Source organism: Nostoc sp. PA-18-2419 (assembly GCF_005869855.1).
Taxonomy (GTDB): domain Bacteria; phylum Cyanobacteriota; class Cyanobacteriia; order Cyanobacteriales; family Nostocaceae; genus Nostoc.
Genome location: NZ_SZNH01000027.1, coordinates 1 through 57,671, shown reverse-complemented (window position 1 = coordinate 57,671; position 57,671 = coordinate 1). Strand labels below are relative to the sequence as shown.

The 57,671-nt window shown below is 40.3% G+C and carries 44 protein-coding genes; 20 read left to right on the top strand and 24 right to left on the bottom strand.

Translation table 11 applies throughout. The features are described 5' to 3' along the window. Positions 1-421 precede the first annotated feature (421 nt). Positions 422-1,489, top strand: a complete 1,068-nt coding sequence (locus FCR06_RS23325) for an SGNH/GDSL hydrolase family protein (RefSeq protein WP_138503973.1) — start codon at positions 422-424, stop codon at positions 1,487-1,489. Positions 1,490-1,678: 189 nt separating this feature from the next. On the opposite strand, the gene larE is transcribed toward FCR06_RS23325, so the two are convergent. Together larE and hrmK are read right to left on the bottom strand one after the other, a co-directional pair. Then, positions 1,679-2,521: an ATP-dependent sacrificial sulfur transferase LarE gene (gene larE, locus FCR06_RS23320; protein ID WP_138503971.1), complete on the bottom strand. Its 843-nt coding sequence runs from the start codon at positions 2,519-2,521 to the stop codon at positions 1,679-1,681. A gap of 211 nt (positions 2,522-2,732) precedes the next feature. Beyond that, a complete protein-coding gene (gene hrmK, locus FCR06_RS23315; protein WP_138503969.1) occupies positions 2,733-4,586 on the bottom strand; it encodes a hybrid histidine kinase/response regulator HrmK in 1,854 nt (617 codons plus the stop codon). Between the two features lie 180 nt (positions 4,587-4,766). Here hrmK and FCR06_RS23310 point away from each other — a divergent pair, with 180 nt between their 5' ends. Next, positions 4,767-5,633, top strand: a complete 867-nt coding sequence (locus FCR06_RS23310) for a branched-chain amino acid ABC transporter permease (protein ID WP_138503967.1) — start codon at positions 4,767-4,769, stop codon at positions 5,631-5,633. A gap of 21 nt (positions 5,634-5,654) precedes the next feature. On the opposite strand, the gene FCR06_RS23305 is transcribed toward FCR06_RS23310, so the two are convergent. Then, complete coding sequence (locus tag FCR06_RS23305) at positions 5,655-5,792, bottom strand: photosystem I protein PsaX (protein ID WP_138503965.1); 138 nt, start codon at positions 5,790-5,792, stop codon at positions 5,655-5,657. Positions 5,793-6,011: 219 nt separating this feature from the next. After that, a complete protein-coding gene (gene lipA, locus FCR06_RS23295) occupies positions 6,012-6,932 on the bottom strand; it encodes a lipoyl synthase (protein ID WP_138503960.1) in 921 nt (306 codons plus the stop codon). Between the two features lie 309 nt (positions 6,933-7,241). On the opposite strand from lipA, the gene FCR06_RS23290 reads away from it, so the two are divergent. Beyond that, positions 7,242-7,901 carry a PleD family two-component system response regulator gene (locus tag FCR06_RS23290; RefSeq protein ID WP_138503958.1) on the top strand — a complete coding sequence of 220 codons (660 nt, stop codon included), beginning with the start codon at positions 7,242-7,244 and terminating at the stop codon, positions 7,899-7,901. A 572-nt stretch (positions 7,902-8,473) separates the two neighbouring features. After that, positions 8,474-14,347 carry an ATP-binding sensor histidine kinase gene (locus tag FCR06_RS23280; RefSeq protein ID WP_223280257.1) on the top strand — a complete coding sequence of 1,958 codons (5,874 nt, stop codon included), beginning with the start codon at positions 8,474-8,476 and terminating at the stop codon, positions 14,345-14,347. A gap of 137 nt (positions 14,348-14,484) precedes the next feature. On the opposite strand, the gene FCR06_RS23275 is transcribed toward FCR06_RS23280, so the two are convergent. Both FCR06_RS23275 and FCR06_RS23270 read right to left on the bottom strand, forming a co-directional pair. Continuing rightward, positions 14,485-15,876, bottom strand: a complete 1,392-nt coding sequence (locus tag FCR06_RS23275; RefSeq protein WP_138503956.1) for a cytochrome P450 — start codon at positions 15,874-15,876, stop codon at positions 14,485-14,487. A gap of 176 nt (positions 15,877-16,052) precedes the next feature. After that, positions 16,053-17,021 (bottom strand): terpene synthase family protein, encoded by a 969-nt coding sequence (locus FCR06_RS23270; RefSeq protein WP_138503954.1) that lies wholly within the window; start codon positions 17,019-17,021, stop codon positions 16,053-16,055. A gap of 810 nt (positions 17,022-17,831) precedes the next feature. Between FCR06_RS23270 and FCR06_RS23265 the strand changes: the two genes are divergently transcribed. From FCR06_RS23265 to FCR06_RS23255, 3 genes are all read left to right on the top strand, one after another. After that, positions 17,832-19,154 (top strand): response regulator, encoded by a 1,323-nt coding sequence (locus FCR06_RS23265; protein ID WP_138503952.1) that lies wholly within the window; start codon positions 17,832-17,834, stop codon positions 19,152-19,154. A gap of 120 nt (positions 19,155-19,274) precedes the next feature. Next, entirely contained in the window at positions 19,275-19,817 is a 543-nt protein-coding gene (locus FCR06_RS23260) for a methanogen output domain 1-containing protein (protein ID WP_138503951.1), read from the top strand. An 83-nt stretch (positions 19,818-19,900) separates the two neighbouring features. Further along, positions 19,901-21,265 carry an ATP-binding protein gene (locus tag FCR06_RS23255; protein WP_138503949.1) on the top strand — a complete coding sequence of 455 codons (1,365 nt, stop codon included), beginning with the start codon at positions 19,901-19,903 and terminating at the stop codon, positions 21,263-21,265. 225 nt (positions 21,266-21,490) lie between these two features. Here the strand turns inward: FCR06_RS23255 and FCR06_RS23250 are convergent, their stop codons facing one another. Next, positions 21,491-23,095 (bottom strand): NAD(P)H-quinone oxidoreductase subunit N, encoded by a 1,605-nt coding sequence (locus tag FCR06_RS23250; RefSeq protein ID WP_138503947.1) that lies wholly within the window; start codon positions 23,093-23,095, stop codon positions 21,491-21,493. Positions 23,096-23,551: 456 nt separating this feature from the next. Then, on the bottom strand, positions 23,552-23,797 hold the full coding sequence (locus FCR06_RS23245; protein WP_138503945.1) for a hypothetical protein: 246 nt from the start codon (positions 23,795-23,797) through the stop codon (positions 23,552-23,554). 397 nt (positions 23,798-24,194) lie between these two features. On the opposite strand from FCR06_RS23245, the gene FCR06_RS23240 reads away from it, so the two are divergent. Beyond that, entirely contained in the window at positions 24,195-24,737 is a 543-nt protein-coding gene (locus tag FCR06_RS23240) for an isochorismatase family cysteine hydrolase (protein WP_138503943.1), read from the top strand. A gap of 140 nt (positions 24,738-24,877) precedes the next feature. Here FCR06_RS23240 and FCR06_RS23235 read toward each other — a convergent pair whose 3' ends face one another. Continuing rightward, a complete protein-coding gene (locus FCR06_RS23235; RefSeq protein WP_138503941.1) occupies positions 24,878-25,426 on the bottom strand; it encodes a phosphate-starvation-inducible PsiE family protein in 549 nt (182 codons plus the stop codon). A 165-nt stretch (positions 25,427-25,591) separates the two neighbouring features. Next, entirely contained in the window at positions 25,592-26,518 is a 927-nt protein-coding gene (locus tag FCR06_RS23230; RefSeq protein ID WP_138503939.1) for a tetratricopeptide repeat protein, read from the bottom strand. A 281-nt stretch (positions 26,519-26,799) separates the two neighbouring features. On the opposite strand from FCR06_RS23230, the gene FCR06_RS23225 reads away from it, so the two are divergent. Next, a complete protein-coding gene (locus FCR06_RS23225; protein ID WP_138503938.1) occupies positions 26,800-28,848 on the top strand; it encodes an elongation factor G in 2,049 nt (682 codons plus the stop codon). Positions 28,849-29,019: 171 nt separating this feature from the next. Here FCR06_RS23225 and FCR06_RS23220 read toward each other — a convergent pair whose 3' ends face one another. Then, positions 29,020-29,145 (bottom strand): DUF4058 family protein, encoded by a 126-nt coding sequence (locus FCR06_RS23220; protein WP_138503936.1) that lies wholly within the window; start codon positions 29,143-29,145, stop codon positions 29,020-29,022. Between the two features lie 119 nt (positions 29,146-29,264). On the opposite strand from FCR06_RS23220, the gene FCR06_RS23215 reads away from it, so the two are divergent. Continuing rightward, complete coding sequence (locus FCR06_RS23215; RefSeq protein WP_138503934.1) at positions 29,265-29,450, top strand: transposase; 186 nt, start codon at positions 29,265-29,267, stop codon at positions 29,448-29,450. 92 nt (positions 29,451-29,542) lie between these two features. Here FCR06_RS23215 and ctpC read toward each other — a convergent pair whose 3' ends face one another. After that, on the bottom strand, positions 29,543-30,829 hold the full coding sequence (ctpC, locus tag FCR06_RS23210) for a carboxyl-terminal processing protease CtpC (RefSeq protein ID WP_138503932.1): 1,287 nt from the start codon (positions 30,827-30,829) through the stop codon (positions 29,543-29,545). Positions 30,830-31,076: 247 nt separating this feature from the next. Further along, positions 31,077-32,303, bottom strand: coding sequence for a (E)-4-hydroxy-3-methylbut-2-enyl-diphosphate synthase (gene ispG / locus FCR06_RS23205; RefSeq protein WP_138503930.1), 1,227 nt, complete (start codon positions 32,301-32,303; stop codon positions 31,077-31,079). Between the two features lie 412 nt (positions 32,304-32,715). On the opposite strand from ispG, the gene FCR06_RS23195 reads away from it, so the two are divergent. After that, positions 32,716-33,750, top strand: a complete 1,035-nt coding sequence (locus FCR06_RS23195; RefSeq protein ID WP_138503927.1) for an isochorismatase — start codon at positions 32,716-32,718, stop codon at positions 33,748-33,750. A gap of 92 nt (positions 33,751-33,842) precedes the next feature. On the opposite strand, the gene FCR06_RS23190 is transcribed toward FCR06_RS23195, so the two are convergent. Further along, complete coding sequence (locus FCR06_RS23190; RefSeq protein ID WP_138503925.1) at positions 33,843-34,739, bottom strand: LysM peptidoglycan-binding domain-containing M23 family metallopeptidase; 897 nt, start codon at positions 34,737-34,739, stop codon at positions 33,843-33,845. A 339-nt stretch (positions 34,740-35,078) separates the two neighbouring features. On the opposite strand from FCR06_RS23190, the gene FCR06_RS23185 reads away from it, so the two are divergent. Beyond that, complete coding sequence (locus tag FCR06_RS23185; protein WP_138503922.1) at positions 35,079-36,284, top strand: HhoA/HhoB/HtrA family serine endopeptidase; 1,206 nt, start codon at positions 35,079-35,081, stop codon at positions 36,282-36,284. A gap of 113 nt (positions 36,285-36,397) precedes the next feature. Here FCR06_RS23185 and FCR06_RS23180 read toward each other — a convergent pair whose 3' ends face one another. The 3 genes from FCR06_RS23180 to ispD form a co-directional block, all read right to left on the bottom strand. Then, the gene (locus FCR06_RS23180) at positions 36,398-36,736 is read right to left on the bottom strand and encodes a DUF760 domain-containing protein (protein ID WP_073638899.1); all 339 of its coding nucleotides are present in this window, start codon (positions 36,734-36,736) and stop codon (positions 36,398-36,400) included. A gap of 186 nt (positions 36,737-36,922) precedes the next feature. Beyond that, entirely contained in the window at positions 36,923-37,465 is a 543-nt protein-coding gene (gene scpB, locus FCR06_RS23175; protein ID WP_138503921.1) for an SMC-Scp complex subunit ScpB, read from the bottom strand. A gap of 374 nt (positions 37,466-37,839) precedes the next feature. Beyond that, on the bottom strand, positions 37,840-38,523 hold the full coding sequence (gene ispD / locus FCR06_RS23170) for a 2-C-methyl-D-erythritol 4-phosphate cytidylyltransferase (protein ID WP_138503919.1): 684 nt from the start codon (positions 38,521-38,523) through the stop codon (positions 37,840-37,842). A gap of 69 nt (positions 38,524-38,592) precedes the next feature. Between ispD and FCR06_RS23165 the strand changes: the two genes are divergently transcribed. Continuing rightward, a complete protein-coding gene (locus tag FCR06_RS23165) occupies positions 38,593-39,552 on the top strand; it encodes a glycosyltransferase family 9 protein (protein ID WP_138503917.1) in 960 nt (319 codons plus the stop codon). A gap of 214 nt (positions 39,553-39,766) precedes the next feature. Here the strand turns inward: FCR06_RS23165 and FCR06_RS23160 are convergent, their stop codons facing one another. Beyond that, a complete protein-coding gene (locus FCR06_RS23160) occupies positions 39,767-40,252 on the bottom strand; it encodes a CRR6 family NdhI maturation factor (RefSeq protein WP_138503915.1) in 486 nt (161 codons plus the stop codon). A gap of 132 nt (positions 40,253-40,384) precedes the next feature. Then, complete coding sequence (locus tag FCR06_RS23155; protein ID WP_138503913.1) at positions 40,385-40,675, bottom strand: hypothetical protein; 291 nt, start codon at positions 40,673-40,675, stop codon at positions 40,385-40,387. A gap of 65 nt (positions 40,676-40,740) precedes the next feature. On the opposite strand from FCR06_RS23155, the gene FCR06_RS23150 reads away from it, so the two are divergent. Beyond that, entirely contained in the window at positions 40,741-41,187 is a 447-nt protein-coding gene (locus FCR06_RS23150) for a Fur family transcriptional regulator (protein WP_138503911.1), read from the top strand. Positions 41,188-41,487: 300 nt separating this feature from the next. Here the strand turns inward: FCR06_RS23150 and FCR06_RS23145 are convergent, their stop codons facing one another. Then, positions 41,488-44,436, bottom strand: a complete 2,949-nt coding sequence (locus tag FCR06_RS23145; RefSeq protein WP_138503909.1) for a pentapeptide repeat-containing protein — start codon at positions 44,434-44,436, stop codon at positions 41,488-41,490. A gap of 142 nt (positions 44,437-44,578) precedes the next feature. Here FCR06_RS23145 and FCR06_RS23140 point away from each other — a divergent pair, with 142 nt between their 5' ends. Then, complete coding sequence (locus FCR06_RS23140; protein ID WP_138503907.1) at positions 44,579-46,318, top strand: DUF3685 domain-containing protein; 1,740 nt, start codon at positions 44,579-44,581, stop codon at positions 46,316-46,318. A 54-nt stretch (positions 46,319-46,372) separates the two neighbouring features. Here the strand turns inward: FCR06_RS23140 and FCR06_RS23135 are convergent, their stop codons facing one another. After that, the gene (locus tag FCR06_RS23135) at positions 46,373-47,224 is read right to left on the bottom strand and encodes an oxygenase MpaB family protein (protein ID WP_189523544.1); all 852 of its coding nucleotides are present in this window, start codon (positions 47,222-47,224) and stop codon (positions 46,373-46,375) included. A gap of 36 nt (positions 47,225-47,260) precedes the next feature. Here FCR06_RS23135 and FCR06_RS23130 point away from each other — a divergent pair, with 36 nt between their 5' ends. Then, positions 47,261-47,983: a diacylglycerol/polyprenol kinase family protein gene (locus FCR06_RS23130; RefSeq protein ID WP_138503905.1), complete on the top strand. Its 723-nt coding sequence runs from the start codon at positions 47,261-47,263 to the stop codon at positions 47,981-47,983. 54 nt (positions 47,984-48,037) lie between these two features. On the opposite strand, the gene FCR06_RS23125 is transcribed toward FCR06_RS23130, so the two are convergent. The 3 genes from FCR06_RS23125 to FCR06_RS23115 all read right to left on the bottom strand — a co-directional run bounded on the left by FCR06_RS23125 (position 48,038) and on the right by FCR06_RS23115 (position 51,063). Further along, positions 48,038-49,492, bottom strand: a complete 1,455-nt coding sequence (locus FCR06_RS23125; protein ID WP_138503903.1) for a dihydrolipoyl dehydrogenase family protein — start codon at positions 49,490-49,492, stop codon at positions 48,038-48,040. A gap of 78 nt (positions 49,493-49,570) precedes the next feature. Beyond that, a complete protein-coding gene (gene cobD, locus FCR06_RS23120; RefSeq protein ID WP_138503901.1) occupies positions 49,571-50,755 on the bottom strand; it encodes a threonine-phosphate decarboxylase CobD in 1,185 nt (394 codons plus the stop codon). Positions 50,756-50,778: 23 nt separating this feature from the next. After that, complete coding sequence (locus FCR06_RS23115) at positions 50,779-51,063, bottom strand: HU family DNA-binding protein (RefSeq protein WP_015111786.1); 285 nt, start codon at positions 51,061-51,063, stop codon at positions 50,779-50,781. An 849-nt stretch (positions 51,064-51,912) separates the two neighbouring features. Between FCR06_RS23115 and FCR06_RS23110 the strand changes: the two genes are divergently transcribed. The 4 genes from FCR06_RS23110 to FCR06_RS23095 all read left to right on the top strand — a co-directional run. Beyond that, positions 51,913-53,259 (top strand): AAA family ATPase, encoded by a 1,347-nt coding sequence (locus FCR06_RS23110; RefSeq protein ID WP_138503900.1) that lies wholly within the window; start codon positions 51,913-51,915, stop codon positions 53,257-53,259. Between the two features lie 30 nt (positions 53,260-53,289). Further along, positions 53,290-53,490: a hypothetical protein gene (locus FCR06_RS23105; RefSeq protein WP_138503898.1), complete on the top strand. Its 201-nt coding sequence runs from the start codon at positions 53,290-53,292 to the stop codon at positions 53,488-53,490. Then, positions 53,487-53,675 (top strand): hypothetical protein, encoded by a 189-nt coding sequence (locus FCR06_RS23100; protein ID WP_138503896.1) that lies wholly within the window; start codon positions 53,487-53,489, stop codon positions 53,673-53,675. The genes FCR06_RS23105 and FCR06_RS23100 overlap by 4 nt, the downstream gene beginning before the upstream one ends. A gap of 59 nt (positions 53,676-53,734) precedes the next feature. Then, positions 53,735-57,671, top strand: a 3,937-nt coding sequence (locus FCR06_RS23095) for a WD40 repeat domain-containing protein (protein WP_138503894.1), incomplete at its 3' end; no start/stop codon positions are given.

The following is a 57,671-nucleotide window of genomic DNA, read 5'->3' as shown; positions in this document are numbered from 1 at the left end:
TTGATTAAACCTCATGCGATCGCCACAATTTACTGAAATCTAGAAACTTGAAATCAAATGATTATTCACTATATTAGCAATATCAAAAGTAAAGACCTCTATCCTGAAAGCGTCAAAAATCATTCAGTAATCGGGGAGTTTGCGGTCAGTTGTAATATTTATCACAACTACCTCGTCGAAAGCGGTTGGCTGGTGAAAATACTCCTTTGAGTAAAGGTGTTCTCACAAATCACACTTATATACCACCGGGAAAACCCTACTTTAAAGAGATCGTAAATTGTCTAATATAATCTCGTGAACACGCTTTACAGAAATATACAGTGTAAATAAGAATAATAGTTTAACCTAAGTAAAATTTTCCTGAATACAGACAACTAATGCTGTCATAGGGAAAAGCAGTGAGTAGAGGAGAGACAAAGCGATGAGGGACCCTTATCTGTTGGCAGCAGGTTTGTTAACAGGATTGGCAATACCAGCATCGGCTCTTCCACATCTGTCGATTGTCCTGCCAGAAAATTCTAGATTCCTGTGGGATTTCAAACAGGGCTCCCAAACAGTAGTTAGTACTAAAACTATCAATAGTGTTGATTTTTCCTTACTAGAACTCAGCAATCAAGCACTGCAACCCTTAGAAAGTTTGCAGTTAACAGCAGGTGAGCAAAACATCAACAGCGTTGATTATTCATCACCAGAACTCAGTAGCCAGGGATCGCCAACCCCAGCAGAGTCATCACTTAACTCTAGCGACCAAGCAACTAGTCTCTCACTGACATCTGGTAATCAACTTTACTACCAAAGATTGGCAGCCCTGAAAACAGGTCAGATTTATACACGCGGGGATAGTGATAATTTGCAATCGTTGTGGGAGTCAATCAAGAAGCGTCAACTAACTTATGAAGACTGGAAAAGTTTATTAGCTTTAGAAGCAAGAGCCATCGCCCAAGGTCAAGGTAGAAATCACTTGAGTATCTTAGTTGGTGATTCGTTGAGCATGTGGTTTCCTAGAGAAAAATTGCCTAGTGGTAAATTATGGCTCAATCAAGGTATTTCTGGAGATACTTCCGCTGGTGTTTTAAAAAGATTAGGGGCATTTTCCGCAACCCGTCCGGATGTAATTTATATCATGGCTGGAATTAACGACTTACGAAAAGGTGCTAGTGATGAAACAATTTTGCATAATTATCGCCGGATTGTCCGTCGTTTACGGCAGACTCACCCACAAGCTCAAATTATTGTCCAATCAATTCTGCCGACTCGCTTACCAAAACTTTCCAATAGCCGCATTCGTCAGATTAACGCCCAACTAGTGCAGATTGCCAAACAAGAAGGTGCTAATTATCTAAACATTTATAGTTGGTTTACAGATATGGAAGGCAATTTGCGCCCAGAGTTGACCACAGATGGCTTGCATCTGTCGCAAGAAGGGTATGATGTGTGGCGATCAGCACTACAGCAGATAGAATACAAACTTACTCAGGGCAAGAATTGAGCGATCGCAAACAAGCTAAAAAGTAAAGAACCACATAAATTTATTTATATGGCTGACAATCCTTTTATATTTATTCTTTGTTTTGTATTTTTACTTTGCCTTGAGAAATCTAAAATCCGATCACTTATAGCCATAGTCATATAGCTTAGGACACAATAATAAGCGTCAATGTCAACAAGAGTAATGTTTTTACCTCCTGCCTCCTGCGATAACACCCAAGGCTTCCCGATTTAAAACTTGATTCAACTTCCCGCTACGATAACCTTCTAAATCCAAGGTTACATAGATAAATCCAAAATCTTGAAATGCGTCAACTAATATTTGTAAATCCGTAGTCAACACAAACTCTTTAATTTGTTCTGGTGCTAATTCAATACGTGCTGTATCGCTTTCGGATCGCACGCGCAAATTCTCCCAACCCAGCTTTCTTAAGAAAATTTCCGCTCTACCAACTCGTTGTAACTTAGCTACAGTAATCTCTTCACCATAAGGAAAGCGGGAACTCAGACAAGGTTGAGCAGGTTTATCCCACCAAGGTAAACTCAGTTGTTGCGAAAGTTGCCGAACTTCAACTTTGGTAACACCTACTTCTGCTAAAGGCGATCGCGCACCTCTTTGTTTCGCTGCCTGAATTCCTGGACGATAATCATGCAAATCATCCGCATTCACGCCATCCACTACATATGGATAACCCAACTGTAAAGCCAAAGGTTTGAGAGTATCGTGCAATTCACTTTTGCAAAAATAACACCGGTTAACAGGGTTAGAGGTGTAATTGGGGTTCTCCATTTCGTGAGTTTGGACAATTTGATGAGCAATCCCAATAGTTGCGGCTTGAATTTTGGCGTCTTCCAACTCTTCTGGCAACAGCGAAGGAGAAACAGCAGTCACAGCCAAAGCGCGATCGCCCAATACATCATAAGCAATTTTGGCAACCAAAGTGCTATCAACGCCCCCAGAGTAGGCAATCAACGCCTGCTCCATTTCTTGAAATAAAGCTCTTAATTGCTCAAATTTTTCTGTCAGCATCATTTATCAACCCTGCCAAAACCCTATAGCACCCAACAAATTCCATTGTAGTCATTAGTTTTGGAGGATTGGGTACTGATTGGGGATTAGGTTGTGGGCAGATGAGGAGATGGAGAAGGTGGGGTCCCCTCTGAGGATAAGGGGTAATGAGGAAGTGTAGAAAAATTATAAAAAAGCTTCTCACTCCTAGTCCCCAGTCTCTAGTCCCCAGTCCCTACTTCCCATCAATCAAGTTTGGCGGTTTACTATACTTGGCCACCAAACGAGCTAAAAGTGCTAAATCAATTGGTTTAGAAATATAATCATTTACTCCAGCAGCTAGACAAGTTTCGCGATCGCCTTTCATCGCCATTGCAGTTTGGGCAATCACTGGAATATTCTCATATTGGGGATTTTCTCTGAGTTCCTGCACCAACTTCAGACCATTTCCATCTGGCAAGTAAACATCCATTAAAATTACTGCTGGTTCTAGCTGTCTTAAAGCTTCCCACATCTTTGCAGCATTCTTAACCCAAGTCACCTGATATCCTAATTTAGATAGATAAATTTGCATCAAATCACCGTTGGGTAAGTCATTTTCTACCAGCAATATCTCAGGAGACGAACTAGGAGTCGCAACCAAATCAGATAAAGAATATTTTGCTTGTTCTGCTTCCTCTACTCTTTCTACTCCCCCTGCTTCCCCTACTTCCTCTGCTTTCTTTAAGGGAAGCACCAGCAGAAAACGGGAGCCATGATTTACTTCAGATTCCACTTTCACCGAACCACCGTGAATTTCAGCAAGTTTGCGAGTTACCGCTAAACCCAAACCAGTACCTTCAACACCTCCTACAGCATTGGCAATTTGAAAATAGGGATCAAACAGTTGAGCTTGATCTTCTTGGGATATACCAGTACCAGTATCCCAAACTGTAAAATGCACAAATAAACCTTGACAAGCAACCTGTAAGCCAACACTGCCTTTGCTGGTAAACTTTAAAGCGTTGAAGAGTAAATTCAACAGCATTTGCTTGAGTCGTAAGGAGTCGGCTACTAGGGTTGTGATCTCAGAGTCAATTTGTAGGGTTAGTCTCAAACCCTTATTAGCGGCTTTCTCCTTCACCAGTGCCAAAACATTGCTACACAGCAGTGGCAGATCCACTGTTTCCCACTGTACTTCCAGCTGATTAGCTTCAATTTTAGAGAGATCTAAAATATCATTAATCAGAGCTAGCAAGTGCTTGCCACTAGACTGAATGATATTTAAATACTCTTGGTGACGTTCTCTACTAGGTTCATAGCCTTGAGCTAACAGCAAGTGTGTAAACCCAATAATCGAACTAAGCGGTGTGCGAATTTCGTGACTGGTGTTTGCTAAAAACTGATTTTTGAGTTGATTGGTGCGCTCCAATTCTTGATTAGAGTTATTTAACTGTTGATACCGTTGCTGCCAAGATAGTACCTGCTTAAGTTGGATTAAAGCTGTAGTGCACTGCTTAGCAGACCTGGCCAATAATTGTGATCTCAGTTGAGCTTGCGCTCCTATGAGCGGCTCACAATCAGACACTATCGGTGCTGTGGCGATAACTAGCCAGCCTATGACCTCACCAGCATCATCAGCTAACCGCCAAGCACCCGGTATTTTTTGATTCTCAAGCTGCTGCAAATCTTTGAGTTCTATGGTCTGTTGTAATCTCAAAGGCAGCTTTTTCCCCACTGTTAGCGTTACTTCCAACAGTGGAGGTTGTGACTCAGAAAACGGGGCACGAGAAATATAGCAAACTCTAGCAAATGTTCGGTGTGGTTGAAGCAGAGCAATAGCGACGGTAAACTGCATGAACCCCACGTGACTGGTGTCCACAGCAGTGTTAATCTCGTTGACCACTGTTTGGAAAATTTCTGCTTGTGCGGCTGGTGACTGTGTAACAGTATTACAAGCACAAAGCAGGCAATCATTAAGGCGACTTTGCAACTGGTTTAAGCTTTTCTCCAGCCACAAATCGGCGCGAAGTTGCTCAATTGTTGTCAAAAGTTTTGGCCTAGCATCTATCTGTGAGTTCTGTTCTGGTAAGCTTGAATACTGCTGCATGGTCAACTAGACCGCTGAACAAGTTTAGCTTTGCATAAAAATCCCAACAGGATTCTATGTATGTTGGCGGGCAATCCTTTTTTATTTATAAACCATAACTTATGGTGTCGGGTTTAGCACCTAAACCAAAAAATATTGTATGAAAGACTAACATAAAATTTTTCCAAGCTACTTCAGATTATGGATATACAATTTGCCCAATTAATCGTCAATGGAATTGCAGTCGGGAGCATTATTGCTCTAACCGCAGTTGGACTCACACTTACCTATGGAATTTTACGTCTATCTAATTTTGCTCATGGTGACTTTCTCACTTTAGGAGCCTATCTAACTTGGCTGACCAACACCATTGGAGTTAATATTTGGCTGTCAATGATACTCGCAGCAGGAGGAACGGTGGCAGCAATGTTGTTATCAGAAAAGTTACTCTGGTCAAGAATGCGCTCGATCCGTGCTACTTCCACCACGCTGATTATTATTTCTATTGGACTTGCCTTATTTCTTCGCAATGGAATTATTTTTATTTGGGGTGGTAAAAATCAAAATTACGATTTAGCTGTTACCCCGGCTTTAGACATCTTCGGCTTAAAAATACCACAAAATCAATTATTGGTATTGGGGTTGGCAGTGCTAGCAATTTTGGGGCTGCACTATCTCCTGCAAAATACCAAAATTGGTAAAGCTATGCGAGCAGTTGCTGACGATCTTGACTTAGCCAGGGTTTCAGGTATCAATGTTGACCGAGTAATTTTCTGGACTTGGCTAATTATTGGCACTCTTACATCCTTGGGCGGGAGTATGTATGGCTTAATTACAGCAGTGCGTCCGAATATGGGATGGTTTTTAATTCTACCATTATTTGCTTCAGTGATTTTGGGAGGGATCGGCAACCCTTACGGTGCGATCGCCGCAGCTTTTATCATTGGCATTGTCCAAGAAATCAGCACCCCTTGGCTGGGTTCTCAATATAAACAAGGTGTGGCACTGTTGATTATGATTTTGGTGCTACTCATTCGTCCCAAAGGTTTATTTAAAGGTACGATTTGAGTAGCACCGCTCCACTTCTAACTATTGAATAATGTGGAAATAATAAGCTGCTACCAAGAAATTGATAGCTAACAAGAACAGTGCCCAGCCTGTGCGAAAGGCGTAGGGAGGTTTAGCTCCACTGTCAGCAACTGCGGAATTGTTTGTTTTAGCAGTCATAATGCGGTTCTCCTAATGTCAGGACTTTTTAAGAAATACCAAATTATGTGTACCAATCCCACAAATTCTTTAGAAATATTTGAAGTTGGGGATTGAGGATTGGGGATTGGGCATGGGGTATTGGCAGTGTGGGAGGTGTGGGAGGATGGGGAAGAAATCTTTCCCCCCTCTCTCCCCACACTCCCCACACTTCTTTATCTCCTCACCTCCCCATCTCCCTCATCTCCCACTCTCGATTCCCTCCTCTCCCGCATGGTAGGAACTACGAACCAGAGGCCCCGAACGGACGTGGCTAAATCCCATTTCCCATGCTAAGGAGCCGAGTTGAGCGAATTCTTCTGGAGTCCAATATTTTTGGACTGGTAGATGTTCTAAAGAAGGACGCATATACTGGCCGATAGTCAAGCGATCGCATCCCACAGCCCTCAAGTCGGTCATTGCTTGGACGACTTCATCGCTGGTTTCTCCGTGTCCCAGCATCAAACCTGATTTGGTAGGAATTGTCGAATCTATTTCTTTGACCATAGCCAGCACTTGTAGCGAGCGATCGTACTTGGCTCCCCGGCGCACTGGCCCGGTTAACCGTCGCACTGTTTCAATGTTGTGGTTGAAACAAGCCACTTTGGCTTTGACGATAGTAGCTATGCGCTGGCGTTGACCTGATTCCCCCCTGCCCGCACCACCCCAAAAATCTGGGGTCAGCACTTCAATTTGAGTCTCTGGGTTGAATTGACGGATAGTCGCGATCGTCTTTACAAAATGCCCCGCACCTTGATCGGGCAAATCATCACGGGCTACAGAAGTCAACACCACATAATGTAATCCTAACAGCTGCACTGCCTCGGCTACCTTTTGTGGTTCTTCTAAATCAATAGGCATTGGTGCATGACCTTTATCTACTTGACAGAAAGCACAAGAGCGTGTGCAAGTAGGGCCCATAAGTAAAAAAGTTGCGGTTTTTTGGGCGTAGCACTCTCCCCGATTGGGACAACGACCTTGTTCACAAATTGTGTGAATTTGGCGCTGTTTAATAATGCGTTGTACGGTAGAGATTTCGCTGGCTTTGCCAATCGAGCGACGTAGCCAGCTAGGCATTGCCATAATTTCAGACTTGAGTTCGGCTTGTTGTGACGAAATCATCTCAAAATCTCCGAGAGTGTCGAAACAGCATGTCTTTGTCAGATGCGGATGTGCAGTGACGTAGAAAAAGAATTCTCCCTATACCCATATAGCTGATGCCTTAGATAAAGGCTAAAGCTTTAAATATCACAATGACACAAATTAAAAACAACACAAGCAAAAGTTTTACAAAACACGCCTAATAGTGTTACTTATACCGAAATATACTATCCCCCAATTGATAGATATTTTGTATATAGTGGGAGAATTCTCAAGGACAATCGGCAAAGCCGCTATTTACACTTAAAGTTTCTGTTAGAGCAAACAGTCGTGGCAAGCAATAAAATTTTAGTTATCGATGACACTACAGTTGTCAGGGTAAAAGTACGAGAAATGTTGCCTCCAGGCAATTTTGAGGTACTGGAAGCAAAAGACGGAGTGGAAGGACTAAATTTTATCCTTCAGGAAAAACTGAGCCTGATTATGCTGGATTTTCTATTACCTAAAATGAGTGGCTGGGAAGTTTTCCAGCAAGTTCAAGCTCATCCAGAGTTAAGGAAAATTCCTTTAGTGATTATGTCTGGTCGCAAAGAAGAGGTGACCGAGAAAATCCCTGAACCATTTGAATATTTTGAATTTTTGGGCAAGCCTTTCGATCAGAAGCAACTAATTGGCGCAATTAAGTTAGCTATGACAAAAGCGAAACAGCCACGCCCAGAACTAGTCGCAGTAGGAGCCCCCGCCAAGAATGGCACCATTACAACCTATAGTGTCACAAGTGCTGCGGTAGCAACTTCTAGTGAGCCAAATGCCATACTCACAACCCCACCTACTGCAAATACTACAATACCAACCTCTACCCCACCAGCAGTCTCCCAAACGGAAATTGAGGCGTTGAATGATAAAATTGCCAAAATGCAAGCAGAAATTGATGGCTTGAAGAAACAGCTAACTCAAGTTGTGACTTTCATTAAACAAAAAATCAAATAAGCTAAAACACATTTAATATTGCATAACTACTTCACTTGGCTGTCGTTAGTCATTGGTAAAAGGACAAACAACGGTCTTAACCAGAGAATATGCAACTTTGACGCATATTAGGTTAGTTGTGTTCGTGATTATCGTTTGCACTTTAAATTACGAATTAATAATTACTAATTACTAATTGCTTGGTCAAGGTGAGAGGATATTATTAACCTCACTTACTAGTCTAGCAAACGATTTTTAGATGCATTAAGTCTGCCGTAGTTTACTCTTAATTAAAGGAGTTCGGCAGGCTTTTTTAATTGCTTTCTAAGTCTAATAGAAATTAAAAATATCATAAAAGGTTCCCCTAAATTTACTAAAAATACAACGTTTATTAACTCAAATTATTTTTAATACAGTTATCAAACATCAATTTAATATATTAAATATCCAGCTAAATTTAATTATTAATATAATTTTTCAAAAATACATTAATAAAATAAAATTAAGAAATATTTTTTATCAATTAATGATAACGATAGTGTAAACACGGGAATACTAAACCATAGAAACAAAAATTATGAGCATAGGTTGCAATGTCAGTAATACTAGATACACTATATACGTTTCCTGGCTATCGCATTACTGAGCAAATCTACTCAGGTAGTAAAACCTTAGTTTATCGGGGTATTAGGGAACAAGACCAAAAGTTAGTCGTCCTCAAATTGATGCGGAATGAATATCCAACATTTGGGGAAATCGCCCAGTTTCGCAATCAATACATCATTACTAAAAATCTCGATCTTCCTGGTATCGTCAAACCCTATAGCTTAGAAAACTACCGTAACAGCTATATTCTAGTGATGGAAGATTTTGGCGGTATTTGCCTTCAACAATGGCAACTAAAAGATAAGGATAAAAAAGAAAATATAATTTCTCTAAATGAGTTTTTTAAAATTGCTATTAAAATTGCTTTTATCCTTGAAGGATTGCATCACGCTCGCATCATTCACAAAGATATTAAGCCTGCCAATATTCTGATTAATCCAACTACTGGCGAAATAAAAATCATCGACTTTAGTATTGCCACACTCCTACCAAGAGAAATTCAATTTATCACAAATCCCAATGTTTTAGAAGGTACTCTGGCTTATATTTCGCCAGAACAAACTGGTAGGATGAACCGAGGTATTGACTACCGCACTGATTTTTATTCTCTTGGTGTCACCTTCTTTGAACTGCTCACCAGGCAGTTACCCTTCACTAGCAAAGATCAAATGGAGTTAGTTTACTCTCACATTGCTAAACAACCACTAAAAGCTAGCCGGATTAACTCCAATATCCCGCCAATTTTGTCTGATATTATCAGCAAACTGATGGCCAAAAATGCCGAAGACCGTTATCAGAGTGCATTGGGGTTAAAGCATGATTTACAAGTGTGTCAAAACCAGTGGCAAGAGACAGGAAATATTACAGCTTTTAAACTAGGCAACCGTGATATTTCAGACCGTTTTGTAATCCCTGAAAAACTCTATGGTCGGCAAAATGAAGTTCAAACCCTACTAGCGGCTTTTGAGCGAGTTGCTAAACCCTTTGAATCTCATGCCAAATACTATCCTACTGGTTGTCAGTCGACGCACCCTCTTATCAGGAAGGAATACAGGTCAGTAGAACTGACGCCGCTTGCTTTGAGCCAGGAAACTCCTCCAACCAAGTGGCTCCCCAACGCAGTGTCTTCCCTTAGTCAGGAAGGACTCCCAGGAGTAGAAATGGTATTGGTAGCGGGTTTCTCTGGTATTGGCAAAACTGCTGTGGTCAATGAAGTCCATAAACCCATTGTGCGCCAGGGGAGTTACTTCATTAAAGGAAAATTCGAGCAGTTTCAACGTGACATTCCCTTATCAGGGTTAGTGCAAGCTTTTCGAGACTTAATCGGGCAACTACTTTCAGAAACTGATGCCCAAATTCAACAATGGAAAGCCAAGATACTCCAAGAATTAGGTATACAAACTCAAGTAATTATTGATGTAATTCCTGAACTCGAACAGATTATTGGCAAGCAACCTCCAGTTACAGAGCTTTCTGGCAGTGCTGCTCAAAATCGTTTTAATTTCTTGTTCCAGAAATTTATTCAAATTTTTACTACTAAGGAACATCCCCTGGTTATCTTTCTTGACGATCTACAATGGGCAGATACAGCTTCTTTAAGATTAATTCAACTATTAATGTGTGAAAGTAGCTGGTCTAATATTTCAGGAGAAATAGAACAAATAGCTGAAATTAATAGAGGTTTATTGTTAATTGGTTCCTATCGAAATAATGAAATTTTAAAAACACATCAACTTTATTTGACACTACAAGAAATTCAACAATCAGGGGCAAATATTAGTACTATTACTTTAAGCCCATTAAGTCAAGTTGATTTAAATAATTTAATTGCTGACACTCTCCATTGTCCGGAATTAGTTGCTGTTCCTCTAACTCAGATGGTGTTTACTAAAACAAAAGGTAACCCTTTCTTTTCTATTCAATTTCTCAAGTCTTTATATGAAGAAGGGCTAATTAGATTAAACATGGATGTTGGTTATTGGCAGTATGATATTTCTCAAATTCAAGATTTAGCTCTTACAGAGGATGTAGTAGAATTTATTGCAATTCAAATAGAAAAACTGCCAATAAATACCCAAAAAGTTTTACAACTTGCTGCTTGCATTGGGAATCAATTTGACTTAAAAACTTTAGCCATCGTTCATGAAAAATCGGTAGTAGATACAGCATCAGACTTGTGGCAAGCATTACTTGATGGGCTAATTTTACCACAGACTGAAATTTACAACATTTTTCCAGCAGATGATACTAATCAAGAGTCAATTGTTCGAGGAATAGAATCTACACAATTTGCAAGCGTTAATTTACAAATACCTAAATATAAATTTGTACATGACCGGGTACAGCAAGCCGCTTATTCTTTAATTCCTGAAGAACAAAAGAAGCCAATTCATTTAAAAATTGGGCTATTGTTACTAAGCAATATTCCAGTTGCAGAGCAGGAAGAAAGGATTTTTGAGCTTGTCAATCAGTTTAATATTGCAGTGGAATTTATTTGCCATCAAACTAAGCGAGATCAACTAGCGCAGATGAATTTAATTGCTGGACGTAAAGCTTTAGCTTCAACAGCTTATGTAGCTGCGGTTAGATATTTAACTACTGGCATCAAACTACTCGCAGATAATAGCTGGGAAACAAAACATCATCTGACTCTGGCTTTATATGAAACTGCCATAGAAGCAGCATATTTAGCTGGCAACTTTGAACAAATGGAGCAACTAGCAGAGGTAGTGTTGGTACGTAAACCACTGCTAGAAAAAGTAAAAGTTTATGAAGTAAAAATTCAAGCTTATGGAGCGCAGAACCAAACACTAAAAGCTGTAAATACTGCACTCACATTTTTGAAACTTTTAGGGGTGGGATTTCCCGAAGATCCAAGAGAATCTGATATTCAGTTAGCAATGGCAGAATTAACATCAAATCTCAACGGGAGGCATGAAGATTTAATTAATCTGCCAGAGATGATAGAAGCTCAATATTTAGCAATAATGCGTATATTAGCAACTGCAATCTCTATTACCTATGCAGTTGCTCCGAAAATTTTTCTGCTAATTGTTCTCAAACAAATCGAATTATCGCTCAAATATGGTAATGCTCCATTATCTGCCTTTGGCTATAGTAATTACGGGTTAATACTTAGTAGTTTAGTAGGAGATATTGAGTCTGGTTATCAATTTGGTAAACTGGCTGTTAATCTGGTGGCTCGGGGGAATACTAAAGATGTTAAAACTAAAATTATGCTGGGATTTCACACAACTATTCGGCATTGGAAGGAACATATTAGAGAAGGATTAAAACCTTTATTGGAAGGTTACTATGCTGGACTAGAAATAGGAGATTTAGAATATGCAGCTTATTATCTCCACTCTTATTCCTACTCTTCATATTTCATTGGTAAAGAACTCACGGAGCTAGAACGTGACATGGCAAATTACAGCAGTGTCATCAAGCAAATAAACCAACAAACAGTATTTAACTGGATTACCATCCACCGACAAAGCGTCTTGAATTTGCTAGGAAATGTAGGAAATCCTTGTCATCTAACTGGTGAAGCTTACGATGAAGAAAAAATGCTACCACTTTATCTTGACACCAATGATGTCATGGGAATTTTCTACTTATATGTAAGTAAAGTTCATCTTTGTTACCTATTTCAGCAATACTCTTCAGCCTTGGAAAATGTTACTTTAGCAGAAAAGTATTTACAAGGTGGAACAGGACAGCAAGTAACTCCTATTTTTTACTTGTATGATTCACTAGCACGACTGGCTGTATACTCGGATGTCTCCGATTCTGAGCAAAAGTGTATTTTGAATAAAGTTCAAGGGAATCAGCAAAAAATGGAGCATTGGGCAGATTTTGCTCCCATGAATTATTTACATAAATATTATCTTGTAGAGGCTGAGCGATATCGAATAGGCGGTCAATATCTTGAAGCAATAGAATTGTACGATCGCGCTATTACCCTGGCTAAAGAACATGAGTATGTTAATGAAGAAGCACTCGCTCAAGAACTCACTGCCAAATTCTATCTACAATGGGGGAAACATAAGATTGCCCAAAGTTACCTTACAGATGCTTACTATAGCTATGTTCGTTGGGGAGCGGTAGCAAAAGTTGATGATTTGGTAAAACGCTATCCCCTATTACTCGCTGCTGTATTTCAGCAAGAAAAACTAAAACCGAATATCGATTCCAGCCAAGAAAGTACTTCTTGGAATAACATATCTTTATCTAGTTTGAGTAATCAACAAACTATGATTGGCTCAAAGACAAGTATTTCTGATTCTCTAGATTTAGCTGCATTTATTAAAGCATCTCAAGCCTTGTCTGAGGAAATTGAGCTTGAGCGACTGCTTTCTACTTTAATGGAAGTTGCGATTGAGAATGCAGGRGCCTCTAAATGTGCTTTGATTTTAAGCGAAGATGATAGCTTACCATTAACTGTTATGGCAGTTTGTTCAAGTTCGACTTTTGAGCATCCTTACACAGAGTTTCCATCAATTTCCTTAGAATCAAGCTATGATGTTCCCATTACTTTGATTAACTACGTTAAACGCTCCAGAGAAATCTTGGTTATTGATGATGCAATGGCTGTTTCTTTTTTAGCAACCGATAGCTATATTATCTGTGAGGAACCCAAGAGTTTATTATCTATACCTATTCTCAATCAAGGTAAATTGATTGGAATTCTTTATCTAGAAAATAATTTAACGACTCGAGCATTTACACGCGATCGCATAGAAGTCCTGAAACTCCTTACTACCCAAGCAGCAATATCCCTAAAAAATGCTATCCTCTACAAAAATTTGGCACAAGCTAAAGAAAGCTTGGAGAAATACAACCATACTCTAGAACAAAAAGTCAATGAGAGAACCCAGGAACTAAACGATAAAAATGAAAGATTACAACAAGCTATACAAGAACTGAAACGCACTCAAATTCAGTTAATTCAAAGTGAAAAAATGTCTTCTTTAGGTCAAATGGTAGCAGGAATTGCCCATGAAATTAATAATCCAATTAATTTTATTCATGGGAATATTGCTCATACTAGTGAATATGTCCACTATTTATTGGATTTGATAGCTGTTTATCAGCAAGAATACCCTGGTTATTCGCCTGCAATTGAGGATAAATTAGAGGAAATAGACATAGAATTTTTAGCAGAAGACTTGCCAAAAATTCTAGATTCAATGAAGATTGGAAGTTCGCGTATCCGCACTATTGTTTTGGGCTTACGCAACTTTTCCCGTCTTGATGAATACGAGATGAAGCCTGTAGATCTTCATGAAGGAATAGACAACACTTTAATGATCTTGCAGCATCGAATCAAAAGAAAATCTCTAGACACAAAACAGGGTATCGGTATCAGCTTTTCAGAAGTTAAAATTATCAAAACATATGAAAATCTTCCAGAAGTTACTTGTTACGCTGGTCAGCTAAATCAGGTATTTATGAATATCTTAAGTAATGCGCTCGATGCTTTAGAAGAGTCATTTTTTATTAGTTATCAGTTATTCGTAAATGACCCACAGAAAAATTCCAATAGAGGTTTGCAACCATCAGAAGGTCAAGAAAAAATAAAAAATTATCAAGGAGAAATTCGCATCTCTACTCAACTAACAGATTCCAATACAGTGATGATTCGGATTGCTGATAACGGTTCTGGGATGACAGAAGCCGTGCAGCAGAAAATTTTTGATCCATTTTTTACCACCAAGGCGGTAGGAAGCGGTACGGGTTTAGGATTGTCGATTAGCTATCAGATTATCGTAGACAAACACAAGGGTAGTTTAACTTGTAATTCCACACTAGGAGAAGGGACTGAGTTCCTAATTGAGATACCAATGCAACAAAGATAATTGGGTATAGCGTATGGATATTCGGAGCGTGGAAGGGGTAGGGTGGTGGAGTGAAATTCTCTCTCCATCTACAATCTTCCCATTTCCCCTATTTCCCTATGTCTTTTTTCTCATTTAGAGATGACTGAATTAGTGTTCTAAGATATAGATGTAGTTGTCATCTTTACTAAAGACTCTTGACGCATACGCCGTCCCGTAATTACCATCTTGACTCCACTCCCTGGCGCAAGGTTAAAACCTCGACGCTGAGGTTGCTCTAGCCGCTGCTCGACTAGCGCCAAGTCATAGTGTGACACAACTGTTGCTAATGCTAGCTTAATTTCAAATAGAGCCAAGGCCTCGCCCATACAACGACGGACACCACCGCCAAAGGGTAGAAATTCATAGGGAGAAAATTGACGTTCAATAAAGCGCTCTGGTTTAAATTGCTTAGGCTGGGGATATAAATCCTCTCGATGATGAGTGAGATAAATACTGGGAAGCATTATAGTTCCAGCCTCTAAAGGATGTCCCAATAATTCCAGAGGTTCTTGCACTACCCTGGGAAACGAAAACATAGTGACAGGGTAAATTCGCAAAGTTTCATTACAAATAGCTGTGAGATATGGCAGTCGGGAAATGCTTATAGGATCTGAGGAATCACCGAGACTATCCAGTTCTTGGAGCAGTTTTTCACGGACTAAAGGCTTTTTGTGAATCCAGTACAATCCCCAAGCCATTGCTGTTGCAGTAGTATCATAGCCAGCAAGTATAAGAGTTATTAACTGATCGCGCAACTCTTGATCTGTCATCGCTTGGCCTGCTTCATCTCGACATGATATCAGCAAAGAGAGAATATCGATGCGTTCTGGATCGTGTTGTTGCTTACACTGAGCAATTTCAGTGTAGAGAAATTGATCGATTTTCTCTCGAACGCGCAGGAACTTTCCCCAAGGACTCCAAGCTCCTAAATCTTGTTGCAAGAATGAGAAAAGAAATAAACTAGAATTAACTGGCGACTCAAAAAGCTGTAAGAACGATGGCAATAGTTGCCTAAGTTTTTGAATTTTTTCTCCCTCATGAAAGCCAAATATAGCTTGTAAAATAGCTTGCAGAGATATTTCTTTTGTTAGGTCACGAGCAAAAAATGGCTTATTTAGTGGTAACTGACTAAAGATTTTTTCAGAAGCATTAGAGATTAGCTGACCATAGGCTTGCATCCGCTCTCCATGAAAAGAGGGTGCCACGAGTTTTCGTTGGCGTTTGTGGCGGTCGCCCTCCAGCATCAGGACTGAATAACTCCCCAATAGGGGCTGCAAAATTTCGTTGAGTTCTCCGACGGCTGTAAACTTCTTGCGATCGTTAGTTAAAATTTCCTGGATTGCTTGGGGATGGTTCACAAAAACTACGGTATCCCCAAAACCAATTATCCTAGCAGTAAAAATATCAGGATATTGCTGGGCTGCATTTTCCATATAGCCTATAGGGTCACTAACCCACTGAAGCTTTTGTAGTAAAGATGGAGTTTTGACAAGATTAGGTAATTGCATCTATTTTTTTGACTTTAAAATTGTAGTTAGCTAATGGTGATTTATTCTTCCTAAATAAATAACTTAACGTAATGGATTCAAGGTTGATTATGTAAAACTTGAATCCACTCTAGCTTAATATTCCACATTACTCTTTAAGCAACTTTGGCTAATAAATGTATAGTCAGATTCGATTATTAAAACTCTTTTAGCTCTAGTCTTTCTGAATTATTATAACGAGAAGAATGAAAACACCATTCAATGTTACCGCTAATCCAACTATGCATTCCTGATATATACTTTGTCAAATAACCATCTAATTCTTCGCCCAAAGATGGAAGAAATGATTCTATAATTGTTAAAGAATTTACTTCTTCATTGTGGATTTTAGTTACCTGCTCTATTGCTTCTTCTAGAGATTTTTTTTTGTGATAATGCAGAACATATATTAAATTATGAACATCACCACTGGCTATTTCTCTAGATGCTGAGAAAATATCGTTAGACCAGGCAATAATGTCAGTTGTAATTAGTTCCAGTTTTTTCACAAGATAGTGATTTCTTAGAACATCGGGAATCATGAACTGATGACAAAATTCAGTTAATGCGAGAACAGCATAAACCCCTACACTTGACCTGCGTATCGTAATATAAGTATCCACATCAGGTACGATTCCCTTAGCGCGGTTGGTTGCTTCCTGAATACACCCATAGAAGTAGTCTTCCAAGTAACTGATGAAGTACTTAAACCATTTAATACTAGCTCTTTGGAGAGTTCGTTGTCGTAAGTCAATTAATGCATGACTGAATAGTGTATCCTGGTTTGTAATTTCCGCACCATTCAGTATTTTCAAATATCTTTGGTGAAAAGTCTTTAATACTTGAGGTTGCTTTTTTAACTCCGAGAGATCGCATTGATCGTCCCAAATAAACACCCAACTCAGCCAGTCATTTGCAATTTTAAGTTCTTCAAAATTGCTATCAGGATATGCAGATGCAGCTAATAAAAAGAATTTCGACTTATAAAATCTTTTATAAGTTGATTCATTCGCCAAGAGGTTGAACCGAAGCACCCATTCAAGAGCATATTTTTCTAAAACATCAACATGCTTATTAATTTGGAGTGGAAATGGACAGTATAAACCAGAGCAAAGTAATTGTTGCATAAAAATCTCTTAAAGGTTGTTTTAAAAGTCCTCAAAGGTACAATTTTGCCGTTGCGACTTGGGTCAACTGCAATAAAAAATCAAAGATTGAGCCAAGTATTGAGATACTTTGCTGCAATCAAGATGTAACTTTTGATGTAATCATTTTGAAATATTTATCAAGTAAAAGATCATTTTTCAACATTAACTTAATTAAATGTAATATAATGAATAAACATCGACCAAGAGATGACAAAGGCAATAGACTGTTTCAGAACGTATTACAGAGTTTTTTTAAAAAGATTCACTGTAAAATCACTTTCTCTAAAGTATGGAACTCATGCTTACTTAAATTATTGCAGTATGTAAAAATATATAAATAATTAGAATTTTGATTAAATAATATTAATTTTTTTTCAAAAATATAACCGTAATTATGTGTAATTATATTTTTTCATAACATTAGTTACTATTCGTCTGCTCAGCATAAATGCTGTTGACGAACTAAAAAACTTAATCTATGGCAAAAAAATACTGTTTTGAGCTAGTCCTATTTTTATGAAAAGACAAGGGTAATAATAGTTAATTTCAGAAAAAATGGTAATTAAATTTGCTAAAAGCAAAGATTTAGTAGTATATCCATCTTTAGCAATGCTCCATACAATATAGGTAATTTAATCTAAAAATGTTGCTGTTATTAGAGTTTTTGGGAACTATATAATTGTCAGATTCTTATTTCTCAGTCAGCCTATTAAGAAAATAGAGGTTGCATAGTTGCAATCCAAGAGCTAGCGTTCTACAAGTAACTAGGAGTTAAATTAATTTAAATACATGAATTATGAACCATATATAAAAATATCTAATGTTTCAGAACATAACTTAATTTTAGTGGTGGATGATACTATTACTAATTTAGAAATTGTCTTTGAAATATTAACTAATGCAGGCTTTGAAGTAATAACAGAAGTTAATGGAGAAAAGGCACTGAAACAGGTTGAATCTAGACTACCTGATTTAATTTTGTTAGATGTAATGATGCCAAAAATAGATGGTTTTGAGACATGTAAAAAGTTGAAAGAAAATTATGAAACTTGTGATATTCCTGTAATTTTTATGACAGGAAACTCAGATACAGAAAGTAAAATAAAAGGTCTAAATATCGGTGCAGTTGACTACATTACAAAACCATTTCATGAGCAAGAACTATTAGCTAGAATTAAAACCCATCTTCAGTTACGAAATCTCACAAAAACTTTAGAAAAACGAGTTGCAGAAAGAACAGCAGCCTTGTCTAAGGCACTAAAAAATTTACAAGAATCACAACTCCAGCTTGTACAGACAGAAAAAATGTCTGCTTTAGGTCAATTAGTCGCAGGAGTTGCTCATGAAATTAATAATCCAGTTGGTTTCATTCATGGCAATCTCGGACATGCTTCAGTATATTTCCAAGGCATGATTAAGCTCATTGACCTTTATCAACAGTATTATCCTCATCCAGTTGCAGAAATTCAAGAAGAAATTGCAGCGATGGATTTGCAATATATACTTTCCGATCTACCTAATTTAATTTATTCGATGAAAGAAGGTGTTCAACGGATTCGCAACATCAGTACCAGTCTACGAAACTTTTCGAGAGCAGATAGCGATCGCAAAGTTTTTTGCGACATTCACGATGGCATTGATAGCACAATTATGATTCTCAAACACCGCTTAAAAGCATCAGAATTTCGTCCCAATATTGAAGTTATTAAATATTATGATAATTTGCCAGAAATAGAATGCTTCAGTGGACAACTCAATCAAGTATTTATGAATTTATTAGCTAATGCTATTGATACTTTGGAAGAGTTTAATTTAGGGCGTAGCTATAATGAAATTGAAGCGTGTCCTAATAAAATTTGGATTCAAACCAGCCTGATTGAAAATAATAATCATGTCTTGATTCGGATTAAAGATAATGGTATGGGAATGTCATCTGATATCCAGCAAAAAATATTTGACAATTTATTCACCACTAAACCCGTAGGTCAAGGTACAGGATTAGGATTATCTATTGCTCGTCAAATTGTTGTGGATAAACATGGAGGAACCCTGGAGGTAAACTCAGTCCCAGGAGAAGGTTCAGAGTTTATCATTACTATTCCAACTTCCTAAAATAGCAAAACTTTATCAATCAATTATTCAATAAAATATATAAAAAATATTAAGTAGTTACTCTAGATGCATTTTTGGGAACTCTATAACTATAGTTATAAAATTGTGTATTTAAAATCTATGACAAATTTTCTTAATCATTCAATCAGTACGCTTAATGTTTCTTTAGAACGAGATATATTTTTACGTACATTAATTAGAGAACTGTCTGGGACTTTGCAAGATGTAGTTGGCATAGAAGAAGCCTCTGGTTTTATTAGTGTAGTTGGAGAAAGAATGGGTAGGCAAATTAACCAAGATTACAAATCTACCTTGGAAGTCTCAAATCTTTCTCGTAAGCAGGTAGCTGATGTTTTAGTTGATTTAAAAAGACGAATTCAAGGCAATTTTTATATTATTGAGCAGGATGATGAAAAAATTGTTTTTGGCAATAGCGTTTGCCCATTTGGCGAAAAAGTGCTTAATCGCCCTGCGATGTGCATGATGACTTCAAACGTTTTTGGAACGATCGCAGCTAATAATCTAGGGTATGCGAAAGTAGAATTGCAAGATACCATAGCAAACGGTGCTTCTGGATGCAGAGTTATTGTTTACTTAAAACTTACTCAAGAAGCAGAAGATGCAGAAGGTCGAGAATACTATAAGGGACTAGAATCTGTGTAAACTCTTCGACAGTAAAGGAACTCTAAAACGCTAGCCCTGATGCAGATTACTAAAGTATAGTCTAACCAGAAATTGTCAGCTCCATGACTCCTGAACAATTTATTGAATTTGCCAGAGTTTTACCAGAACCTTTACTTCTGGTGAGTAGTGAGGGTCAGGTGTTAGCTACGAATCAACCAGTAGCAGATATGCTGCGATTACGCCGTCAGGAACTGCGAGGAAAAACGCTCTTTGAGCTGGTAACTGAGTCTGCCAACGATATTATAAAGTATCTGCAAGCTTGTTCTACTAGTAGAGCAATGACTTTAGGTTCTTTAACTTTGCGTACAAATGATGGGCATACATTAATATGCCGCACTCAAGGAGCAGTTATTCAACCTTGGTCTCCTGAATCTTCAGCTTTAATTCTTCTGCGCTTAGAAAATAGAACTGTAGCCAGTAATAATTTCGTCCTTCTAAACCAGAAAATTGATGAGTTAGCCAAAGAAGTTCAAAAACGCAAACAGGCGGAGTTAGAACTCCAGAAAGCGAATGAAGACCTAGAAATTCGGGTTGAAGAACGTACAACTGCTTTACAAGAAACACTAAACGAACTACAACTTACCCAAACTCAGCTTATCCAAGCTGAAAAAATGTCTAGTTTAGGTCAGATGGTCGCTGGTATTGCCCATGAAGTTAATAACCCCATCAGTTTTATTTATGGTAACCTCCACCACGCCCATAAATATACTCAGGATTTACTAAAATTGGTGGAAATTTATCAACACATTTACCCCAATCCTCCTCTAGAAATTCAAAATGAAATAGAAGAAATAGACTTACATTTTCTGATTCAAGACATTACTAAAATTTTTGAGTCAATGACGGTGGGAACACAGCGCATCCAAGAAATTGTTAAATCATTACGAAATTTTTCGAGACTTGATGAAGCAGAATTTAAGCAAGTAAATATCCATGAAGGAATTGATAGCACTCTAATGATTTTGGATCATCGCTTGCAAGCTAGACATGAGTACCCACGAATCAAAGTCATTAAAAAATATGGACAACTGCCGAATATAACTTGCTACCCTGGTCAACTCAATCAAGTATTTATGAATATCTTAGCTAATGCGATCGATGCACTGGAAAAGTCCGCACTCAGTGGTCGGTGGTCAACAGACAATTCAAAAACAACTGATAATCCCCAAATTAAAATTACAACTGAAGTAATCGATGAAAACTGGATAATGGTTATTATTACTGATAATGGTTTGGGAATTAACGAACAAGTTCGCTCAAAGCTATTCGACCCATTTTTCACAACTAAACCCGTGGGCAAAGGTACTGGGCTAGGTCTATCTATAAGCTATCAGATTATAGTGGAGAAACATGGCGGACAACTTAGCTGTTTTTCTAGTCCAGGAAAAGGTGCAGAATTTATAATTAAGATACCTGTTAACTCGTAGGATTTGGGATTGGGAATAGTGGTCTGCCTAAAAAACTTTGGGTGGTTAAAAATTATCTGTGTCTGTGTAAGAGCGTCTTTGTATTAGTTTCAACCTAGCAATTTTTAGTTGAGTAATTACGTTGCTGAATCTCGGTTTAGTGAATTTAACTTTAAAAATGCCTGCTTGCTAATTAGCAAACAGGCACTTCTTTAATAGTGCAAAGTTTTATTGAGATTCAGAAGGTCAAATCTTAGCATTAGAATCAACTGAAGGTTGAGACTGACTCACTGAATCTAACTTTGGTAAAAGTGGTAGATTTTGTGCCTGTACACTGCTATTGACTGTTGCTTGCAAAATAGCAGTATGGGAGATGGAATGGTTAGCCAATGTAAATAGTGGATTTGACAAAATCCCGGCGATGGAAGTGGCAATTAAGGTGATCACCAAGCCGACTTGCAAAGGTCTAAATCCAGGCAAATTCCAACGTATTGCAGGATAATTCTGCACTGCTTCAGACATTTCATGGGGTTCCTTGACTACCATCATCTTGACTACGCGAATGTAGTAGTAGATGGAGACAACACTGGTCACTAAGGCCAGCAAGACTAGCCCATAAAGACCTGCTTGCCAACCAGCCCAAAACAAGTAAATTTTGCCAAAAAACCCGGCTAATGGGGGAATACCACCCAAGGAAAGCAGGGAGATACTCAACCCCAGTGTTAGGAGTGGATCTTTTTGATATAGTCCTGAGTATTCGGCAATTTGGTCGGTTCCTGTCCGCAAGGAGAAGAGAATGATGCAGGTAAAGCCGCACAGGTTCATGAATAGGTAGACCAGTAGGTAAAATATCATACTGGCGTACCCTGCCTGTGTGCCAGCAATTAAGCCAATCATCACAAACCCAGCTTGGGCAATGGATGAATAAGCTAGCATCCGTTTCATGCTAGTTTGGGCTAGGGCAACTACGTTACCTAAGATCATACTGAGAACAGCCAGAGCAGTGAAAACAAACCTCCACTCGTCAGCAACAAGAGGGAAGGCTGTTGTTAGCAAGCGGATAGCTAGAGCAAAGCCAGCTGCTTTGGAACCCACAGATAAAAAGGCGATTACCGGGGTGGGAGCGCCTTCGTAAACATCTGGTGTCCACTGGTGGAAGGGTGCAGCGGAGATTTTAAAGCCAATACCTGCGATCGCAAAAACTAGGGCAATCACTAAGCCTAAAGATTGACCAACATGAGCTGTGGCAATACCATCGGCGATCGCATTTAGTTGTGTTTGTCCACCTGATAATCCATACAACAATGATACACCGTACAAAAATACTGCTGTACTCGAAGCTCCAATTAACAGGTATTTCAGCGCCGCTTCGTTAGAGCGGGGGTCACGCTTAGTATAACCTGTTAACAAGTAAGAAGAGATACTCAGGGTTTCTAGGGAGATGAAAATCATTACTAACTCGCTAGCCCCGGATAAAAACATCCCTCCAAGGGTAGCAGTCAGCAAAATAGCGATAAATTCTGCTAAAGCGGTGCCACTTTGCTCGATGTAGCGAATTGACATCAATATAGTAAAAGCGGCAGACAACGCTATAATACCGCGAAAGACGATACTGAGGTTGTCACTGTTAAAACCACCGCTAAAAGAGACGGGATTGAGAGCATCCCATTGAAAATACAGGGCGACAATCGAAGCCAGCAAACCTGCGATCGCTAGATATCCAATCGAGCGCGAGGATGTACGCCCCAAAATCAAATCAACTATCAAAACCCCCAAGAGGGTGAGAATTACAATTCCCTCTGGTAAAATTGTTCCAGCATTTAACTGGGATGCAAGATTAGCAAAATCCATGAGATGTATAGGTTTTGGCGATTAGACATTAAGGCTAACTCTGTTCACTCTAGCAAGTTTTCAACTCGCGAACTAATTCTTTAAACAACAATTTCACTGCTTTGGCTGATATTCGCGCTCAAACTAACTTAACGGGTTTGCCAATTGCTTGTGACTAACAAACGGACTTCTACCCCAGCATATCCCAATGCCTACCGTAATCTGTACCAGTTTGTGGAAGCAAGCTAAGCATAGCATCTGCGACAGGAAAAATGGGAACGCCCAAAAGTAGAAACGCTCCCATTTTACCTATAAAAATTTTTACATACTCAAGCACGACGCTGCAATTAACTAGGCGATCACTACTACATCTTTTAATTATCAAACATTAGTCTATAGCGGCATAATATCACTAACGATATAGACTAAATAAGGCGTTTCTACTAATGTTTGCATCTAGACACCTTTAAACTTGGACTACATCTTACCGTGTTGCATCACTTCTTGTAGATGGTGGCGAAGCTCTTTAGCTTGCTCAAGATCGGATTGCCGCAATTTTTGAAATAACTGTACACAAGGCTGGGAACCTGCTTGCTCTGCATCTTTTATGTAAGTATCGTAAGCTTTAATTGCTTCAGCCTTGTTGTGTAACACGGTGAGAAAATCATATTCCAAGTTGCTAATTGGTTCTTGAGACTGTCCGTTACCTGTATTTTCAGCCATTGTTTGACCCTCTTGTAGGATTGCTAATTAACTTATACTTATGTTTAAACAGCAATTCATCTTCCAAAAAGGGTATAGTTCAATACGTCGGAAGTACCTTGCAAAAGTCGGTTATTTATATACCAAATGACTAGTGGGCGTTTGATTAATTTTTTGTAAAATGTCTTAACTGTCTTATTTGTCCTTATTTTCCTATAAAATATCAAAAATAATCAGCAATCAATGAAATTAATTTATAAAAACAATAGAAAAAATATCAAATTATAAACTTTTAAAATTTAGCTTGAGAATTAAATTTAAAGTTCCTGAATGGATCAGCAAAATTGCTTCTCAATTTATTATGTTTAGTGCTGGCGATCGCCCGTAATTTATTACAATTTATTCTTTCACCACAATTATGAATTTCTGTCTATTTATCATTGATGTTCAAAATGGTTTTATAGCTGAAAATACAAGTTATGTTGTTCAAAGAATTAGGTCTTTATTAAAGCAGAATATCTTTAAGTATGTTATATTTACAAGATTTATTAATACTCTTAATAGCCCCTATGTAAAATATTTAAATTGGCATCAACTTTTTGATGAAGCAGAGCAAGAACTTATAGAAGATATTAAACCATTTGTGGGAGTAGTTTTTGATAAAACCGTATATACTGCTTGCAATGAAGAAACTCTGATATTTCTTAAACAAAAAAATATTCAAACAGTGTTTATTTGTGGAGTTGATACAGAAGGTTGTGTATTGAAAACTGCTATTGACTTTTTTGAAAACAATATTATTACTTATGTTTTAACATATTACTCAGCATCAAATGGAGGTGATATTTACCATCAAGCAGCAATTTTGGTTTTAAGTCAACTAATTGGCAGTAGCAACATTATAACTGAACCTATAGATAGAGATAAATTAAATAGATACTTAGGACAATTTCCACTTTGAATAACCCGATTAACTGTAGAGATTCTCAATCGTATCCTCAAGGAAAGGAGCTAGGGTATTAAAAAGTAAAAAGGCATTATTACTACTTTTGCCTTTTATCTTTTGATTTCTTACTCCCCTACTCCTTTATTGATAAAAGCTTATCCAAGAGGTTGATTTTCCTCACATTGACGTGAATACTGTAATTCCAGATCCCTTTGTCGTTCCCTATCTCCTTTATAAGCAATAGGACATAATTTAGTATTAGCACTTATACAATCCATATGTGGTGTTTTAGCACAGACTACCAGCAAGCAACCTAAAATAAACAATAAGCCACAAATTGCAGCTGTTTGAAAAGGAGAAATTTCTAGTGCTCCATGAACTACTACTTCTCGCAGAACAGAAACAATTGTTACCTCAACTGCAACTCCTACAGAAATACTATGTTCTTGTAAGTAGACCATTAATAGTCTAAATAACTCGACTAAAATCAACACAAATAGTATTTTTGCAGTCACATGTTTATAATCTAGTGGCTGCATGATGGCAATAACTATCCCCCATAATTGGATTAGCATCACAGCGAACAAACCTAAACACAAGACAATCACAATTAAGTCTTGGAAAGCTTCCATGTTGCGAACAATTGAGTGGCGATCTAGCCAGCGATCGCAAAATAAAAATCGGCTCTTTAGGCGCTTTTGCATGTACGTTTCATTCTAATCGGGACAACTTCAGACAACACCAGCGAGTCAACCCAATAATTTTATGTTACGCAATATTAAGCTTTTCTGCCTCAAAAAAGTTGATAATTTATCAGTTATCATTCAACAGTTATCTGTTAACACTAATAAATGTTCGCTATCCACTATTTATCGATTTAAATTTTGTGCTTGTTGCAACAATTGCGTGGCATTTTTTGACCATTGAGAATTTCCCTGAGCATTGTATAAATCTCTGGCAAATTGCAATACTTGTACTGCATCGCTATATTTTTGTAACTGCATAAAAACTAACCCAGCACCGTAATAAGCGTTGGGATAGTTGGAGTTAGCTTCGGCTGATTTTCTAAAAGCTTCTAACGCTTCTTGTAATTGGCGTTGATTAAACAAAATCGAACCAATATTATAGTAAGCTTCTGGATATTTGGGATTAATTTTTACTGCTTGATTAAAAGCATCTCTAGCTCGACTGATTTTACCTTGTTGCAGATAACACATTCCAATATGGTAAGGAGGTTCTGGTGCATTTTTGCTATATTCTATGGCTTTTTTAAAAGATGCGATCGCCTGGTCACAATCTCGTTGCTGTTCTCGTAGCAACCCTAAGTTATAGTGGGCAAATCCTAGTTTGGGATCGAGTTCTAACGCACGTTGCAAGTAATCGTTCGCTAACTCTAAATTATTGCCTTCTAACAACGTACCGCCTAAATTAGCAAAAGCTGGAGCAAACTTCGGATCGGCTTGTGTAGCTCTATAAAATGCATCCGCAGAGGGTTGTAATTGTCCTGCTTGTCGTAATGCTAGCCCTAAATTATAGTGGGCTGCTGCTAATGTCGGATCTAATTGACTTGCTTGTTTAAAAGCGGCGATCGCATCTTGTACTCTTCCAGCCTGAATTGCCTGTAACCCTTGATTTAACTTGCTTATAGCAGTTTGGGTATTAGATTGTGCCAGCAAAAGAGAAGGTGAGGGTAAGCTCTGACGCAAAGATGAGGAAGATGAGGGTGAGAAGAGGCTACCCACTAATATTAAACTTATTAAAGTTGCTATGGGATATTTATATAGTGATAATCTCATAGATTTTCTAAATCGCGACAATTTTCGGTTAGTTTACTTAACAAAAAGTTTGGTCAATGCTGAAGTTTTTTACAAAACTTGTTGATTGAGTATTAAACTTTGTGATGCTTAACTTTTCTTAAGCTAAATCTTACGACAGGCTACAATTTTTTGAACTTGAGATTAAAGGTAGGATAATAACAAATTAAAGAAGGGGTAATTTTGACTCCAGAGAACCATTTTTTATCCCTGATATACATAGCGTAATGCGGTTGTGAATGAATTACCGCAAGGGAGGTTTTATGAATGAAAAAGTAAAATCAGGTTCGCGGAACGTTGCAATTGTTGGTCCTTATTTAAGTGGAAAAACTACTTTACTAGAAAGTTTATTATTTGTCACAGGGGCAATTTCTCGCAAAGGAAGTATTAAAGACAGCAATACAGTAGGAGATAGTGCTGCTGAGTCGCGCGATCGCCACATGAGTGTAGAAGTCAGCGCTGCTAGCACTGAGTATAACGGTACTCGTTTCACTTTTGTTGATTGTCCGGGAAGCGTAGAATTTGCCCAAGAAACTTACAATGCTTTAATCGGAGTTGATGCCGCAATTGTAGTTTGCGAACCGATACGCGAGCGTGTCCTCACCCTTGCTCCTCTATTTAAATTCTTGGACGATTGGGAAATCCCCCACATCGTTTTTGTCAACAAAATGGATCGAGCAAATATTCATGTCCTCGAAACATTACACGCCCTCAAAGCAGTTTCCAGCCGTCCTTTAGTAGCGCACCAATATCCCATCATGCAAGGGGAACAACTCACCGGCTTTATTGATATGGTGAGTGAACAAGCATATCAATATCATCCCGGCGCACCTGCTGACCCCATCCCCTTCCCTGAAAGCTTAAAAGAAGAAGAACATATAGCACGAGCAGAAATGCTCGAAGCCCTAGCAAATTTTGACGACCACTTACTCGAAGAACTTTTAGAAGACATTGAGCCACCCCAAGAGGAAATCCTTCTCGATTTAAAAATGGAATTAGGGGCAGATTTAGTAGTCCCGGTTTTCTTTGGTGTCGCAGAACAAGATTATGGTGTTAGACCTTTAATAGAAGCCTTGTTACGGGAAGCCCCCGAACCAGAAACCACAGCAGAACGCCGCTTAAAAAACATCACAGGCAATACACCTATAGCCCAGGTACTCAAAACTTATTACACTCCTCAAGGTGGCAAACTCTCCCTCGTGCGCGTTTGGCGGGGCAAATTAACCGATGGTCTTGTCCTCAATGGCGTTCGCACTGGTGGAATTTACCACCTGATGGGACAACAACAGCAATCAGTTAATGAAGTTGCTGCTGGTGAAATTGTTGCTTTGAGTCGTTTGGAAGGAATCAAAACAGGGGATACAATCTCCACAGAACAGTCCTCAGCGATGCAATTACCCAAAGCTGAACAGTTAGAACCTGTGTATGCCCTGGCTATTACACCAGAAAAGCGCAACGATGAAGTTAAGCTCAGCAGTGCCATTACTAAGCTATTAGAAGAAGACTGTTCGCTTGCTTGGGAACAACATGGCGACACCCACGAAGTTATCCTCTGGGGTCAAGGCGAAATTCATTTGCAGGTTGCTTTAGATAGACTGCGCCGCAAATATAACTTGCCGATGACAACGCACTTACCGCAAGTGCCTTACAAAGAAACCATCCGCAAAACGGTGGCTTCCGTTCACGGACGGTACAAACACCAAAGCGGTGGTCACGGTCAATTTGGTGATGTTTTTCTGGAAATCAAGCCCTTACCACGCGGTGAAGGATTTAACTTCAATGAAACCATCGTTGGTGGTGTGGTTCCCAGACAGTACATCCCCGGGGTAGAAATGGGCGTGCGGGAATTTCTGGCACACGGACCTCTGGGCTTTCCTGTGGTGGATGTAGCGGTAACTTTGACCAACGGTTCTTACCACACCGTAGATAGTTCCGAACAAGCCTTTAAGCAAGCCGCCCGATTAGCAATGCAAACGGGAATACCCCAAGCCCAACCTACCTTATTAGAACCAATTCTGCACATACAAGTGACAACACCGAGCGAATTTACCTCCAAGGTGTTGCAACTGCTGAGTGGTAGACGCGGGCAAATTTTAGGCTATGAGGCGAGAAACGATTGGCAAGGCTGGGATAATGTAGTTGCATACTTGCCACAAGCAGAGATGCAAAACTTTATTGTAGAGTTGCGATCGCTCACTTTAGGCGTTGGTTCTTTCCACTGGGAATACGACCATTTGCAGGAAGTACCAGATAAACTCGCCGAACGCGTCCTAGCTAGCAATAGCAACGCTAGTAACGGCAATGGTAAGTAATTTCTGATTTGGATGTAGCTATGTTTAAGGACACTCCTTGTAGGTGTCCTTAATTTTTTTAGAGTTGTTAATTGATGGGATGATTTTGTCTGTAGTATTATGTGAACAATAATGGTAACACTTCAACTGTAACAATTAAGTGTTCCACCGGAACATAGAGTAATACTCCACTCAATATTTGGGTCGTAGTTGACGAGCAATTAGATTCAACGACGCAATAATTAATCGAATGTGAACTTCAGCACAGAGTTGAGGATTATCGAGGTTAGGGTTAATCCTTAGAAACAGTGAAAGCATAAGCACAAACCAACAGAATTATTAATGCTGACCCTAGCAATCTAGTTTCCAAGGGCGAAGATGTTTTCTGTATGTTGTAAAATCTTTACTATAATAAAAATCAAATTTTTCTTTCAGGCATGAAAGAACCACAAACTTGGTACATTGTCAAGCGTTCTGCTGGTAATTGCGAGATAGTCTCCAACGACGAAATAGGAGACGATAATCCAGAGATTATAGAGCACTGGGGACCTTATAGTTCACAACAAGAAGCGATCGCCCGTCGTGTCGGACTTATTAGAACTGGAAAGTGCCAACCAGTTTAACTAAGATGAGGGAGCAGAGGAGAACTTCTTACAAGTCTTTCTCCTCTGCTCGTGGCGCCTCTTGTGCCCAATGCCCCTGTAGGCATGATTTTTCATTTTTCTGCTGTAGGTGTACCCTTAGCAGCTATTTGTTTACCTATCACTTCCACTGCTTTCGCGAATTGGGGATCTGCTAGGGTAGCAAGTTTATCACGTTCATGGAGCCATAAGTCTTCCATCTGTTGTTTGGTCAAATCCACCTTTACATCTGGCTCAATGCCTTTATGGTTGATATCTGTGCCATTGGGGGTATAGTAATGAGCAATCGTCACCGCCAATCCTGAACCATCTTCCAAGGGACGCACCGATTGCACTAATCCCTTACCAAAAGTTTGAGTACCAACTAAAGTTGCACGCTTATTATCATGTAAAGCCCCTGAAAGGATTTCACTGGCACTAGCTGAACCTTTATCTACCAGTACCACTAAGGGTTTATTCGTCAAGGCGCGTCCGTTGGCCTCTTCTTTTTCTGCCTCTCCTTGGCGTTCAACAGTGGAGACAATCTTACCTTTGTCTATCCACATCCGAGCAATTTCTACACTCGAAAACAATAAACCGCCTGGATTACCACGTAAATCGAGGATATATCCTGATACCTTTTTGGTTTCTAAATTAGTGATGGCGGTTTGCATTTCTTTACCAGCATTAGCACTGAATTGGTTCAGGCGAATGTAGCCCAAATTACCTGCTGGAGTTTGCTTTTGAGAAAATTTAACTGGATGAATTTCAATCCGCGCCCGTTTGATATTAAATTCCTTTATCTGGTCATTACGCTGAATCGTCAAGCTGACTTGGGTTCCTGCTTCACCTCGAATCAAAGATACTGCTTGATTAGTATCCATCCCCTTGGTGCTTTTGTTGTCGATTTTCAGGATCAAATCTTTGGCTAAAACGCCAGCTTTAAAGGCTGGTGTATCCTCAATTGGCGCAATTACAACCAATTGCTTCGTTTTTTCATCCTGACCGATTGTGATCCCAATTCCTGTCAATTCTCCAGAAGTATCCACTTGCATATTCTTGAATTCCTCTGGATCCATAAACCGGGTATAGGGGTCATCAAGCTTTTTAAGCATTTCCCGAATGGACTTATAAGCTTCCTGTTGATTACTGTAGGACTTGTTCTTCACATACTCGTTACGAACAGCCTGCCAATCTACCTGATTAAAAGTACCATCTACATATTGGCGGTGAACAATTAGCCAAACTTCATCTACCAATTCTTTGGGACTTGGTTTAAATAAAGCCTGACCTCGTGAGTGAATGCCAAGGCTAGCAACAGCGATCGTGGAGAGTGTTACTGCCGTAGCACCCAAAACAAGTATACTTTTTGTAGTCACCATAATGACAGCTGCGTCAGAGGGAAAATTTATAGTCAGTATGCTCAATCTAACACAGGGTATTACTGTAGAGGTCAAGCATGTATTTCTAATTTCAACAAAATACTTGACAATCAGGCGATATTGGTCATCATCTATACAAAAGTTTTAATAGTTGGGCATTGAGAGTGAAAAGTTAAGAGTGGTGGGGTGATAAGGTGGTGGGGCGAAATTCTCTCTCATCTCGCCACCTGCCCATCTCCCCACTCTCTTACGGTTCTACCCAGCGTCCATCTGCCTTAATTAGGTTGATTAATTCCTCTACACCTTGGTCTTCTGGGACTTTTTTTATTTCTTCTCTGCCACGATACAAAGAAATGTAACTAGGTGTTTTGCCAACATAACCATAGTCGGCATCTGCCATTTCTCCCGGGCCATTGACAATACAGCCCATAACTGCTATGTCTAGACCGGTTAAGTGTTTAGTTGCTTCCCGGACTTTGTGTAGCACTTCTTCTAAGTTAAATAAAGTCCGTCCGCAGGAAGGACAGGCGACATATTCCACCATTGTTTTTCGCAATCCCAAAGCTTGGAGAATGCTGTAACACACGGGAATTTCTTTTTCTGGTGGTTCTGTCAGTGAGACGCGAATTGTGTCGCCAATACCATCAGCGAGTAATGTCGCAATCCCAGCAGTGGATTTGATTCGTCCATATTCGCCATCACCGGCTTCTGTAACACCTAAATGTAGCGGATAATCCATACTTAGTTCATCCATGCGCTTGGCGATCAGGCGATAAGCAGCTACCATCACTGGTACTCGTGAAGCTTTCATAGAAATTACCAAGTTGCGGAAATCTAAAGATTCACAGATGCGAATAAATTCTATGGCTGATTCTACCATTCCTTCAGGGGTGTCACCGTAGGTAAAGAGCATTCTCTCAGCGAGGGAACCGTGATTTACCCCAATTCGCATCGATTTACCTTGGTCACGCAAAGAAATTACCAGAGGTTCTAAGGTTTCACGGATTTTTTCGCCAATTTCGTCAAATTCAGCTTTACTATACTCGGTTCTGTTAAAGTTTGGCTTTTCAAAGACGTATAACCCTGGATTAATTCGCACCTTCTCTATGTGTTTGGAAACTTCCAGAGCGATTTTCATACCATTATGATGGACATCAGCCACAATTGGCACGTCTTGGTAAGTTTTAATTAATTTTTGTTTAATTTCTGCTAAAGCTTTAGCATGAGCCATACTTGGCACTGTGACACGGACAATTTCACAGCCAATTTCGTGCAGACGACGAATAGCAGCCACGGAACCATCAATATCAAGGGTATCTTCGTTAATCATCGACTGTACTACAATCGGGTAGCCACCTCCAATAGTGACATTACCCACCTTTACAGGACGGGTTTGACGCCGCTTGATAGTTGTATCAAAGGTAGGTTGGCTTAATGTAGTATTTGAAGTATTGAGTGTGGGCAGAGTTTGCATAATTTGTAATGGCAATTTGTTGTAGCTAAAATATCAGATTTAATAAATCTCTGTTCCCAGATTGCCACAGCTAGGACTTTTTTAGACGATTACGTAGAAAAAAATGGAGTAAAGTAAAAATCCTGAGTTACGTTCTCAAATTGAGCAATTATTACAACAAATCGCTGAAGCTCCTTTTCAATCCAGTCTACGTAGTCACAAGCTAAAAGGTGATTTATTGGGTAAATACTCATGTTCAATTAATTATCGTAATCAAATTTTATTTAAATTTGTTACAAATCCTGAATCAGAGAAGAAATTTTATTACTAACCTTAGGTTCTCATAATCATGTGTACTAAGGTAACACTATACTTGAGAAAACTTGGGTATTGAATTTATAGATGTTATTACAGAATAAATACAACTGTAATTATGAATACCCAAACAACAAACCAACTCCCTATTCCCTCGCACTTTAACTGTGATCAAGTCGGCGAAGTTTGGCGCGTACCTTATCAAGAAATTGCAGCTGCCGCCGAAACATGGGCAAAACAACACAAAATTCAACCTGCATCTTTAGACAAAACCCGCATTTGCCTACTTTTAATTGATGTTCAAAACACCTTCTGCATTCCTGGATTTGAATTATTTGTGGGTGGAAAATCTGGTACTGCGGCCGTGGCTGATAATCGGCGATTGTCTGAATTTATCTATCGGAATTTGGGAGTAATTACAAAAATTGTACCCACCCTAGATACTCATAGAACAGCGCAAATTTTTCATCCGATATTTTGGGTGAACGCTGCCGGAGAACATCCCACCCCAGCAGCTACTAGTATCACTCCCGAAGATATCAAACAAGGTATTTGGAAAGTCAACCCGGCAGTTGCTAATAGTGTAACTAATGGCAATTACGAATTATTAGAAAAACATGCTTATCATTACGTTAAAAAACTCAGTCAAGATGGGAAATATCCGCTTACCGTTTGGCCTTATCATTCAATGTTGGGTGGTATTGGTCATGCTTTAGTTTCCTCAGTGGAGGAAGCAATATTTTTTCATGGCATTGCTCGTCAGAGTCAAACGCAATTTGAAATCAAAGGTGAAAATCCTTTAACAGAAAACTATTCTATTTTACGTCCAGAAGTATTGGAAGATTTTGAAAAACGTCCACTTGCTCAAAAGAATATTCAGCTAATTAAGCAACTTTTAGAATTTGATGTTGTTATTATTGGTGGTCAAGCTAAAAGTCATTGTGTCGCCTGGACAATTGACGATTTATTAATAGAAATTAAACAGGTAGATGCCACCCTTGCTCAAAAAATATACTTGCTAGAAGATTGCACTTCTCCTGTTGTTGTTCCCGGTGTTGTGGACTACACAGAACAGGCAGATGCAGCGTTTACCAGATTTGCAGAGGCAGGAATGCACATCATAAAATCTAACGAAATTGGGAATTGGGCATAGGGCATCGGGCAAGCTGGGAGTGTAGGAGGTGTGGAATTAGAGAGAAGAGGCGAAAAGCCAGAAGTATAAATTTTCTTTTCCCCCACACTCCCTCATTTTTTCAAATAACCTTTAGGATCTTGCGCTACCCAACCGAGAGATGAGCTAGAACGGACTTCAAAATGGAGATGCGGTTGACTGCTACTTGGTGTTCCACTGGTGCCTACGGTTCCCAGTAAATCTCCTTTTTTTACTTGCTGACCAACGCTGACTTTGATACTGTCAAGTTGAGCATAGCGGCTTTGCAGTCCTCCACTGTGGTTAATGATGACCAACTTCCCATAACTACCTTGGTCATCGGCAAAGGCTACGGTTCCAGGTGCGATCGCTAGCACATCTGTACCCACTGGTGCTAACAAATCAACGCCGCTATGGAAGAAAACTTGACTTGTACCAGGGTTAATTTGCCAGCCATAAGCTAATCCCACAGTTGCCACTTGGGTTAAAGGATATCCAGCCACAGATGCTCGGTTTGGTGTACCTGTATCAATAGGTATAGGAGACTTGGTTACAACACCATTGGGTGACCAATTGACCCCTGGAACAAACACGATTCTGGGGTCTTGTTGGCAGCCATTCACCTCAAAAAGGCTATCAGCACGAACCTTGTATTTTGCTGCCACTTGCCGCCAAGTTTCACCGCGAGGTACTTCGACTACAATCCCATTGTAAGGAGGAATTTGCAGCACACTGCCAACGGCAGCGATCGCCCCGTTATCCTGCAAAACAGGATTCATTCCGATAATAGTTGTAGGAATAAGATTGTAGCGCTGCGCTATACTCTCCAAAGTTTCGCCACGAACTACTTTATGACGTTGGAAGCGAGATAGGGCTGGAGTTGGGCAACCGCTTACAGCAGCACTGGCGCTGTTCAAGCTTGGCAGTATGGATACTAGGCCTAAGGCGCTAACTAAGCTACAGAGAAATAGTTGACAAAAAGGTAAAGTCATGTCACAAGTCAAGAGCGCATTAACTTTAGATTTTAGATGGAGAGTTTAGGAATTGGGGGATTGGCATTGGGCATAGGGGAGATAAACAGGGGGAAAATAATACCAATTCAAAATTCACACATTAAGAATCCAGACAGGACAAGGTTTTGGAGATATGTATCTGTCGCATTCTTTTTCAAATTGGTATAACTTTTACTCTTAACTCATCAGTCATCAGTCATCAGTTATCAATCAACACTCCCAATCCCTAATTCCTGATAAATTGATCTGTCCACTTGCCGTTAGCTTGACTACACTTAGAAATTAGCAACTGCATTGCTGTCCTTAAGTAGAATGATTATGAAGTTATCCTTAAAGCAACTGGCCGTTTATCTGTTTTTACTGGTAATCGGCGGTGGTGCAGGTTTGTTTGGCAGTCATTATCTGCTGCCGCAAAATTCCTCGTTCCAACAGTTAAAAAATGTAACGACAGCTTTGCCTCCAGAATCGGTAGTTCCTAATTCTTCTAACGGAGCATTTGGGAATACCGGGGGCAATAATGTAAATTTTATTGCAACAGCAGTGCAAAAAGTGGGCCCGGCTGTAGTGCGAATTAATGCTACCCGCAAAGTAGCCAATCCTATTTCTGATGCTTTGAAAAATCCTCTGTTGCGACGATTTTTTGGAGAGGATGAGGAACCAATTCCCCAAGAACGCATTGAGCGCGGTACGGGTTCGGGATTTATTTTAAGTGAAGATGGAAAATTACTTACTAATGCTCATGTTGTAGCCGATACAGATACGGTACAAGTTACCCTCAAGGATGGTCGAACTTTAGAGGGAAAAGTGGTGGGAGTTGATTCGATGACTGATGTGGCTGTAGTGAAAATCAATGAGAATCATCTGCCGACAGTGAAGCTGGGAAATTCGCAAAACTTGATACCAGGACAGTGGGCGATCGCTATTGGCAATCCTCTGGGTTTAGATAATACTGTCACTATTGGCATCATCAGCGCTACAGACCGGACTAGCGCTCAAGTTGGTGTCCCAGACAAGCGAGTTACCTTTATCCAAACAGATGCAGCAATTAACCCCGGCAATTCTGGCGGCCCTTTGTTAAATGCCCAAGGCGAAGTTATTGGTATTAACACTGCTATCCGTGCTGATGCTCAAGGACTCGGTTTTGCCATCCCGATTGAAACTGCTGCCCGCATTGCCAATGAACTTTTTACCAAAGGGCGTGTAGAACATCCCTTCCTGGGCATTGACATGGTAGATCTTACTCCCATTAGAAAACAGCAGATTAATCAAGAAAATCAGCTAAATATTCAGCAGGAAGCAGGGATTGTGATTAGAGGAGTAACGCAGGACTCTCCAGCCAACTTAGCAGGACTCCTTCCTGGAGACGTAATTCAAAAAGTCAACTCTCAACCAGTAAAAACCTCAGCCCAAGTACAGAAGCTGGTAGAGTCCAGCAAAGTTGGGGATATTTTAGCCCTCGAAGTTAAGCGCAGCAGTAAGATTCAAAGCTTCAAAGTGCAATTAGGAACTTACCCCAAAAAATAGTTAGGAGTAGAGACGAGATTAATCGCGTCTGTGCAGGAGTGAGGAGTGAGGAGTTAGAAGTTAAAAACTTTCCATAACTCCTAACTCATAATTCTCAACTCTCAACTCATTATTCATAACTTTTGCTCTAACTGCATCCTTTGTTCCATTTGACGCAGAAAATAACCCGTCATCATGGCTGATGCTAAAAGCCCAGCTAGATTCTCCCGATCTGTTGTAATTTGCACATTGAAATTTTCTGCAGGCAGCATTCCCACTAGCCCTTGAACATTTTGCGAAATGATTTGTTTAATTTCGGGGCTGACGGACTGGGCGACCCGGGCTAAAACATCAGGAGACTGATGCTGTAGATATTTGAGTAATTGATTGGGGTATTCCTCAGAGTGATCTGAAAGAAGTTGATTAGGGTGTTCCTCAGAGTTGTCATTCAAAAAGTCAGGATTAAACACCATTGGCAGTTTTATTTAGCTTAATTGCTAACTCTACTCTAAACCATAGTACAAGGGTAGCGCATTCACCACGGGTATAAGTCATTAAGAGGAGTGGGGAAGATGGGGAGATAGGGGGTGTGGGGAGTGTGGGGAGCGAGGGAGAAAAGATTTCTTCTCCATCCTCCAACATCTCCAATGCCTGATTCCCTATTCCCTACTACCCACTCCCTTGAGTTCAAGTTGAAGTTCTAGTTGTTCTTGCTTATGGTTAGTGGAAAGTATTTGCGGAAGTTCTTCGATTTGGAAATATTGATGAAATTTTGGGGTTACTTGCAGCGAGTAGGAGCGAGAATCGCTATCTCGCCGTTTGCGGACGAAACCGAGTTCAACTAGTTCTGGAACGTGCTGATATACTCCTGAACCCCGTAAATTAATCAAGTCGCTCTGGAGTATGGGATTATTGAGAGCGATCGCCGCCAAAGTTCGCAATGCACCTACACCCAATTCTACTGGTATCATAGTTTGCACCAAATCATGAAAGTCAGACCTGAGTTGCAAACTGTAACCATCTGGGGTTTCTACTACCTCTAGGGCGCTATCTCGGTGGGCATAGTTGTCGATTAGTTCAATCATGCCTTCCTTAACAGTGGCGCGATCGCAAGCGGCATACTCGGCGATTTCGCCGAGCGACAAGGGTTTACCCTTTAAATAGAGAATCGCTTCTATCTTAGTCGCTGTGGCTGTAATCATTTAGTCATTAATCATTGGTCATTGGTCATTGAACAAAGCGCAAAGTCTGTAGGCGCTTCTGCGGCTTAAGGCAGGGTGCGCTGACTTGCGGCGTAGACCCCCAAAGGGCGGCTTGCCAAAGCCATCAGTTAGCGCAGCGTTAGCGACGCAGGAGCGTCACTTTGCAGAAGAGAACAAATGAAAAATTACAACTAACAATCAACAAGTTTCTGGGATTTTATCCTAAAATGCCAAAAATATTTTGACAATCTCAAAATTGGGGAGTGTTGAGAGTTGACTGTTGACGGTTGACTGTTGAGTGAGGAGTAATTCTACTTGTGGGAGCGTCCCCCCAGTCCCTAGTCCCTAATCCCCAATACCCAATCCCCACTTCCTCAAAAACCTCTACTTGTAAGGATAAATTCTGCGATCGCTAAATCTTGTGGAGTGGTAACTTTTAAATTTGTCTCTTCTCCTTCGACAATTCGGACTTGAATGCCGCATTTTTCAAACAAAGCGGCATCGTCTGTTACTTCCCAACTTTGACGAACACCTTCAGCATGACACCGCTTCAACAATTTGACATCAAATCCTTGGGGAGTTTGTGCTGCCCACAGTTGTTGTCTGTCGGGTGTACTCTGAATTATTCCTTGTCCATCGACAACTTTGATGGTGTCTTTGACGGCCACCGCAGCAATCAAACCAGGACAGTGGCGAATCGCTTCGGCACAAGAATTAAATAAATCTGGCGTGACCAAGCATCTGGCTCCGTCGTGAATCAACACTTGTTCTGCATCGGCTGGTAGCGCCTGTAAGCCATTGTAAACAGATTCTTGGCGGGTGGAGCCGCCTGGAATCAATTCGACTGGTTTGGTTAGCTTCAAATCGGCAAGAATTGCTTTCAAATCAGGCCAGTCAGTGGGTTGGGAAATAATCCCGATCCAAGCGATGGCGCTGGCGGCTTGGGCGGCTAACAAAGTCCAACCAATAATTGGTTGCGATCGCACCAGTAGCAGGAGTTTATTGCGGTTACTCCCCATTCTTTTTCCGATTCCCGCAGCTGGAATTAGTAAATACACAGAATTCCTCAATCTTTAAGCTATATATTTTCCCCTAAAATAAGGAGCGAGTAAGCGTCAATAAATATTATGCGAGTAGTAGCCCTTGTACCTGGCTCAATTGGCGACCAAATTCTCTTGTTTCCGACTCTAGATAACCTGAAGCGCTATTACCCAAACGCTCAGATAGATGTCGTTGTTGAACCCCAAGCAAAGGCAGCCTACCAGGTCAGCAAGTCAGTTCACGAGGTACTGGCTTTTGATTTCAAAGACCGTAACAGTCTGGCAGATTGGGGCAACTTAGTGGGCACAATTCGCGATCGCGAGTACGATGTTGCCATTGCTGTGAGACAAAGTTGGTCGGTAGGTCTTTTACTTTGGTTGACGGGAATTCCCATACGCATTGGTTACCAAGGCAAGGGTTCGGTTTTTCTAACCCAGGCTGTGCTGTTCAATCCATCCCAATATGGAGCGGCAGCATATCACGAATTGCTGCAACCATTGGGTATTAATACCCCTGTACCAGAGTTAGCAGTAAATGTGCCAAAACCAGATATTGAGTGGGCACAAAAAGAACAAAAACGTTTAGGAGTGCATGAAACAGGCTATATCTTGATTGATGGTCGTTCTGAACAGTTATCTCAGGATAAAGAACACGATAAAATCTACCCTGTCGAGAGTTGGCGGCAAATTATCCAAGATTTCCAACACAAGCAGCCGGATCTGCCTGTGGTGGTAATTAAGGGGGCTGATGATGACCAGTTTGTGCGATCGCTTCTGGAGTCTTCTCCGGATATCAAGGCGACTGCCCCAGGCGATATTGGTAAGTTAACTGCCATGATTGCCGGGGCAAATTTAATGTTGTCTACTGATAGTGCGGCACTACAACTGAGCGTTGCAGTACAAACTTATACTATTGCCCTATTTGGTCCCACTGATCCAGCTAAGTTGTTGCCAAAAAACGATAAATTCCTTGCGATCAAATCCCCTACGGGCAAAACAGCCGATATTTCACCAAACGCTGTTTTGGAGAAAATTTGGGGTGGTTGAACAAGAATATAGAATTCAGAACACAGAATTCAACAATCTTTTAGGGGAGGATTGAAACCCACCATCTAGAAGTACTACCAAATTTTCTTGTTTTATAGGGAACTTAAACCCGTTTATTAATTTACCAGTCGCACAGAATTGAGTCAAAATTCTGGCGACTGACGCCTTGCAATCCCCCACTTCAAGCATTGCTAAATTATGAATTCTGACTTGTTTAAAATATCTCAAAAAAAGCATCATCTAATTCATAACCCAGCATTTGCGCCATAGACTTCAGCCGGGATAAGCTGGGAATGCCTTGCTGTTTTAGCCAATCACCTAAGATAAAGATTTTATGCATCAAAAATATCTCTAAGGCTTCAGGATTGTACTGAATACCTTCTTGAGAACTGAACTGATGTGGTACTAGCATGGCGGTATAACGAGCAAATTCTCCCGCTTTCCAATCCAGTAAAAATGGTAACCAGGGGTATTTGGCGTCTAAACGCACGAACCACAGCCGAATCTCTGGAATTTCTGAGAGTTCTCGTGGGTCGCTAGGTTCTTTGTCGTAATTGATATCAAAGCTTAGCTGTTGTTCGTGGGCCGCAACCCCATCTTGCAGCAGTTGTTCGATCGCCACAAAAGCAGGTGACAGATCCAAATTGTTAATCAAGTCATTATTGAGTGCAATCGCAATTGTTTTTGACTCAGCAGCCACTTTCTTTTTGCTCTACTGTAGGATCGAGAATCTACAGTAGCAGTTTTGAGCGATTGACGCTAGATTCAGCCAAAAAGTCCTTACTCATAAAACTTCTGATGTCTAGCGATTAGCACTTACATTATATTTTGCTCAATTAGAAATATCACTTTCATCGCTGCTATAGTCACTCACCTTTAACTGAAAAATTGTTACATCAAAAGTATGCTGTAATACAAAAATAAACCTATTTGAGCGAGGCAACTTCTGCTCTTTGGTAGACATTTGTAGTATTTTTAAGCTAAAGTTGTAATGAGTTTGTTTTAGGTTAAGTTCTGGCAAAGCAGGCATCAAAAGCAAAAAGTCGTTATTACAACCTGTGACTTCCGCAGCATTAAAAGCCAAAACATAAGTCCAGGTAAAAAGATTGTGTGCAATATCCATGCATATATTAAATGACCAATAAACATTAACAGGGGAAAATTCCCCCACAGTTAGCAAGCTGTAATATGCAAAAACAAACAATTACTACAAGACCTATTCGTTCTCTAGAAGATGCGTTAGAGCGGTGTCAAGTCCTGGGTATGCGCGTCAGCCGCCAGCGTCGCTTTATTCTGGAACTACTTTGGCAAGCAAACGAACATCTTTCTGCTAGAGAGATTTACGATCGCTTAAACCAACAAGGCAAAGAAATCGGTCATACTTCGGTATATCAAAATTTAGAAGCATTATCAAGTCAAGGGATCATCGAGTGTATTGAACGATGCGACGGGCGTTTGTACGGCAACATCAGTGATTCTCATAGTCATGTTAACTGTATAGATACAAATCAAATTCTGGACGTTCATGTGCAACTGCCAGAAGATTTTCTCCAGCAAATTGAACAACAAACAGGAGTGAGGATCACCGACTATAGTATTAACTTTTATGGTTACCGCAACTCGCAAGAAAGCTAGAGGCTCAGTATTGGGGATTGGATATTGAGAAAATATTTCGATTATGATTCTTATTTAGGAGGTAAGAGGAACCTACCTTTTAAAACCTAGAACTAAGTAGGTGGAGGCTTTGTATCTAGTGGCACTTTCTGCTTGATACAATTCTTCTTTTAAACTGGGCTTTACACTCAGCAACTTTAGTTTTAATTAATACTTCTTTCCTCCAGCAAGAACTGCCTTCTAACTGTAAAAGTGTTTTGAGTGTTTTAACTGATTGATAAAATGCACTTTATTTTAACTTTTACAGATAATCCTCACCTGTTATTCCGCAATAGAATTATTGCCAAAAACAGTTTCATCAACTGCGTCATCATCATCTAAATCTACTGGTAAAATTGTGCCTTCACAGCTTTCAATTAGTCCAATTGTTAGGGGGTTTCTCGAATTAATATCTGTGTCTAATATGCTTTTGTCGCTGTTGAATAAAGGTTGCTGTGATTGTAAATTTTTCACTTTTTCAAGCGATTCTTTGGAGAACAAAGCACCATTATCAATAGCTAATTTTTTGTTAGTATCAGTAAGTATGGTATCAAATAAGCAAGCATTGGTAAAATTAGCAAATTTCAGATTGACCCCCATCAGGTTTGCTTGTCGAAGATTTGCGCCTGCGAGATTTGCTTGTCGAAGATTTGCGCCTGTGAGATTTGCTTGTTGAAGATTTGCGCCTGCGAGATTTGCTTGTTGAAGATTTGCGCCTGCGAAATTCGCCCCAATTAACTCTGCATTAGATAAGTTTATTTGCTCAAGATTTATTTGAGTCAGTATCACTTGCAATAAAGAGGCTCCCGATAGGTTAAGTCCAGCCAAAGACTTGATTCTGGTTATAAAGGCGCTTTTAGACAAAACTGTTGTCCTAGCAATCAGCACACTTAATGCTTCTGGATTGAATTGTGTCAAATTGATTGGATTACCGCAAGGCCAAAAAGGAATTTTTGTTTCTTGATAGCAAGCACAAAGTAATAAAAACACATTCAGTCCCACCGCAGCATTTACCTGCTCAACATTTACACGGTTTTGCAATGCGTGAAAGTGAGTCAAAGCTTTATGTGCTATTCCTTCATCTAACCAACGCCCTTGACAGTAACCATGCCAGAAAGATAAAAGACGTTGAAATAAAACTTCAAAAGAAAACTGCTCTTTTTGCTCTTTGCGTAATCCCTCGATCGCCAGTTCTTCAATTTCCTGACTAAGTATTCCATAACCGAGTAAATTATAAATATGCTGGGCTACACTGCTGGGAGAATCAAGCATAAAAGTAAGCGCCCCATAAGCCTCATCTTGGTACTGAGTTATAAATTTCAACTCCCCAGCAATGGCTTTTGCACAAAGATATTCTCCCAACTTAATATGCGAAAACTCAACTCTTCCTCTCTGCGCCTCTGTAGCTGGGCGTGAGCTTTCCAAATCTCCAATTTCAAAATAAAATCTTGGTAAATTTTGATATTCCTCAACCCAATTGATTTGATAACGCTGCGAGTGTAAAATTTTTAAAGCGATCGCCTGCATCTGCTCAAGTAAATCTTGGGGAGCGCGATCGCCAAGTAAATTAGCGATCGCTTCTGGAGTCCGGTGAATATGAGCAAATCCCGATCGCAATAGCATAGTCTTGATTCCACCAGTTAAGGGATAGCCCAACAACCAGCGATTCAAGCGATGATAAATTTCCCATAACAAAGCAGCCTTGCTAGTTAACTGCAATAACTCTTCATCTAGCATTCCTTCGCGGTGTAAAATGCCCAATAAATGCAGCATTAAAGGTTGACGAACAAACACAGATAGTTCTGGAAACTTTGATTTGGCAAATAACCCCGCCTGTTTTAAGAATGTAAATAGATTTTGAGCAATGGGCAACGATTGTACTTTTGCCCACTGCTGAAACCATTGTTTGAGTTCTTCTACATCCAACGGCTGGATAATAATTCGTTTGAATAATAGCGGTACTGGGACAATATTGTGCAACGTCGTTGACGTTAACAGAATTTTGTGGCGGTGCTGAGACTGAAAGTTGAGCAATTGCTGAATAAAAATTGCTTTTGTTCTGATACCCACAGCTTCAGGCGGTAGTTCATCCAGACCATCGAGCAACAATAAACAACGAGGATTTTCTTGTTCTAACCAAGTTGAAAGATTAACTTCAAAAGCCGAATTAAGAGTTTCGGTAAAAGTTTTGCCGTATTTGACATCTCGCAACCTAATTACTATCGGCATCCAATCAGGGTAAAATTTTTCTGCCACCTGTGCCGCCCAAAGTTGGCAAAAACTAGTTTTTCCATAACCAGGCTCCGACTCAATCACAGCGATCGTTTCTAAATCAGCTAGTTGTTGTTGTGCCCATGTGTTTAAATCAACTGGCGTAACAGTTTTTTTATCCTCCTCAGAAATACTTTCTAGTATTGGTAAGCCTTTTTGTGGTACATAGATATCCTTAAGGGCAAAGGATTCCATCAGCAATGGCATACTCAGATTTTGAATTAAACTTGCCCGGTAATGTTCTCGGTGCAAGTCAATTTCATCACTCACCTTAGAATCGGCTGATGAAATTCCCAATCTGACAAATTTTTGCAGTTGCGCTAAAGGAGCAGCATTTTCGCTAATCACTACCAGTAAGTCACCAGGAAGTGAGTTGAGCAAACGCTGTGTTAAGAGTTTAGCTTCAGCTTCCTCTGCACCATTGGCAACGAGCCAAGCTATAGCAGCATTATTTATTTGTTGTACGAGTAATGAGTCAGCAATTAAAGACAGTGCTTGTTCAGCTTGAGTGTCAGTCAATTTACCTGGGCTGAGAGTTTTCAGCAGTGCTTGTAGTTGCGGATCTTGCAGGATGTTTGGTTGGCTGGGTATTCTTGCTCGGTCTAGCCACGGTCTTTGCAGGCTTGATTCCTGCTCTAAAATTGCTTGCAAAGCTTGAAGATAGGCAATTTGAAAGGCTAGCCATGTACCTTCGTTACGTTTTAAAGGTTTTTTCTGGCTGAGGCTACGCAACAAGCTTGCTGTCAACTCACAAATGACACTGATTTCATCGTAAACAATACCCAAGGGTAGTTCTAAGATTTCTACTAAAGTACAGATATCAAAAGGCATCAGACTTTTGACTTCCATATCCTGAACAATACGGTAAGCAATACCTGCCAATTGTCCCGCTGAAAATCCCCTGATTTGATTGATTGCGATATAGCGTTCTGCCAACCACTGCCGAATACTTAGGTTCATTTAATTACACGGTGAAGGCTGCTATGGCAATTATGATCGATTTATTCGGTTTGCAAAACAGGTAACAATGGGGAAGACAAAGTTTTATCTCAAAGTTGTTTTTTAATTGGGAAAAAACAGTGCTTGTATAACCGAGCAGACTATGAGCGATCGCCCTCTGAAATTACTGCTTGTAGACCAAGACCCGATTTTTCGTTTGGGATTACGGGTAGCTCTAGAAGCAATTGCTGACCTGCAACTAACGGCAGTGGTAGAAACTGATACTGCCGCCTTGCAGATTTTAGCAGAAATCGCCCAACAAGACCCTAACGAAGTAAATTTGGTGATTTTGGAATTAGGTAATGGTCGCTCTTTTAACAGTCAGCAGCTAGGATTGCAATTCTGTCGCCAACTGAGAACCTTGTACCCCAATCTGCCAATTTTGCTCCTCAGTTCAGTTCAAGAGCAAGGATTACTATTAGCTGCCAAATCTATTGGTGTAAATGGCTACTGTCCAAAAGGCACGCCTGTTTCTGAATTAGTCACCACCATGCGACAAGTTGCAGATGGTAGTTCCCATTGGTTTGACTATAACTCTTCTACAGACGCGATTAATCGCGTCTCTACCCCCTCCCCCCAGCCTTTGTTCAAGCTGCGAAATAATTTACGTTTGTCAGGGATTGGTTACATTAACGCTACCTTAGCGGCGGTAACAACACAATTACAACTACCTGGACTACCAATATTAGATCGGGCAATTCTGGCTGGACAGCAACGAGAACTGTTAGCGGCTCGTTGGTTGCTCAATCGGTTGCTGCTATTATCACAAGAAAAACAACAAGAAAATATTTTGGCTACCGATGAGCCTTCAGGTACTTCATCGAGTAGTGCTATTCAACAAACGCAAACGCCACCTCTGCTAACCACAGCAGCGTTACAATCTGCTTTATTTGCCTCTTGCGTTACTAAACTTCAATTTTCTTTAGAAAATGTTACAGATATCGCTTTAGAAATTGATATTTTACGCGAACAAAAAAAGCGAGAATTACTTTACTTAATTCTCCAAAAATTTGCTCAACAATTAGATGAATTGCGAGCTTCGGAAATTGAAATAAATCAATTATTTGAAATCAAAAATACTTTAATTATTGATTTATGGCAAGCAGCAATTACAGATTTCTTTGGAAAATTTTATTTAATTAAAATTCAGAATAAAAATATAGAACTTGTTAAATTATTACTGCAACAAACCGAAGTTGTCCAAAGAGAAATTCTGAATAAAATTCCGCTAACTTGGGAATTATATAATTATTTTTTATTTCAAACAGAGTTTTACATTAATAATATATCATATTCAGCAGTCAGCAATGAAGCTAAATCTCAAGCATTAATGATTTTAGAAAATTTATTAATTCAGGTAGCAAATGGTATAGTACAACCACTGCTAAATTCATTGGCAGATGTAGAAATTATTAAAACAAATTTTTATGGAAGTAGATTGATTTCTACAAGAGAGATTGAAAAATTTAGGAATGAATTGTCATGGAAATATCGTTTTAATAATTATATAAATGAAGCTCAAGCAGTTTTTGAAAGTCGCTACGAAATATTTGTGATTACACCTCGGGGGATAGCCAAAACTTCAATTTATGCCCCACGCAACCAGGAATTAGAACAACTTTCTAATATACCTTTATTAGTCACACTGATTCTAGAATTTAGTGATGCGATCGCACCGCGTTTAAAATCACTATTAGCTTTTTTAGGTAGCGGGATTGTCTTTATTTTGACCCAAGTAATTGGTCGTGGTTTAGGTTTAATCGGTCGTGGTATTCTCCAAGGTATTGGCAGTGTTTCATTAGGAGAAAAGAATTTTAGACGAAATAGCGATCGGAGTAAGTAAACGTTCAAGAAGGATAGAAATTTATCCGAAGTTAGTAAAAAAGTGAACCAGATTTTACTTATTTTCTGGTGGCCCTAAATTCGCAATTTCATAACCATCAGGATAACTGCGGATAGGAGAATCGCTGAAAAATTGAGATTGTTGGTAGGGTGGTAAAAAACGTAATATTAGACCACGTAATTTTAAGCTATTTACCATAGCAATTCGGAGCAAATGCGAAGGATGTTCAAAACCAAAGGCATCCAACATTGTTTCATCAAGTAAAGCGTAAACAAAGGGTTTTAGGGGCGATCGCATCCACCAAGGAAACCAACTCAAAAACAAATCGCGGGTTGCTTCACCAACTCGACGATTAGTGTCCGAATAGCGAAAGTGTTGGAGTTCGTAGTCAAGGTTGTAACGTTCAAATTCTTCATAGTTTGCAGGAATATTTTGAATATGCATTCGCTTACCTACTTCTCGCCAAAAGTAAAAAGACGCTAATTTTTCATTTTCACACATTGACCGCCAGCCAAACCGAGCATTCCAACGGATGGGATCGTAAATGAAAGTAGAAAGTACGTAGAGAAAATCTTCATTAGTAATTGTGAAACGTCCGTGGATAGCATTCATCCTTGCAATTGCCTGACGACCTCGTTCACTCTCGTAACCCCACTTGCTAATCTCTACAACAATGATTGACGTGTCATCATAACGCTTTTGGGGACGATTGCGAAATTCACCTGTTTGATCCAGCAATTTAGAGATGCTAGGAACACAATAAGTTTTCATCAGTGCCACTTCAAGCGATCGCACCAAATCCCAAGGAAATTCGTAGCCAACCATCAGATGATAAATTTGGTAATGGTCTTGTACAGGATCGAGTTGCTGAATGCGACGAAGATTATCGTAACGATGAAAATGCACTTTTGCTTTCTCCTAATGCCCAAAGACAAATGACAAATGACAAACAATGATTTTATCGGGTTGGTAGTTTCTTATATATACGCAACTAGTCTACTGGTTATTGGTGAGGGTCTACGTAGACTGTTTGGTGTGAAACCAGATTTGACTCGCAAGGTAATTCATATTGGAGCAGGGATGTGGGTTTTCGGTGTCTTGCTGTTGTTTAATCGCTGGGAAACTGGAATTATACCCTTTGCTACGTTTATTGGACTCAACTACCTGTTTTACCGCTATCGAGTCATTGGGGCAATGGATACCCAAGATAGCTCACCTGGCACAGTTTATTTTGCTATTTCCGTAACGCTACTGTTTGGGTTACTGTGGCGACCAAATGACCCAGTAGATAGCGCCCCAATTGCCGTAGCTGGAATAATGGCGATGACTTGGGGGGACGCACTTGCAGCACTAATCGGTAGGCGCTTTGGGGAGCATAAATACCAGGTGGGAAATTCTGTACGTTCCTGGGAGGGTTCAGCAGCCATGTTTGTGGCGAGTACAGTAGCAATTTTTTTGGTGCTGTTGCTACTTCCTGGGTCATCTCTTAGCCCCCTAGCGATGCCTTTGAGTTTGGGATGGGCTTTATTGACAGCAATAATAACTGCTACTTTTGCAACCCTAGCTGAAGCCGTTTCACCCCACGGCACAGATAACCTTAGCGTACCATTGGTAGCAGCAGGGGTAGTTTGGGTAGTGATGCATGTAATGGAAGTTGCTGATTGATAACTGTTGACCGTTGACTGTTGGCTATTTAATAACTAATGACTAATAACTGATTCACAAATTCCAATTGCGACGAAAATGAAAGAAGTCTTCTAGAAACTCTTGCAAAGCAGTGTTACTATTTAACTTTTGTTTACTCCACTCTCTAGTAACTTGTTCGATAATTTCTGAGAAACTGGGATAGACAGGAGAGAAATTTGCTAAATCTTTGACTTTAATTTTTTTGGACATTGCCAAAGCAATTAAATTAATTAATTCTCCAGCTTTTGCTCCCAATATCGAAGCTCCCAAAATTTCGCCATTGCGTAGCACAATTAATTTATACATCCCAGTGGTTTCATCGCTAAGTTGCGCTGCTGCCACTGTTTTCAAATACTGTCGCAAAACTAAAACTTCATCTCGACGAAATTGCCGTTTTGCCTGTGTCTCAGTCAAACCCACTTGCGCCATCACGGGCACTGAAAATATCGCCCAAGGAATGCAGCGATAATTTATTCGTAATCTTGGGAAAAAGAGCGCATTTTTTAGAGCAATTTTTGCTTCATAATTAGCAATATTAGCAAAGTCGTAACCACCAATTACATCACCACAAGCGTAAATACGGTGGTTGGTGGTTTGTAATTTATCATTCACCACTAAACTACGTCCATGCCATTTCACACCTACTGTTGCTAAATTTAGAGATTCAAGATTTGGCTGTTGTCCAGTCGCCACTAAAAGTTCATCAGTTTCAATGGCTTTATCTCCTGCTTGAAGCCACTTTTTATCATCAATTCGCCTGACTTGAGTCACTAATTTGTCAGTGAGGACACGCACACCTTCGACTTCCAACTGTGCTTGTAGTAGTGTGGCAATCTCCGGGTCAATATGAGGTAAAACGTAGGGATACTTGACTACCAGCGTCACACTGCAACCAAACCGCGCTAAAGTTTGAGCGATTTCAATACTTTGAGGAATTCCGCCAATAATTACCCAATTTTTGGGTAACGATACTTTATTTAAGCATTGCCAAATATTAGTTAAGGTAAGATAACCTGTAGCTTCTAATCCTTCAATTTCTGGAATTTCTGGACACGAGCCATTAGCCAGCAAATAGGTGCGTGCGCGTAGTACGCGACTATCAACAATAAAAGCCAGTTGAGGTGAGGATTGAAATTGTCCAGTGCCAACGATGACATCGACTCCCAGTGCAGCTAGGATAGCGGGAGAATATTGTTCTTCAAGATTTGAGACAACGGCTTGAGCATACACCATCGCTTCCTGCCATGCCAGAGATATATGACATTCTTCTGAGGTCTGAGTGTGTATGGCATGAATACCATAACCAGCCGCGTCACTGAATTTTTGTCCCAGTTTAGCAATTTCGCCTAGAGCATAATGATGAATAAACCCATAGTCTATTTTGGGTTGCACCAAGGCAACTGTAGCACCTAGCTGCGTGGCAGCAAGGGCAGCGTAGTATCCAGCAAGACTGCCGCCAATAATTACGACATCGTAATCAATAGTCATTTGTCATTTGTCATTGGTCATTTGTCATTGGGTATTGGGTAGTGGGTACTAAAAAAACTCTTCCCTAGTCTCCAGTCCTCAGTCCCTAGTCCCCAGCACCCACTGGTTTAAAGCTGTGAGTAAGCGTTGGTTATCGGATTCTTCACGTACAGCAACCCGGAAAAAGCGATCGCCTAGTTCTTTAAAGCTAAGGCAATCGCGAATTAAAATCTGATAATGCTTGAGTAATTCTTGCTGTAACTGGGAAGTAGATTTTTGAGACTCAACCAGTAAAAAGTTAACAGCGCTTGCTTGGGGTTGCAATCCTGGGATTTGTACTAATCCCTCAAAGAGTTGGTTTCGTGCAGGTGGTAGCCATGCCCAGGTTTGCTGTTGAAACTCCCTATCCTGGAGTGCCGCAATTGCCGCCGCTGCCGCTAGCGTGTTTACAGGCCAGGGGTCACGCCATAGCTGCCATTTAGCTAGACACTCAGGGTGAGCGATCGCATATCCCAGTCGCAGCCCTGGGAGACTGTAAAATTTTGTCAGCGATCGCAATATTACTAAATTTGCATATTCCTGTACCACCTCAATTAAGCTTTGTTCTTCATTGGGTGGCACAAAATCCATAAACGCTTCATCCACCACTACCAAGGCAAACTGCTCTAGGTAGGGCAAAATCGAGTCCCGCGAAAATAGCTTACCCGTCGGGTTATGCGGATTATTGAGCAATAATCCTTTGTCCTTTGTTTTTTGCCCCCGAAGTTCCGACCCAAGGAAGCCTTGGCTCAACGCCACTTGCTTTCCGACGCAGGGCGACAGGAACGCAGTGGCTCGACTTCTCTGTTTGTCAAGAACTAATGACAAAGCACTTATCATCGATGACTCTTGACCAATGACTAATGACAAAGGACACTCCAGCACTTTAGCCTTACACCCTGCTAAGGTTCGGTAGTAGTCGCCAAAAGCTGGAGTTATTAAAATTGTTGCTGCCAATTGTGATAATTCTTTACCTATTAAAGTAAGTAATTCTGCTGAGCCATTACCCGGCAGAATCCACTCAGGCGGCAATTGATGGAAGTGACTGAGAGCTAGTCTCAGTTCACTATAGTTAGGGTCTGGATAGTGCTTAATATTACCAAGTTGGGACATGATCGCAGCGATCGCGCTGTTTGGCGGTCCCAACGGGCTGATGCTAGCAGAAAAATCCAGAATAGCATCAGGGGGACAGCCAGCCAGTGCTGCTGCCCAGGCTAAATTTCCCCCGTGTGCTGGCTGCCGCATCAAAAAAAGGTTTCCTGAAGAACCTACGATTTTGGGGGTGCTACCCTTTCTCTAAATAGCTTACCTGCTGAGAAGGCAGGCACCTTCGTCGCGGGAATTTCCATTTTTTCATTTGTTTTCGGGTTGCGACCTTCACGAGCTTTACGTTCCCGTGATTCAAAAGAGCCAAATCCCACCAGCGTTACTTTATCACCAGAGGAAACGGCTTCAATAATCGTTTCCAGTGCAGCAGTTAAAACTGCATCGGCCTGTTTCTTGGTAACACTAGCTTTTTCAGCTACGGCGTCAACTAATTCACCTTTGTTCATGTCAAACTCCTAAAGTTTACTTGAGATTTTTTACCGATGCTTTTTCATACATCAGTAATTAAACCTCTGTTTCTAGAAATACAAAAATCATCCTTTGGGAGTATTTTTACTCAAAACGCCTGTACATCCCATCGGCTCGACTTTTCAATGAATCATTCTAAGGTGTTGTAGCCTGATGTGGATAGATGAAACCATTAATTTATATAGATTTCAGGATTTTTTGTAGTTTTAGGGTACTTGTTTCCCTAAAAACCCTCAAAAAAGTAGGAAAAAATACCTAGTGAAAACCCTAGTCATCAACGGAACACAAGAGGAAGAACTGGGACAGTGGAGCAGATGAGAAGAGAAAATACTAGGGGTTTGAGCTAATTTGTAGGTTAGTATAGCCTCGCTTGACCTTGTGGCAGACATTTATTAAGCCTCTACAATTTAGCTGTAAAAATCTGCGGGAGATTACGATTTGTGACATTACCACAAGTTAGCCATAAAAATTTATCGAGTGTCCCTGACTAACAAAACAGAAGACGAGAAGCTTTAACAAAATTAATCTTCCTCATCGCTGTGAAGTTCTCAGCGTCGGCTTGCGGCGCTCAGACTTTTCTGCTCATCCCTTAGACCCCTTACTATTCCCTAACAGAAATTTTCTCTTGCACCCAAGCCCGAACAGCACAGTTACTAGAAATTTACTCATTTTTTTAACTTTTTAGATAAATCGAAATAAATTTCATAGGCTTTGTGCTCAACTAAACTGAAAAGTCTCCGAAATGTTCACCTGAAATGCTGTAACTAACTTTATTCTTGTGTTCAAGGATATCTAAAGTTACAGAAGATAAGCATATTACCAGCCTCATGTCCATAGATTTACGAGCATTTTTTCTGGCAACTGACCCCAGTCGAACCCTGTTCGTCAACAATCCTTCAGATGTGAAATATTACATTGATTTTTCTTCGGTGCGAGGCGGAGATATTATTGGTAAGCTGAAGCAAAAAATTACTTTTTTCAAGCCGAATGAAGCTACCTGCACTCTATTTACTGGGCATATTGGCTGTGGAAAATCGACGGAATTATTAAGATTACAAGCAGAACTGGAAAAATTAGGCTTTCATGTGGTCTATTTTGAGTCTAGCGAAGACTTGGAAATGACTGATGTCGATATTGCTGATGTGCTGCTGGCGATCGCTCGGCGTGTAAGTCAAAGTCTAGATAAAATTACACTGGCGGAACCGACGAGATTTAATGATTTACTCGAAGGTGCTTGGAAGGTCTTAAATTCCGAAGTCACAGGGGCAAAAGTCAAGCTGGGCGGTGTTGATGTTGGTGTCACTAGCGACAAAGATAAGTTGTCTCTGGCTTTTGGCATTGGTGAAATCACTACCAAGATGAAAAGTGACCCAACGTTACGGGCAAAACTCAATCAATATCTAGCACCGCAGAAAACTAACTTGTTAGAAGCGATTAATCGGGAATTATTGGAACCTGCGATCGCTAAACTAAAACAGCAGGGTAAACAAGGTTTGGTGGTAATTGTCGATAACCTTGACCGCATCGATAATCGTGTCAAAGCTTGGGGTCGTCCGCAGCAGGAATACCTATTTGTCGATCAGGGCGAATTTTTGACAAAACTGAATTGTCATTTAATTTATACCATGCCTTTATCGTTGAAGTTTTCCAATGATTATGGAATGCTGACCCAGCGATTCCCGGAAGACCCCAAAGTATTGCCGATGGTGCCAGTACAATGGCCTGATGGCAGCGTTCACGAACAGGGAATGGCACTAATCAAACAGATGGTGCTAGCAAGAGCCTTTCCTGATTTACAACCAGATGAGCGCTTGAATAAGATTACTGAAATTTTTGATAATATTGCCACCCTAGACTGCTTATGTAGATTGAGTGGCGGTCACGTGCGCGACTTGCTCAGACTCCTGAATACTTGGATTATGGACGAAATGGCGCTTCCCCTCACGCGTGATACTTTAGACCAAGTTGTTCGCGCCCGTCGGAATGAAATGATGATGCCCATTTCCGATGATGAGTGGCAATTGCTGCGTCACGTCAAGCAAAACAAAAAAGTCAGCGATGACCAAGGATACCAAAAATTAATCCGCAGCCGCTTCGTCTTTGAATATCGCGATAGCGGCGAATCTTGGTTTGATGTTAACCCCATTTTGGCAGAAGCCAGGGAGTTGCAATGAGGAATCAGAGAACTGAAAAAGAATTAGATTATGAAACCAGAAACCAGAAATGTTTTGTTAAAAGCTTATGCACAATTGCACAAAATCACAGAAGAATTGTATTTAGCCTCTGATAAAGTCGTAGAAAACAATGATTTTGAGGACGCTAGCTTACTAGCCAGTACAGCAGATAGACTTTATGAAGAGATAGAAAATTTAGAGATTGTAATTTCAGAACAGGAGGAGATATGAAAACAATCCTAGAGTTAAAGAATCGTATTCAAGAACTCAGTAAACAAACTGTTGAATTTAGTAGAAAAGCATCTGAAGTTTGTTTAAGTGACCGTCAGCAAGCCAAGTATTTCAGGCAACAAGCTAGAGAAGCTAGTAAACGCACTCAAGTATTGATACAGGAGTTAAAACGCCAGGAAATTTAATTTTGTAGTCTTGAATTGTTCTTCTGTGTGCGTCATACACTCTAGATTTACATTAGCTTATGACAGACTCGCAACCAGTAGAAGGTAATCTTGCAAACAACGATCGCTCTTTGCAACAATTAGCTTGGGCGATTGAATCTTCCGTGGGACAATTTAAGCTGATTTTGGCACGGTGTAATTATGCCAAACTGCGCGATCGCCTCATCGAAAGATTGCGAGAAATCTGTCAAGTGGAAATTCGGCTGTTGGTGGTGCAGCAATCTCACAGGACTCTTTATACTGCAATTCAAGAAGAATTTGGCGAGAACCTACCAGCTTGTGTGATGGTTGTGGGTTTAGAGACAGTGCAGAATTTAACTGCGATGTTGACTTCTGCTAATCAGGTGCGCGAGGAGTTTCGCAAGAATTTTGCTTTTCCTTTGGTGTTGTGGATTGACGATGAAATCTACAAACAACTAATGCAACTAGCTCCTGATTTAGAGAGTTGGGCGACTACGAGGAATTTTGATATATCTACACAACAATTAGTAGATTTTATTATCGAAACGGCTAATCAATGGTTTAGTAATAACTTAAATTTTAGCCTTGATGTATATATTAAACTGGAAAATGAGTTAGAGGCTGCACAAAGATATTTACTCAATCAGCCAGATATTTATAATTTAGAAATTCAAGCTAATTTAGAATCTTTATTAGGTTTTATCAAACAGATAAATAATCACAAAGATTCGGCACTACAGCATTATCGCAAAGCTTTAGAGCTTTGGCAGCAAAGTAATAATTTAGAACGACAGGTAAAAATCCTCGGTGAAATTGCATTTTGTTATTATCTCAAAGCTTTTAAACATCAAGATATCAATCATCCAGATTGGCAAGCAACTGGGCATTATGTTCAAGAGTATATAAATTTTATTAACCAGTTTAGAAGTCCAGAGCTAATTGCTAACTCAGTAGTTAAGTTCGGTGATATCTTGCGAGACTTGCAGAAGTGGGAAACCTTGCAAAGTCTTTCAGAACAAGCTTTACTAATTCATCAAACTAACAACCAGCCAATAGAATTAGCCAAGGATTATGGTTTTTTAGCTGAGGTGGCTTTGGCTGAAAATAACTGGGTGAAAGCAGATCACTTAGTTAAAGAAGCCTTAAAAGTTTTTGATAACATTCCCAATCTAGAATCAGCTAATATCTCAGGGGTTTTAGCGGATAATCCGGGAAGGGTTTTCAAATCAAAAGATTTGAGCTTATATCGATTTATTTTAGGTCGTTCTCAATACCATTTAAATCAAATTCCAGAGGCAACTTTCAGCTTAGAAACTGCTAGCGATGTGGGTAATCCCCTAGAAGATGTCAGGCTTTATTTGGATATTCTCAGTTTTTTACAGCAGCTTTATTTTGAGCAGAAAAAATATCTCCAAGCATACAACATTAAACAGCAACGGCGTTCCATAGAACAGCAATTTGGCTTGCGGGCTTTCATTGGTGCGGGGAGGTTAGAAGCAACAAAACAGGCATTTGTCGAGACATTGCGCTCAAACTCTCCCCAAGGAAATATTGCCCCAGAAATTGCTGCGTCTGGTCGCCTATTGGATGTAGAACGTTTAATTGAACGCATGGGTCGCCCTGATTATAAGCTGATAGTAATTCATGGGCAATCGGGTGTAGGCAAAAGTTCCCTGGTGAATGCGGGACTGGTGCCAGCTTTAAAGAATAAAGCGATCGGTATTCAAGATTATTTGCCGATAATAATTCGGGTTTATACTAACTGGTTGGAAGAGTTGGGCAAGCTTTTGGGGAGAGATGAGGCAGGGGGCAGGGGGCAGGGGGCAGGGGGAGAGTTGGAACTTCAAGTTTCGAGTTCACAAGGTCAACGTTCAGCCTCAGAAGGTCAACTTTCAGCCTTAGAAGGTCAACTTTCATCTTCAGAAGCTCAACTTTCAGCCTCAGAAGGTCAACTTTCAGCCTTAGAAGGTCAACTTTCATCTTCAGAAGCTCAACTTTCACCCTCAGAAGGTCAACTTTCATCCTCAGAAGGTCAACTTTCATCTTCAGAAGCTCAACTTTCACCCTCAGAAGCTCAACTTTCACCCTCAGAACTCGGAACTCCGCAATATTTAATATCCAGACTTAAAGAAAACGAACAGCGCAACCTCCGCACAGTGCTAATTTTCGACCAATTTGAAGAATTTTTCTTTGTTTACACCGAACCTGCACAAAGGAAGCAATTCTTTGAGTTTCTGGGAGAGTGTCTGAATGTTCTATCGGTGAAAGTTATCTTATCGCTGCGGGTAGATTACATCCATTACTTGCTGGAGTGCAATGATTTGTCCAGTCTGAAGATTATTGGCAATGACATTCTCAGTAATAATGTGCTTTACAAGTTGGGGAACTTCTCACCTGCTGATGCCAAGTCAATTATTCAGCGTTTAACTGAAAATACTAGTTTTCGCTTAGAACCTGCTTTAGTCGAGCAAATGGTGCTGGATTTAGCCGCAGAATTAGGTGAAGTGCGTCCCATTGAGTTGCAGGTTATGGGGGCGCAGTTGCAAACAGAGAATATTACAACTTTGGCAGAATATCGGCAGCGTGGCACTAAGGACGAATTGGTTAAGCGTTATTTGCATGAAGTTGTTAATGATTGTGGTCAAGAAAATCAGCAAGCAGCAGACATATTACTGTATTTGCTCACGGATGAAAAAGGAACTCGCCCCCTGAAGACTCGCGCTGAATTGGAACGCGATTTGCACGCATTAAGCAAAGAAGCTGATAAAACTCAATTCTCCCCATCGCCCCATCTCCCCGTCTCCCTTTCCAACTTAGATTTGATATTAGAGATTTTTGTCCAATCTGGCTTAGTGGTTTTGCTACCAGAAAATCCGGTTGACCGTTATCAACTGGTACATGACTACATCGCCGCTTTTATCCGCCAGCAACAGGAACCGAAGTTAAAGCAGGTAATGGCGGAACTGGAAAAAGAACGAGAACAAAGAAAACTGAGTGACACCAAACTAAATAAGTTTCTCAAACGCGCCCTTTTTGGTTCACTTGCAGCCGGAGTGGTCTTAGCTGGGTTGGCAGTTACAGCGTGGAATGCAGCACAAAGGGCAGAACAGGAAAGAAAACAAGCTGCAATTAGTGAAATTAACGCTCTTACTAATTCTTCAGACGCGTTTTTTTTCTCTGGGCAAAACCCCGATGCCTTAATAGAAGGCTTAAAAGCCGGGGGAAAACTAAAACTAACGCCTTGGGCAAACACAGATACCCAAATGCGGACTATGGCAACGTTAAGGCAAGCAGTTTATTTGCAGCCAAAAGAGTATAAAGAAAATAGAGCGATCGAGGTTAATACCTTAGAAGGGCATAGCAGTACGGTCTTTAGCGTCGTCTTCAGCCCCGATGGCAAGACACTGGCTTCTGGCAGTAATGACAAGACCATCAAACTCTGGGATGTCAGCACGGGCAAAGCCATCAAAACCCTGAGTGGGCATAGCAGTTCGGTCTATAGCGTCGTCTTCAGCCCCGATGGCAAGACACTGGCTTCTGGCAGTTTTGACAAGACCATCAAACTCTGGGATGTGAGCACAGGCAAAGCCATCAAAACCCTGAGTGGGCATAGCAGTTSGGTCTGGGGCRTCGTCTTCAGCCCCGATGGCAAGACACTGGCTTCTGCAAGTGCTGACAAGACCATCAAACTCTGGGATGTGAGCACAGGCAAAGCCATCAAAACCCTGAGTGGGCATAGCAGTTGGGTCTTTAGCGTCGTCTTCAGCCTCGATGGCAAGACACTGGCTTCTGGCAGTTTTGACAAGACCATCAAACTCTGGGATGTGAGCACAGGCAAAGCCATCAAAACCCTGAGTGGGCATAGCAGTWCGGTCTATAGCGTCGTCTTCAGCCCCGATGGCAAGACACTGGCTTCTGGCAGTTTTGACAAGACCATCAAACTCTGGGATGTGAGCACAGGCAAAGCCATCAAAACCCTGAGTGGGCATAGCAGTT

What these genes read in the sequence shown, in the direction of transcription:
- FCR06_RS23255 (WP_138503949.1), top strand. Translation starts at nt 19,901, where the DNA reads ATGACTCCTGAACAATTTATTGAATTTGCCAGAGTTTTACCAGAACCT.
- cobD (WP_138503901.1), bottom strand. Translation starts at nt 50,755, where the DNA reads ATGCGGCAGCCAGCACACGGGGGAAATTTAGCCTGGGCAGCAGCACTG.
- FCR06_RS23230 (WP_138503939.1), bottom strand. Translation starts at nt 26,518, where the DNA reads ATGAGATTATCACTATATAAATATCCCATAGCAACTTTAATAAGTTTA.
- FCR06_RS23235 (WP_138503941.1), bottom strand. Translation starts at nt 25,426, where the DNA reads ATGCAAAAGCGCCTAAAGAGCCGATTTTTATTTTGCGATCGCTGGCTA.
- FCR06_RS23130 (WP_138503905.1), top strand. Translation starts at nt 47,261, where the DNA reads ATGACAAACAATGATTTTATCGGGTTGGTAGTTTCTTATATATACGCA.
- FCR06_RS23150 (WP_138503911.1), top strand. Translation starts at nt 40,741, where the DNA reads ATGCAAAAACAAACAATTACTACAAGACCTATTCGTTCTCTAGAAGAT.
- FCR06_RS23100 (WP_138503896.1), top strand. Translation starts at nt 53,487, where the DNA reads ATGAAAACAATCCTAGAGTTAAAGAATCGTATTCAAGAACTCAGTAAA.
- FCR06_RS23250 (WP_138503947.1), bottom strand. Translation starts at nt 23,095, where the DNA reads ATGGATTTTGCTAATCTTGCATCCCAGTTAAATGCTGGAACAATTTTA.
- hrmK (WP_138503969.1), bottom strand. Translation starts at nt 4,586, where the DNA reads ATGCAGCAGTATTCAAGCTTACCAGAACAGAACTCACAGATAGATGCT.
- FCR06_RS23145 (WP_138503909.1), bottom strand. Translation starts at nt 44,436, where the DNA reads ATGAACCTAAGTATTCGGCAGTGGTTGGCAGAACGCTATATCGCAATC.
- ispG (WP_138503930.1), bottom strand. Translation starts at nt 32,303, where the DNA reads ATGCAAACTCTGCCCACACTCAATACTTCAAATACTACATTAAGCCAA.
- FCR06_RS23275 (WP_138503956.1), bottom strand. Translation starts at nt 15,876, where the DNA reads ATGCAATTACCTAATCTTGTCAAAACTCCATCTTTACTACAAAAGCTT.
- FCR06_RS23165 (WP_138503917.1), top strand. Translation starts at nt 38,593, where the DNA reads ATGCGAGTAGTAGCCCTTGTACCTGGCTCAATTGGCGACCAAATTCTC.
- FCR06_RS23115 (WP_015111786.1), bottom strand. Translation starts at nt 51,063, where the DNA reads ATGAACAAAGGTGAATTAGTTGACGCCGTAGCTGAAAAAGCTAGTGTT.
- FCR06_RS23220 (WP_138503936.1), bottom strand. Translation starts at nt 29,145, where the DNA reads ATGCTTTCACTGTTTCTAAGGATTAACCCTAACCTCGATAATCCTCAA.
- FCR06_RS23325 (WP_138503973.1), top strand. Translation starts at nt 422, where the DNA reads ATGAGGGACCCTTATCTGTTGGCAGCAGGTTTGTTAACAGGATTGGCA.
- FCR06_RS23110 (WP_138503900.1), top strand. Translation starts at nt 51,913, where the DNA reads ATGTCCATAGATTTACGAGCATTTTTTCTGGCAACTGACCCCAGTCGA.
- FCR06_RS23125 (WP_138503903.1), bottom strand. Translation starts at nt 49,492, where the DNA reads ATGACTATTGATTACGATGTCGTAATTATTGGCGGCAGTCTTGCTGGA.
- FCR06_RS23185 (WP_138503922.1), top strand. Translation starts at nt 35,079, where the DNA reads ATGAAGTTATCCTTAAAGCAACTGGCCGTTTATCTGTTTTTACTGGTA.
- FCR06_RS23310 (WP_138503967.1), top strand. Translation starts at nt 4,767, where the DNA reads ATGGATATACAATTTGCCCAATTAATCGTCAATGGAATTGCAGTCGGG.
- larE (WP_138503971.1), bottom strand. Translation starts at nt 2,521, where the DNA reads ATGATGCTGACAGAAAAATTTGAGCAATTAAGAGCTTTATTTCAAGAA.
- scpB (WP_138503921.1), bottom strand. Translation starts at nt 37,465, where the DNA reads ATGATTACAGCCACAGCGACTAAGATAGAAGCGATTCTCTATTTAAAG.
- FCR06_RS23225 (WP_138503938.1), top strand. Translation starts at nt 26,800, where the DNA reads ATGAATGAAAAAGTAAAATCAGGTTCGCGGAACGTTGCAATTGTTGGT.
- FCR06_RS23305 (WP_138503965.1), bottom strand. Translation starts at nt 5,792, where the DNA reads ATGACTGCTAAAACAAACAATTCCGCAGTTGCTGACAGTGGAGCTAAA.
- FCR06_RS23190 (WP_138503925.1), bottom strand. Translation starts at nt 34,739, where the DNA reads ATGACTTTACCTTTTTGTCAACTATTTCTCTGTAGCTTAGTTAGCGCC.
- FCR06_RS23195 (WP_138503927.1), top strand. Translation starts at nt 32,716, where the DNA reads ATGAATACCCAAACAACAAACCAACTCCCTATTCCCTCGCACTTTAAC.
- FCR06_RS23270 (WP_138503954.1), bottom strand. Translation starts at nt 17,021, where the DNA reads ATGCAACAATTACTTTGCTCTGGTTTATACTGTCCATTTCCACTCCAA.
- FCR06_RS23265 (WP_138503952.1), top strand. Translation starts at nt 17,832, where the DNA reads ATGAATTATGAACCATATATAAAAATATCTAATGTTTCAGAACATAAC.
- FCR06_RS23105 (WP_138503898.1), top strand. Translation starts at nt 53,290, where the DNA reads ATGAAACCAGAAACCAGAAATGTTTTGTTAAAAGCTTATGCACAATTG.
- FCR06_RS23245 (WP_138503945.1), bottom strand. Translation starts at nt 23,797, where the DNA reads ATGGCTGAAAATACAGGTAACGGACAGTCTCAAGAACCAATTAGCAAC.
- ctpC (WP_138503932.1), bottom strand. Translation starts at nt 30,829, where the DNA reads ATGGTGACTACAAAAAGTATACTTGTTTTGGGTGCTACGGCAGTAACA.
- FCR06_RS23260 (WP_138503951.1), top strand. Translation starts at nt 19,275, where the DNA reads ATGACAAATTTTCTTAATCATTCAATCAGTACGCTTAATGTTTCTTTA.
- FCR06_RS23140 (WP_138503907.1), top strand. Translation starts at nt 44,579, where the DNA reads ATGAGCGATCGCCCTCTGAAATTACTGCTTGTAGACCAAGACCCGATT.
- FCR06_RS23215 (WP_138503934.1), top strand. Translation starts at nt 29,265, where the DNA reads ATGAAAGAACCACAAACTTGGTACATTGTCAAGCGTTCTGCTGGTAAT.
- lipA (WP_138503960.1), bottom strand. Translation starts at nt 6,932, where the DNA reads ATGATTTCGTCACAACAAGCCGAACTCAAGTCTGAAATTATGGCAATG.
- FCR06_RS23180 (WP_073638899.1), bottom strand. Translation starts at nt 36,736, where the DNA reads ATGGTGTTTAATCCTGACTTTTTGAATGACAACTCTGAGGAACACCCT.
- FCR06_RS23240 (WP_138503943.1), top strand. Translation starts at nt 24,195, where the DNA reads ATGAATTTCTGTCTATTTATCATTGATGTTCAAAATGGTTTTATAGCT.
- FCR06_RS23155 (WP_138503913.1), bottom strand. Translation starts at nt 40,675, where the DNA reads ATGGATATTGCACACAATCTTTTTACCTGGACTTATGTTTTGGCTTTT.